Source organism: Chryseobacterium ureilyticum, from assembly GCF_900156735.1.
Classification (GTDB): Bacteria; Bacteroidota; Bacteroidia; order Flavobacteriales; family Weeksellaceae; genus Chryseobacterium; species Chryseobacterium ureilyticum.
Window position 1 is genome coordinate 403,700 of the sequence record NZ_FTOL01000003.1, and the last position, 57,671, is coordinate 461,370.

Annotated in this window: 48 protein-coding genes (2 of these 48 running past the window's edge); 15 read left to right on the forward strand and 33 right to left on the reverse strand. The window is 35.3% G+C overall.

Annotated elements, in window-relative coordinates; all coding sequences use genetic code 11:
- On the forward strand, positions 1-436 hold the final stretch of the coding sequence (gene rho / locus BW983_RS11600) for a transcription termination factor Rho (protein WP_076552100.1). It extends 1,379 nt beyond the left edge of the window; 436 of the gene's 1,815 nt are visible here — the last part of the coding sequence; the start codon falls outside the window, past its left edge; the stop codon is at positions 434-436.
- A 211-nt stretch (positions 437-647) separates the two neighbouring features.
- A complete protein-coding gene (locus tag BW983_RS11605) occupies positions 648-1,244 on the forward strand; it encodes a superoxide dismutase (RefSeq protein ID WP_065395771.1) in 597 nt (198 codons plus the stop codon).
- A gap of 66 nt (positions 1,245-1,310) precedes the next feature.
- Here the strand turns inward: BW983_RS11605 and BW983_RS11610 are convergent, their stop codons facing one another.
- The gene (locus tag BW983_RS11610) at positions 1,311-1,733 is read right to left on the reverse strand and encodes a DUF6146 family protein (protein WP_076552101.1); all 423 of its coding nucleotides are present in this window, start codon (positions 1,731-1,733) and stop codon (positions 1,311-1,313) included.
- A 50-nt stretch (positions 1,734-1,783) separates the two neighbouring features.
- Complete coding sequence (locus BW983_RS11615) at positions 1,784-2,983, reverse strand: endonuclease/exonuclease/phosphatase family protein (RefSeq protein ID WP_076552102.1); 1,200 nt, start codon at positions 2,981-2,983, stop codon at positions 1,784-1,786.
- Positions 2,984-3,400: 417 nt separating this feature from the next.
- On the opposite strand from BW983_RS11615, the gene BW983_RS11620 reads away from it, so the two are divergent.
- Positions 3,401-6,148, forward strand: coding sequence for a TonB-dependent receptor (locus BW983_RS11620; protein WP_076552103.1), 2,748 nt, complete (start codon positions 3,401-3,403; stop codon positions 6,146-6,148).
- Between the two features lie 11 nt (positions 6,149-6,159).
- Positions 6,160-8,304 (forward strand): DUF5689 domain-containing protein, encoded by a 2,145-nt coding sequence (locus BW983_RS11625; protein WP_076552104.1) that lies wholly within the window; start codon positions 6,160-6,162, stop codon positions 8,302-8,304.
- A 378-nt stretch (positions 8,305-8,682) separates the two neighbouring features.
- Here BW983_RS11625 and BW983_RS11630 read toward each other — a convergent pair whose 3' ends face one another.
- From BW983_RS11630 to BW983_RS11650, 5 genes are all read right to left on the reverse strand, one after another.
- Positions 8,683-9,153 (reverse strand): DUF6702 family protein, encoded by a 471-nt coding sequence (locus BW983_RS11630; protein ID WP_228394029.1) that lies wholly within the window; start codon positions 9,151-9,153, stop codon positions 8,683-8,685.
- A 58-nt stretch (positions 9,154-9,211) separates the two neighbouring features.
- The gene (locus tag BW983_RS11635; RefSeq protein WP_076552105.1) at positions 9,212-9,964 is read right to left on the reverse strand and encodes an LOG family protein; all 753 of its coding nucleotides are present in this window, start codon (positions 9,962-9,964) and stop codon (positions 9,212-9,214) included.
- 9 nt (positions 9,965-9,973) lie between these two features.
- Positions 9,974-10,687, reverse strand: coding sequence for a nucleotidyltransferase family protein (locus BW983_RS11640; protein WP_076552106.1), 714 nt, complete (start codon positions 10,685-10,687; stop codon positions 9,974-9,976).
- Positions 10,688-10,758: 71 nt separating this feature from the next.
- Positions 10,759-11,175 carry a RapZ C-terminal domain-containing protein gene (locus BW983_RS11645; protein ID WP_084184451.1) on the reverse strand — a complete coding sequence of 139 codons (417 nt, stop codon included), beginning with the start codon at positions 11,173-11,175 and terminating at the stop codon, positions 10,759-10,761.
- A gap of 52 nt (positions 11,176-11,227) precedes the next feature.
- Positions 11,228-12,247 (reverse strand): aminoglycoside phosphotransferase family protein, encoded by a 1,020-nt coding sequence (locus BW983_RS11650; RefSeq protein WP_076552108.1) that lies wholly within the window; start codon positions 12,245-12,247, stop codon positions 11,228-11,230.
- Positions 12,248-12,493: 246 nt separating this feature from the next.
- Between BW983_RS11650 and xrtF the strand changes: the two genes are divergently transcribed.
- Both xrtF and BW983_RS11660 read left to right on the forward strand, forming a co-directional pair.
- Positions 12,494-13,024, forward strand: coding sequence for an exosortase family protein XrtF (xrtF, locus tag BW983_RS11655; RefSeq protein ID WP_076552109.1), 531 nt, complete (start codon positions 12,494-12,496; stop codon positions 13,022-13,024).
- A complete protein-coding gene (locus tag BW983_RS11660) occupies positions 13,011-13,454 on the forward strand; it encodes an exosortase F system-associated membrane protein (RefSeq protein ID WP_076552110.1) in 444 nt (147 codons plus the stop codon). Before xrtF ends, BW983_RS11660 begins: the two co-directional genes overlap by 14 nt.
- A gap of 13 nt (positions 13,455-13,467) precedes the next feature.
- On the opposite strand, the gene BW983_RS11665 is transcribed toward BW983_RS11660, so the two are convergent.
- The 19 genes from BW983_RS11665 to BW983_RS11755 form a co-directional block, all read right to left on the reverse strand.
- Positions 13,468-14,466: a cation diffusion facilitator family transporter gene (locus tag BW983_RS11665; RefSeq protein WP_076552111.1), complete on the reverse strand. Its 999-nt coding sequence runs from the start codon at positions 14,464-14,466 to the stop codon at positions 13,468-13,470.
- Between the two features lie 57 nt (positions 14,467-14,523).
- On the reverse strand, positions 14,524-15,513 hold the full coding sequence (locus BW983_RS11670) for an aspartate-semialdehyde dehydrogenase (protein ID WP_076552112.1): 990 nt from the start codon (positions 15,511-15,513) through the stop codon (positions 14,524-14,526).
- Positions 15,514-15,580: 67 nt separating this feature from the next.
- Entirely contained in the window at positions 15,581-16,012 is a 432-nt protein-coding gene (locus BW983_RS11675) for a hypothetical protein (RefSeq protein ID WP_076552113.1), read from the reverse strand.
- An 84-nt stretch (positions 16,013-16,096) separates the two neighbouring features.
- Entirely contained in the window at positions 16,097-18,667 is a 2,571-nt protein-coding gene (locus tag BW983_RS11680) for a TonB-dependent receptor (protein WP_076552114.1), read from the reverse strand.
- Between the two features lie 208 nt (positions 18,668-18,875).
- Entirely contained in the window at positions 18,876-19,736 is an 861-nt protein-coding gene (nadC, locus tag BW983_RS11685; protein ID WP_076552115.1) for a carboxylating nicotinate-nucleotide diphosphorylase, read from the reverse strand.
- A 12-nt stretch (positions 19,737-19,748) separates the two neighbouring features.
- The gene (nadB, locus tag BW983_RS11690) at positions 19,749-21,320 is read right to left on the reverse strand and encodes an L-aspartate oxidase (protein WP_076552116.1); all 1,572 of its coding nucleotides are present in this window, start codon (positions 21,318-21,320) and stop codon (positions 19,749-19,751) included.
- 31 nt (positions 21,321-21,351) lie between these two features.
- Positions 21,352-21,978, reverse strand: coding sequence for an NAD(P)H-dependent oxidoreductase (locus BW983_RS11695; RefSeq protein WP_076552117.1), 627 nt, complete (start codon positions 21,976-21,978; stop codon positions 21,352-21,354).
- 121 nt (positions 21,979-22,099) lie between these two features.
- On the reverse strand, positions 22,100-24,361 hold the full coding sequence (locus tag BW983_RS11700) for a T9SS type B sorting domain-containing protein (protein WP_076552118.1): 2,262 nt from the start codon (positions 24,359-24,361) through the stop codon (positions 22,100-22,102).
- A gap of 115 nt (positions 24,362-24,476) precedes the next feature.
- On the reverse strand, positions 24,477-26,735 hold the full coding sequence (locus BW983_RS11705; protein ID WP_076552119.1) for a T9SS type B sorting domain-containing protein: 2,259 nt from the start codon (positions 26,733-26,735) through the stop codon (positions 24,477-24,479).
- A 162-nt stretch (positions 26,736-26,897) separates the two neighbouring features.
- Positions 26,898-27,374, reverse strand: coding sequence for a ribonuclease HI (rnhA, locus tag BW983_RS11710; protein WP_076552120.1), 477 nt, complete (start codon positions 27,372-27,374; stop codon positions 26,898-26,900).
- Positions 27,375-27,483: 109 nt separating this feature from the next.
- Entirely contained in the window at positions 27,484-29,070 is a 1,587-nt protein-coding gene (gene dnaB / locus BW983_RS11715; protein WP_076552121.1) for a replicative DNA helicase, read from the reverse strand.
- Positions 29,071-29,223: 153 nt separating this feature from the next.
- Complete coding sequence (locus BW983_RS11720; protein WP_076552122.1) at positions 29,224-31,362, reverse strand: T9SS type B sorting domain-containing protein; 2,139 nt, start codon at positions 31,360-31,362, stop codon at positions 29,224-29,226.
- A gap of 98 nt (positions 31,363-31,460) precedes the next feature.
- Positions 31,461-33,557: a T9SS type B sorting domain-containing protein gene (locus tag BW983_RS11725; protein WP_076552123.1), complete on the reverse strand. Its 2,097-nt coding sequence runs from the start codon at positions 33,555-33,557 to the stop codon at positions 31,461-31,463.
- A gap of 596 nt (positions 33,558-34,153) precedes the next feature.
- A complete protein-coding gene (locus BW983_RS11730; RefSeq protein WP_076552124.1) occupies positions 34,154-36,241 on the reverse strand; it encodes a T9SS type B sorting domain-containing protein in 2,088 nt (695 codons plus the stop codon).
- A gap of 434 nt (positions 36,242-36,675) precedes the next feature.
- Positions 36,676-37,911: an MFS transporter gene (locus tag BW983_RS11735; protein WP_076552125.1), complete on the reverse strand. Its 1,236-nt coding sequence runs from the start codon at positions 37,909-37,911 to the stop codon at positions 36,676-36,678.
- 92 nt (positions 37,912-38,003) lie between these two features.
- Positions 38,004-38,366, reverse strand: a complete 363-nt coding sequence (locus BW983_RS11740; RefSeq protein ID WP_076552126.1) for a hypothetical protein — start codon at positions 38,364-38,366, stop codon at positions 38,004-38,006.
- A 69-nt stretch (positions 38,367-38,435) separates the two neighbouring features.
- On the reverse strand, positions 38,436-39,935 hold the full coding sequence (locus tag BW983_RS11745) for a GH3 auxin-responsive promoter family protein (RefSeq protein WP_076552127.1): 1,500 nt from the start codon (positions 39,933-39,935) through the stop codon (positions 38,436-38,438).
- 137 nt (positions 39,936-40,072) lie between these two features.
- Complete coding sequence (locus tag BW983_RS11750; RefSeq protein WP_076552128.1) at positions 40,073-40,366, reverse strand: hypothetical protein; 294 nt, start codon at positions 40,364-40,366, stop codon at positions 40,073-40,075.
- 180 nt (positions 40,367-40,546) lie between these two features.
- Positions 40,547-40,942 (reverse strand): hypothetical protein, encoded by a 396-nt coding sequence (locus tag BW983_RS11755; protein ID WP_065395801.1) that lies wholly within the window; start codon positions 40,940-40,942, stop codon positions 40,547-40,549.
- Positions 40,943-41,193: 251 nt separating this feature from the next.
- On the opposite strand from BW983_RS11755, the gene mfd reads away from it, so the two are divergent.
- From mfd to pth, 7 genes are all read left to right on the forward strand, one after another.
- Positions 41,194-44,562 carry a transcription-repair coupling factor gene (gene mfd / locus BW983_RS11760; protein WP_076552129.1) on the forward strand — a complete coding sequence of 1,123 codons (3,369 nt, stop codon included), beginning with the start codon at positions 41,194-41,196 and terminating at the stop codon, positions 44,560-44,562.
- Positions 44,563-44,940: 378 nt separating this feature from the next.
- A complete protein-coding gene (locus tag BW983_RS11765) occupies positions 44,941-45,762 on the forward strand; it encodes a hypothetical protein (protein WP_076552130.1) in 822 nt (273 codons plus the stop codon).
- Positions 45,763-45,769: 7 nt separating this feature from the next.
- Positions 45,770-46,582 carry a hypothetical protein gene (locus BW983_RS11770; protein WP_076552131.1) on the forward strand — a complete coding sequence of 271 codons (813 nt, stop codon included), beginning with the start codon at positions 45,770-45,772 and terminating at the stop codon, positions 46,580-46,582.
- Positions 46,583-46,590: 8 nt separating this feature from the next.
- The gene (locus tag BW983_RS11775) at positions 46,591-47,328 is read left to right on the forward strand and encodes a hypothetical protein (RefSeq protein WP_076552132.1); all 738 of its coding nucleotides are present in this window, start codon (positions 46,591-46,593) and stop codon (positions 47,326-47,328) included.
- A 151-nt stretch (positions 47,329-47,479) separates the two neighbouring features.
- Entirely contained in the window at positions 47,480-48,376 is an 897-nt protein-coding gene (locus BW983_RS11780; protein ID WP_076552133.1) for a hypothetical protein, read from the forward strand.
- A gap of 88 nt (positions 48,377-48,464) precedes the next feature.
- A complete protein-coding gene (locus tag BW983_RS11785) occupies positions 48,465-49,403 on the forward strand; it encodes a hypothetical protein (protein WP_076552134.1) in 939 nt (312 codons plus the stop codon).
- Positions 49,404-49,488: 85 nt separating this feature from the next.
- Positions 49,489-50,052: an aminoacyl-tRNA hydrolase gene (pth, locus tag BW983_RS11790; protein ID WP_076552135.1), complete on the forward strand. Its 564-nt coding sequence runs from the start codon at positions 49,489-49,491 to the stop codon at positions 50,050-50,052.
- Between the two features lie 86 nt (positions 50,053-50,138).
- Here the strand turns inward: pth and BW983_RS11795 are convergent, their stop codons facing one another.
- The 4 genes from BW983_RS11795 to BW983_RS11810 all read right to left on the reverse strand — a co-directional run bounded on the left by BW983_RS11795 (position 50,139) and on the right by BW983_RS11810 (position 53,563).
- Complete coding sequence (locus tag BW983_RS11795; protein WP_076552136.1) at positions 50,139-50,774, reverse strand: carbonic anhydrase; 636 nt, start codon at positions 50,772-50,774, stop codon at positions 50,139-50,141.
- Positions 50,775-50,834: 60 nt separating this feature from the next.
- On the reverse strand, positions 50,835-52,427 hold the full coding sequence (locus BW983_RS11800) for a SulP family inorganic anion transporter (RefSeq protein ID WP_076552137.1): 1,593 nt from the start codon (positions 52,425-52,427) through the stop codon (positions 50,835-50,837).
- A gap of 146 nt (positions 52,428-52,573) precedes the next feature.
- Positions 52,574-52,873 (reverse strand): hypothetical protein, encoded by a 300-nt coding sequence (locus BW983_RS11805; RefSeq protein WP_076552138.1) that lies wholly within the window; start codon positions 52,871-52,873, stop codon positions 52,574-52,576.
- A gap of 21 nt (positions 52,874-52,894) precedes the next feature.
- Positions 52,895-53,563: a carbonic anhydrase gene (locus tag BW983_RS11810; protein ID WP_076552139.1), complete on the reverse strand. Its 669-nt coding sequence runs from the start codon at positions 53,561-53,563 to the stop codon at positions 52,895-52,897.
- Positions 53,564-53,944: 381 nt separating this feature from the next.
- On the opposite strand from BW983_RS11810, the gene BW983_RS11815 reads away from it, so the two are divergent.
- The gene (locus tag BW983_RS11815) at positions 53,945-55,051 is read left to right on the forward strand and encodes a helix-turn-helix domain-containing protein (protein WP_076552140.1); all 1,107 of its coding nucleotides are present in this window, start codon (positions 53,945-53,947) and stop codon (positions 55,049-55,051) included.
- A gap of 103 nt (positions 55,052-55,154) precedes the next feature.
- Positions 55,155-55,763: a DUF2306 domain-containing protein gene (locus tag BW983_RS11820; protein ID WP_185116865.1), complete on the forward strand. Its 609-nt coding sequence runs from the start codon at positions 55,155-55,157 to the stop codon at positions 55,761-55,763.
- Here BW983_RS11820 and BW983_RS11825 read toward each other — a convergent pair.
- The 3 genes in view from BW983_RS11825 to BW983_RS11835 are tightly spaced (at most 12 nt apart) and all read right to left on the reverse strand, a layout consistent with a single transcriptional unit that may run on beyond the window.
- A complete protein-coding gene (locus BW983_RS11825; RefSeq protein ID WP_076552141.1) occupies positions 55,760-56,314 on the reverse strand; it encodes a serine O-acetyltransferase in 555 nt (184 codons plus the stop codon). The two genes, BW983_RS11820 and BW983_RS11825, sit on opposite strands and share 4 nt — an antisense overlap.
- Before the next feature lie 12 nt (positions 56,315-56,326).
- Positions 56,327-57,478 (reverse strand): glycosyltransferase, encoded by a 1,152-nt coding sequence (locus tag BW983_RS11830; RefSeq protein WP_076552142.1) that lies wholly within the window; start codon positions 57,476-57,478, stop codon positions 56,327-56,329.
- Positions 57,479-57,671, reverse strand: the final stretch of a protein-coding gene (locus tag BW983_RS11835) for an acyltransferase (protein ID WP_076552143.1). 371 nt of this gene lie beyond the right edge of the window; 193 of the gene's 564 nt are visible here — the last part of the coding sequence; its start codon lies off the right edge, out of view; the stop codon is at positions 57,479-57,481.

A 57,671-nucleotide genomic window follows, 5' to 3' on the forward strand; every position in this document is an offset into this window, starting at 1 on the left:
CAATACAGTAACTCCTGCATCAGGAAAGGTTCTTTCCGGTGGGGTAGATGCCAATGCACTTCACAAGCCGAAGAGATTCTTTGGAGCTGCAAGAAAAATTGAAGGTGGTGGATCTTTAACGATTATTGCTACTGCTCTTATTGATACAGGTTCTAAAATGGACGAAGTAATCTTTGAAGAATTCAAAGGTACAGGTAACATGGAACTTCAGCTAGACAGAAAAATTGCAAACAGAAGAATTTATCCTGCGATTGACCTTGTTTCATCCAGCACCCGTAGAGATGACCTTCTTCTTGACGAAGTTACTTCACAGAGAATGTGGATCTTGAGAAAATATCTTTCTGAGATGAATCCTGTAGAAGCAATGGAATTTGTAGATAAGAACATCAAAGGTACCCTTAACAATGAGGAATTCCTGATGTCTATGAATAAATAAATTTAATTATTGTTAAATAGAAAGCACGTATCGTATTATATGATTCGTGCTTTTTATTTTTATTCTAAATTCCGAATATTAAAAATATTTTAAAACTTAATTCATTCTAAATCAATATATCAATGTTAAAGATTTATTAAAGTAATCTCCAATCTTTGATAATACCTTAAATATTGGCTAATTTTGAAGTATAACATTAAAAATAAAGATTATGTCATTTGAATTACCAAAATTAGGATATGCATATGATGCATTAGAACCTACGATCGATGCAAGAACTATGGAAATCCACTATACGAAGCACCACCAGGCGTATATTGACAACTTAAATAAAGCAATCGAAGGAACTGATCTAGCAGGAAAAACTATTGAAGAAATCTGCCAGACAGGAACTGACAAACCAGCAGTAAGAAACAACGGTGGAGGACACTTCAACCACTCTTTATTCTGGGAAATCTTAACTCCTGGAGGAAGCAAAGAGCCTGTAGGAAACGTAAAAGCTGCTATCGAAAACTATGGTGGTCTTGAAAAATTCAAAAACGATTTTTCTGATGCTGCTAAAACAAGATTCGGTTCAGGATGGGCTTGGTTAGTAAAAAATGCTGACGGTTCAGTATCTGTATCTTCTACTCCAAACCAGGATAACCCATTAATGCCTGTAGCAGACGTTAAAGGAACTCCGGTATTAGGATTAGATGTTTGGGAGCACGCTTATTACTTAAACTACCAAAACAGAAGACCTGACTATGTTTCTGCTTTCTTTGAAGTAGTAAACTGGGATAAAGTAGAGGAATTATTCAACAAATAATTTTCAGCTATTATAAAAATAAAGGTTCAGAATTTTCTGAACCTTTTTTATTTGTAAATATTAAGATTACCATCTCACAGCATCGCTTCCAGATAATCCGTTCATTCTTAATTTGTATTTCCAATTTACATACACGAAAACCTGATATAGTTTATATTCAAATTTGATCCCGTAATTTTCTTTAGGATCATAGTCTATTCCAGATTCTATAATGTTTTGATATCTCCCTGAATTGTAATAGCTATTCCATTCATTCACAAGAAATGTATTTTTTGTCTTAAGATAAGACTCAGAGTACTGGCTGATTGGTTTTGCCACAGCACTCAGAAAGTAATCGAATTGAGTATCAATTACAGTAAGTTCCCATTCTCCGTCTTCATTTTTTGAAGGCTTCATTTCATGCTGCTCTTTATCTTTTTTCGGTGTGTTTTGTGAATAACAACTGTAGGGGATAAGAGCAATACATAATAGTAGGATAAAATTTTTCATGATCTATTATTTACATAAAAAAAGCACTCCAATAAGAGTGCCTTTCTATATTATTTTTTAACAAATTCTTTCTGAATTACAGAAACCGCCGGGAAGTGGTCACTGTATCCACCTGTAAATCTGTCTCCGTCCCAAGAACGTAACGGGTATCCTTTCCATTGTCCTTCTTTGTTTACTAAATAAGCAGGAGCATAAATCTCAGCCTTGTAAATACTATAAGTAGGAGTCAGCTTTTCTGGAGAATAAAGGTTTCTTGAAACAATGATCTGATCAAATAAGTTTGGAGCATCTCTATAAGCTAAAGAAGCTACACCTGCTTTATATAATTTATACATTAAGTTATAATAAGGTGTCTTGTCAGATAATTCACTTGGATCACCTACAGCTGCAAGGTGTTTTTTCAAACTTGGGCTTACAGGATCGTCATTATAGTCACCCATTGCAAATAATTTTATTCCAGGGTTTTCAGCAGTTACTTTATCCATTTCAGCTTTTAGGACGGTAGCTGCAGTATTTCTTTTGGCAAGAGAAATTGCTTCACCTCCTCTTCTGGAAGGCCAGTGATTCATAAAGATACCTACTTTTTCTCCGTCCAGTAATCCTATTGCGATTACAATATCTCTGGTGTATTCTCTTTTTCCGTTTTCATCATAGATCTTGATTTCTTTTTTATAAGAATCAAGCACAGAGAATCTTCCTTTCTGATAAATGATGGCTACATCAATACCTCTGGCATCATAAGAATTGAAATGTACAATTCCATAATTGCTTTTTGCCAACGCAGGTTGTTTGATAAGATCTTCAATAACTTGTCTGTTTTCAACCTCGATTAATCCGCAGATCGCAGGATTGTCATTGGTATACTGTCTTCCAAGTTCTGAAATAACCTTAGCTTCGTTCGCCAGTTTTTGGTTATAATACTTTGTTCCCCATCTTTTTGGGCTGTTTACGGTAAAATCTTCAGATAGGAACTGTTTTCTGATCACTTTTTTTCCAATTAAAAGATCGTCACTCCATTCTCCTTTATAATCTTCTGTAGTTTCAAGATATTTCAAAGAATCTACAGGTACACTTCTGTGGAATTTAGGGTTGGAACGAGGTAAAGTCCCATCGATATAATCTGCGGAAGGAATTGTATCCCAAAGGTTTTCTACGTTTAGGAAAGCAACGGCGGCTCTTCTCACTTGTTTCTGTTGTGAGAAAGCGGAACCAAAGCAAAATAGGGCAGCAATGACTAAATATTTTTTCATATTCTTAGTATATTCAAAAAATTGAGGGGGTAAAATTACTAATTTTATATAAGAATAAAGAGTAAAATGATCTGAGTTTAGTTTAAGAAAAGGTTAAGTATCAGATTGGATGATGAAAAGATGAGTATTAAAAGGGATGTTGATAGGGTAGTTAATTTTTTTCGATATCTGTGATTTTTTTATGAAATATGTTATTTGTTTTGGAATTAATAATTTTAATACAAGATTGTTATGGTTTCTTTATAGAAAATCATTCTTGTCTTTTTGTGATTCATTAAAATTGGGTGTTTTTTTTAGGATAATATAGGTAGGTTAAGAAAAATTAATAGAATAAATAACTAAAAATGTTTGAGTTAATGAAAATAGTCCTAAATTTGTTGCCCCTTAAATAAAGAAGGAGTTAAAAATAAGTTTATTATGATTAAAAAACTATCCCTAATCTCTTTGTTTACGTTAATGCCGGCATCTTTTTACTTTGCACAAACTACTGTTTATGCGTATGTTAAAGATCAGGATGGTAAGCCTTTAGAGAAAGCAGAAGTAGATCTAGCACAATCCAGCAACGATGTTGCAGCGGATAAAATTGGGTACTTCCAGTTTGTGGATTTAAAACCTGGCCATTATCTTATCACAGTAACAAAACCAAGCTTCGAGTCTAAGATCTTAGAGTTTGATGTAACTGCAGATGAGAAGAGAAAAGACTTAGGTGTTATTACACTTAATTACAACTTAGGATCAGATGCAGGAGTAATAGTTATTGATGATTCAGCAAATGATACCGAAGATGGAGGCTCTTCAATGCAGCCTACGGTAGGACTTTTAAGCTCAGGAAGAGATGCTTTCCAAAATGTTTCCGCTTTTGAATTAGGTGCTTACTGGTTCAGACCGAGAGGGGTAGACAACAGATTTGAGGATGTATTATTTAATGGGGTTTCCATGTCTAAAAATGATGATGGAAGAATAGACTTCAACAATTGGGGTGGTCTAAATGATGTGACAAGATACCCTTATGAAAATGTAGACAATATTACTCCTTCAGAATATACTTTTGGTAATTTAGGTGGAGTAGTATATTATAATACGAGAGCCTCTTCTTATAGAAAACAAACTTCGTTAGCATATTCATTTACTAACAGAAGTTACCTACACAGAGCAATGGCTACTTACTCTTCCGGGCTTACTAAAGACGGATGGGCATTTACTTTCTCAGGAAGTAGAAGATGGGGAGACAGAGCTATTCTTGATGGAGTATATCAGGATGCCTACGCTTACTTTGCATCTATCGAAAAGAAATTCAGCGATAGGCACTCTATCAATTTAACAGCTTTCGGATCTCCTACGTACAGAGCTTCCAACTCTCCAAATACTCAGGAAGTATATGATATTATGGGGAAAAACTATAACTCATACTGGGGATGGCAAGATGGAGAAAAAAGAAACTCCAGAATCAGAAATGTTTTTGAACCCATGTTCATCTTAACTGATTATCTGAAAGTTGGTAAAAACTCTAACTGGAACAATACTGTATCTTATCAGTTTGGTAGCGATGCAAGAAGCAGACTAGACTGGTTCCACGCTACGGATCCAAACCCTACTTATTATAGAAACCTTCCAAGTTTTGGTGTTTATTCAGCTGATGAATTCAGAGATCGATCTCAAATAAACTGGAATTCTTTATATAATGCAAACCGTCTTAATCTTACTCAGATGGATGGTACGACATTAAGAGAAGCTATTTATACAGTTGTAGAAGACGTTAATAAAGATAAAACGTTCAATTTCTCCTCTCACTTTGATACAAAGCTGAAAGATAACTGGAAATTGAATATTAACTTCAATTATCAGAACTTAAAATCTGATAATTTCAGAAGAATTAAAGATTTATTAGGAGCTAACTTTGCTAAAAATCTTAATGCATTCAACGGTGATGCAAAGTATGATGCTGATAACGCTGATATTACAGTAAGAGAAGGAGACAGAACTCAGTATTCTTACGAACTTACAAGAAACCATTATGCATTAAACATTTCATCTGAAATAGATTTTAACAAATGGAGTTTTGTAGCCTCAATCTTCTCTTCATATTCTGAAGCTTACAGAGAAGGACATTTTAGAAGTGGAATTGCAAGATTCAGAGATAACTCGAAAGGAAAAAGTGCTGTTTATGATGCTTTAGATGCAGGAATTAAAGGTAAGATTACTTATAAAATCAACGGAAAGAACTTCATCGTTTATAACGGAGCATTCTTTAGCTTAGCACCTACACTTAATGAGATTTATATTAACCCAAGAATGGTTGATTTTGAAACTCCGGGAGTTAATAATCAGATGATCAATTCTAATGACCTTAGTTATATATTAAGAGGACAAATCTTAAAATTAAGATTATCCGCATACTATACAACTATTCATAATTCTACTGAAATTTCAAGATATTATGCTGACGTAAACGATGGTGAATTAGGAAACTCATTCAGTACATTAGTTAACGAAGCGATGAGTGGTGTGAATAAGAGATACATGGGACTTGAATTAGGGTTTGATGTAAAGGTAACACCTACCGTAAGTGCAGTGGGGGTTGCAAGTATCGGAGAATATAAATATACAAACAATCCCGATGTTGCTACTTTTGATGACCTTAACGGATTTAGAGGAACCGATTACTGGGGGAAAGCAAATGTAAAGGATTATAAAGTTGCAGGAACTCCTCAGAAAGCCTTCTCATTAGGATTGAAATACAACTCTCCAAAGTATTGGTGGGTAGGAGCTTCAGCCAATTACCTGATGGATCAATATCTTGATTTCTCAGCATTGAACAAGACTCCTTATATGTATACGGAAAGACAGACTAATGACCCTTTCCCTGGAGTGACACCTGAATTAATTGATCAAATTACAAGACAGAAAAAATTTGACAATCAGTTCATGCTAAATGCTAATGCAGGTAAATCTTTCCAATTTGGAAAATATAGAATGGGTATCAGTGTATCTGTAAATAACATTCTGAATAACAGAGATTATGTAACCGGAGGATTTGAACAAGGAAGAAACGTAAACTTTGCCGAAGCACTTACTGATTCGCAAAGAGCAACTCCTTATTTCGGACCAAAACTTTGGTATGACAGAGGAAGAACTTTCTTTACTAATGTTTATTTAAGATTCTAATAACGATGATAATGAAAAAATATAATTCAGTTTTAAAATATATTTTTGTTGCAGCTGCTTCTCTGTTTGTAGTTACAGGGTGTGTGCAAGATGATAAATACAATCAGCCTAATCTTGACGGATATGATTGTGCAGATAAAAAAGGTATTGTAGTACCATTTGCAGATGTAAAAGCAAAATATGTTCCTAACGGAGAAGCCTATGTTTTCCCTGAAGATACTACTCCCAATAATGAATCTGATGATTTATACATGGTAGGTTATGTTTCTTCCAGTGATGAAACAGGAAATATTTATAAGACAATTTACATTCAGGATGCCCTTGAAAATCCTACGCATGGTTTTACGATCAGTGTAGATGCGGTAAGTAATTACACAAAATATCCTCAAGGGTCAAAAGTTTATGTTAAACTTAACGGGCTTGCTGTAGGTAACTACGGAACTCTTGTACAGCTTGGTGTAAAAACAGGAACTGAGATTAAAGGAGCTGTATCAAGAATTCCAGAAAAACTTGTTGGAAAATATATCTTCAGATCTTGTGCTCCTAAAGGGAATATTGTTCCTAAGGTGATGAAGTTAAGCGATATGACAGCTGCGAATGACCAATATTTCGGATGTCTTATTGAGATTAATGATGTAGAATTTGATGCAAGAGCATTATGTACAACTTACGCTCCGAATGGTGTAACTGTAGATAAAACAATAGGTGAAGGATGGGCAAACGGTAAATATGCAAAAACAGCTGTTGTAAGAAATAGTGGATATGCTTCATTTGCTAGTCAAATGATTCCTTCAGGTAAAGGTAAATTCGTTGGAATTTACAGTAAATTTACAACTACTTATCAATTATATATCAATAAAAGCGAAGATCTTAAAATGACTAATTTCCCTCGTTTGGATGGTCTTAATTCTGGTCCTTGTGATTTTGATCAAAGTATGCTTACTCCTAAAACTGTTGCAGAAATAAAACAATTAGCAGCAGGAACTACAAATTGGGTACAAATTACTGGAGATTTCTCCCTTAAAGCTCAGGTTGTTGCAAATGACGAGACAGGTAACCTTTACAAATATGTATATGTAGAAGATGCAACAGGAGGAATCAGAGTGAATATGAACAAAACAAACCTATACCTTGACAGCAGATTCAGATTAGGTAAGGATGTTAATATTAAACTTAAAAACCTTTATGTAAGAAGTGTAAACGGTGAAGTTCAACTTGGATCTTTATTTAGTAACAATACACAGTTTGGGCAGATTGAAGAAGCAGAAATGTACAAATACTTCTTCGATAGCAATACTACAGCAAGAGCTGTAGTACCTACAGAAAAAACAATTTCTCAATTAACAATGGCAGATGTCGGAAGATTGATTAAAATCAAAGATGTTCAGTTTGTAAATGGAGATTTAGGAAAAACATTAACAGATGGTACAAATGTTACAAGCAGAACTCTAGAAGACTGTTCAGGAAATACTATTGTTTTGAGAACAAGTGGACAGGCTAAATTCGGAAATTATGTTCCGGGATCTTATGAAGTAAAAGGCGGAAAAGGAGATGTATATGCTGCTCTAAGTGTTTATAATGGAACTTATCAGTTATGGATCACAAGATTGGCAAATATTGATTTCGATGCGCCAAGATGTGATGGTAGTATTTATACACCACTTCCTGTTATTTATAGTGATTCATTCTCTGCAGGAGGATTTGGTTCTGATTGGACAATAGTAAACAAAGTGGGACCAAACCAATTCTGGCAATCAGTTAACCTGGGAGGTAACGGAAGTAACTATTACGCTTATATGAATGGTAATTCAGGAGGTAATATTGCCAATGAAGACTGGTTAATCTCTAAAGCAGTTAGCTTAGTTGGAAAAACTAAAGCAGCTGTAAGCTTCACATCCGATGTAAGATATTCGGGAAATGCTTTGCAGGTGTATGCTACAGATAATTATACCGGAGATGTTGGTACTACTAACTGGACTCCGCTTTCTGTTACTTTAGATACCAATACAGGAGGATTTGGAGACTGGGTAGGTTCTGGAAATGTAGACTTGAGTGCTTACTTAGGGAAAAATGTAGTTATTGCATTTAAATATACATCCACTACATCTGCTGCTGCAACATGGCAGATTGATGACTTCAAAATTAAAGGAGAATAATTATTTATTCCTATAATATCAAAACCGGTTCACTAGAGCCGGTTTTTTTATTGATTGAGATAAACTTTTCCTTGTATTATGATCAAAAGCTTTCGTGTTTTTAAAGTTTTATCTTGAATGATTCTCAAACGTAAATAAATTGACAAATTAAATATTTTGTATATATTAAATCATGCCTGTATCAATCAAAATATGATTAATACTAAGTCTACCGGAATCTTTAATCTCTATGAGCTAAAACGATAAGAAGGAGTTTAAAGATTATTCCGATGCGAAAGTATATCTTAAAGACATGATATAGGAAACTGGATTTGGAGACTCTTAAAAAACAAAAAAACCACCGCTAAAGCAGTGGTTTTATATTACAAAATTATTTGATTAAAAAGAAACTTCATTCACTTCTTTTCCTCTTTGGAAGTTCATCGTTTTCTGGCTGCCTTTATAGGCAATATTAACCAGGTTGATTTGCTTCGGAAAAGCGCTTAAAAGGATCGTATTTTTTATCTTTAAGGTATTGATATCCGAAACCCCTCCGGTCTCAAAATATACCCATACAGTTTCTCCGCTTATCTGACTGCCGGTGAAGGTAATTGTTTTGGGAGCACCATTCACAAATACATCAAAGTTATTATTCACGTATTTTTTCACCTCTGCTTCAAATCCGGCTGTGTTCGGATTGATCTTAATTGCATCAGAGATATGGCTTGTATTCATTTTTGTGGTAAACTTCAATGTCTTGCTTCCATCAATATAATCCACCTTGGTCATTGAAGAGAAAAAGTCTACATACATAAAACTCATTAACACAAAAAATGTTAAAATTCCTGATATATATAAAAGTTTTTTCATCTTAATTAATAGATTTACAATCATACTTGTTAGTTATAGGTCACAAATAATATGCCAATTAAAAATTTACATTCACAGAATACTTATCATAAAAAGCCTTAATGTGTGCTACCGCCTCATCTGCAGTGTCTACCACTCTGTAAAGATCTAAATCATCTTCTGCAATCATACCCTCTTTTAACAGAGTAGCCTTGAACCAATCTAATAATCCACCCCAAAATTCGCTTCCTACCAATACAATCGGGAACTTACCAATCTTGTTGGTTTGAATAAGAGTCATTGCTTCAGTCAATTCGTCCAAAGTACCAAAACCTCCGGGCATTACTACAAAACCTTGAGAATACTTCACAAACATTACTTTTCTCACGAAAAAGTAATCAAAGTTCATAGAATAAGACTTATTGATATATGGATTAAAATGTTGCTCAAATGGAAGATCAATATTAAGCCCGATCGATTTACCCTTAGCATTGAAAGCACCTTTATTCCCAGCTTCCATGATCCCTGGTCCCCCTCCGGTAATGATTCCAAAACCTAATTTGGTGATTTTTTCAGCGATTTCAACAGCCATTTCGTAGTACTTATTCTCTGGTTTCAGACGTGCTGAACCGAAAATGGATACACATGGACCTATCTTGGCAAGTTTTTCATACCCATCCACAAATTCAGCCATGATCTTAAAGACCATCCAGCTGTCTTTGGTGATTGTTTCATCCCATGTTTTTTGTCTGAAGCTATTGTGTAGCTTTGTTTCATTAATGTCAAATTCCGGATTTACTAAACTTTCATCCCTAGTTCCATCAATTTCCATTTGCAAAAATTATTTAAAATGTTTTTCGGCTTCTATTACAGATTCCGGTCTTCCGACATCTATCAGAATACTGTCATGTACATAACCGTGAATATGCTCGGTTTGCATTAAATCCAGATATTCTTCCATAACAGAAAATTTGCCTTTTCTTTTTATTTTTTCAAAGATGACAGGATTGATGCAGTGAACACCACTAAAGGCAAGTGCTTTAAACCCTTTATTGAATTCCGCAAGCCTTTGTTCTCCTGTTTGTACATTCAGCCAACCCCTTAAAACCATATCATCATTGAAAAGAAGTTTTCTCGAACTTTCACGGTCCGAAACTGCTAAAGTAGCAAAATCTTTTATCTTTTTATGATATTCTACCAATGCATTGATGTTTATATTGGTTAATATATCAGCATTCATGATTAAAAAATCTTCTCCGTGATCAAGAAATTTTCTAGCAAAAATTAAGCCGCCTCCGGTTTCCAGCAGTTCGTTCGTTTCGTCGGAGATTTCAATTTTACAACCGAATTGATCATTTTTATTTAAAAAATCAACAATCTGATCCCCAAAGTGATGGATGTTGATCACAAAATCCTTTATACCAAAACTTTTAAGATAATTGATATTTCTTTCCAAAAGAGGAATACCATTTACCTTTGCCAAAGCTTTAGGATGGTGATTTGTAAATGGCTTAAGCCTGGTGCCTTTTCCGGCTGCGAAAATAAGAGCCTTCATATCGTATGAATAATGAGTGATAAGCAATAAGTAATGTAGCTGGTAATAAGTATAATCTTACCTTTTGCTTATTACGGATTGCTAATGTTCAGTTGTGGTTGTTCGTCGTGGTGAATGGTTACTTCTGTTCCGTTCGGATATTTTTCCTTGATGAATTCGGCAATTTTTATCGCAGAATATACAGATCTGTGTTGTCCGCCGGTACATCCGAAGTTGATTTGAAGATTTTCAAATCCTCTTGCCAGGTAATCCTCAATATTGATGGATACAAGAGATTTTATTAGTTCTAAAAATTTTGGCATTTCAGTTTTTGTTTCAAGATACTCTTGAACGCCAATATCATTACCGGTTTGACTCTTGTATTCTTCGATTCTTCCCGGGTTTAAGATTCCTCTGCAATCAAAAGCAAAGCCGCCTCCGTTTCCTGAATCATCTTTTGGAATTCCTCCTTTCTTGTACGAAAAACTGTGTATGTCTATGTGTAACATTTTCTTTTTTATTTTGGTTTTAAACTATTAAGGTATTTTATATTAAAGCATCTTAATGGTTCAATATTCGCTCAATTTTTATTTTAGTTTCCTTTAATTTTAATTGCTGAATGACTTTTGTGAGTTCAGGGTAGTTGTTCATCTCATTCCAAGAAGATGCAAATTGGGTGATGTTTTGGATTCCTTGTTCAAGGCTTGCCATAAAGTGTTGCTTCCTTTGGATCAGCCCTCTGAAGCCATACGCTCCCAATACCTGAAGGAATCTCATCATTTGAATTGGTCTAACCGAGTTTTTTAGTTGATGTTGGACTTCTTGGTTTTCAAACAATTGAATGTAGAAGTTTAACATTTCATTTTTAAAATCTTCAGGGAAATTTGCTTTTGCTTGAAATAAAAATGAAATGACATCATACATCAAAGGTCCTTTCATTGCAGACTGGTAATCAATAAATGAGACTTCGTCTTTTTCATTTACCATTATATTTCTTGCCTGAAAATCACGAATCATGATTCCTTTGGGTTCAAGATTTTCAACCAGTTCAGCTATTTTTTTAAACTCTTTCAGTAGAGTAGATTTGTTGTATTCAAGTTCAAGAACGTCTGCAACAAAGTTTTTAAAATAATAAAGGTCATGAATGATTGGAAGTTCATCATAACTTTCATATTCAAATGTTTTGGTGAAGTCGATTTTCCCTTGAGTCGCCATTTGTAGCTTGAAAAGTTTTTCCAGAGTTTGCTGTACCAATGCTTTCACTCCAGGTGATAGACTTTCTGCGGTAATGATTTCGGAAAGTGTCTTTTTACCCAAAAATTCCTGTACATACATTTTTCTGTCATCTGAAATGGCAAGAATAGCAGGTGTATTGAGGTTTAAATCTGAAAAAACATTAGAATAATATAGGAAGCTTTCGTTTTCCGGAATATTTTCATTGTAAGTGATGATGTACTTTTCAGAATCAGTTTCGGACAGGAAATTTACTCTCGCCGAACCACTTTGAGCCAGTGTGATGAATTCAGTGGATTTTTTCCCCAAGCGGTTTTCAAAAAATCGTTTTGCGTTTTCGGAAGTCATAATATGAAAACAAATATACTAATTTAACATGAGTTGGAAATAGAGAGTTAATTTTGTTTTAGATTGGATAGAAATAGTAAGGAATGTGATGCTTAAATAAATATATTCATCAATTTTATGAAATAAATTTCGGTAATTTATCACTCAGTAGTGGCTTTTTATAGGATTAATTCCTTTGATAGAAAGGTATTTGAACTTTCTCACTTCGGGTTCAGGATATTACATTCGAATTTTTATCTTTGTACTATGCTAAAGGACTTTAAGCCGGTGTTAGGTATTTTACTTCGTTTCATCATTATTTATTTGGTGTTGCTTTTTGCGTATCAATTTTATCTGAATGGAAGCAAGGATTTCGGACTGGATCCTTTTTCAAGGGTTATAGCGAATCAGGTAAATGCTGTACAGAATGTGTTGAATTATCCATCAGCGCTTTATGATGATGCCAAGAATGAGCAGGTTTGGTTTTACGTAAAAGAACAATATGTAACGAGAATGGTGGAAGGATGCAATGCAATTTCTGTAATGATATTGTTTGTCTCTTTTATTTTTGCATTTTATAAGGGACCAAAAACCTTTGTTTTTGTAGGGGCAAGCTTGGTTATACTTTATATCATGAACCTTTTGAGAATTGTAGGGTTGAATGTCGTGATGGCTGAGTACAAGGAATACGGAAAAATGTTTCATGATTTTGTGTTTCCGGCTGCAATCTATGGAAGTGTTGTCGTACTTTGGCTGATATGGATTAAATTTTTTGCTTTAAAACATGAAAGTGCTTAACTGGATTTTAATTATTTCAGGAATTTGTGGTCTGATAGGAGTAAGAGGATTGGAGGAAACTCTTTTTTATGATCCCTTTCTTGGATATTTTCATGAAGCTAATAAAAATATTGAATTCCCATCTTTTGAATGGGGGGAACTTATTCTGGGACATCTTTTCAGATTTGCTCTGAATTTGTTTTTTTCCTGTCTGATTATTCAAGGGATTTTTAAGAATAAACAATGGACAATGCAGGGAGCGGTGATGATGATGATCGTTTTTGCTATTGCCTTGCCTATTTATTTTTACTGTATCTATGATCAATTCGGAATAGGGTATCTTTTCTCATTTTATATGAGAAGGTTTGTGATTCAGCCTTTGATTATTCTGCTGATCATTCCGATGTTTTATTATAGAAAACAGATGATGAGTAAGAACAAAGAGAACTAAATTGTTTTTTTAGTTATTCTACAGTATGTTTGTCCACACTGGTCACATTTTCAGGAGTCCATTCCACTCTTTTTACAAAATCTTTCTCACGAACAGGGCAGTCTTTAATCTGACATACAGAACATGAAATAGGTTTGCAGTCATCCATATGGAAATTGAATTCAATGCTACGTTTGATATTTTTGGCAAGAAGAATGATTACTTTTTCCATTTCGCTGTGGGCGTCTCGAAGGTCGTAATACCAGGGAAGGGTAATGTGAGCATCTATATGAAGTGAAGCCCCGAATTGTTGGATTTTCATATTGTGCACATCAATCCATTCTATTTGTCTGTTTTCTTCAAGGATTCTGATGACCTGATTTAAAATTTCCGGGTCTTGCTCATCCATAATTCCGCTTAATGATTTACGAACGATCTTATAGCCTACAAAGATGATATAAAGCCCAAAAACTAATGCTACAACAGAATCCAGCCAATAGATCTTTGTAAAATATACGACCACTAAACTCGCCACTACACCAAGTGTTGTAATAGTATCAGATTGAAGATGTTTTCCAGAAGATATAAGTACCAGAGAGTTTTCCTTTTCTCCTTTTTTAATAGAGATATATCCTAAAAGGTAATTGATGACAGCAGTAGCTGCAATGATCCAGATTCCCAGATCAATTTTGCTCAGGGTTTTTCCTACGATAAGACTGTGTATGCCTTCATAGATGATCATAAGTCCAGCAATGGCAATCAAAGCCCCTTCAATACCTGAAGTGACGAATTCTACTTTACCATGACCGTACGGATGGTCTTCATCTTTAGGTTTGGCTGCAAGATGGAGTGAATAAAGCCCCATAAATGCGCTGATAACATTTACAATACTTTCCATTGCATCAGAAAATACAGCATCGGAATTGGTAAGTTTCCAGGCGATGATTTTTCCAACGAAAAGAATGACTCCGAAAGCAGCAATGATCTTTTGGAATCCTATTTTGTCTTTGTGGGTATTCTTCTGGGTATTCATACTATGTTTGATAAAAAAAAGAATCTCAATTCTGAGACTCTTTTTTATTTTGTTAGTTTATACTAAGTTGTTTGCTACAAGGTATTCTGCGATTTGTACAGCGTTGGTTGCGGCTCCTTTCCTTAGGTTATCTGCTACAATCCAGAGATTAAGCGTTTTCGGCTGCGAAAGGTCTCGTCTTATTCTTCCTACGAAAACTTCGTCTTTTCCTTCAGAATACAGAGGCATCGGGTAGTGGTTGTTTTTAACGTCATCCATTACTACAACTCCTGGTGTTTCTGATAAGATTTTTCTTACTTCATCCAGTTCGAATTCATTTTCAAATTCGATGTTTACACTTTCTGAATGACCTCCCTGTACCGGAACTCTTACCGCTGTTGCTGTTAAATTGAATGTATCATCACCCAAGATTTTCTTAGGTTCTTTCATTAGTTTAATTTCTTCTTTAGTATAATCATCATCAGCGAATACATCACAATGAGGTAATGCATTTTTGAAGATCTGATATGGATATACTTTTTCAGTTTCATTTCCGCTGATTTCACCATTCAACTGGTCTACAGCAGCTTTTCCTGTACCTGTTACAGACTGATAAGTAGAAACAACTACTCTTTTTAAATCATATTTTTTGTTCAAAGGTCCTAGAACCATTACCAACTGAATGGTAGAACAATTCGGATTTGCAATGATCTTGTCTTCTTTAGTCAATACATCTGCATTGATTTCAGGAACAACCAATTTTTTGTCTGGGTCCATTCTCCATGCTGAAGAGTTATCGATTACCGTTACTCCTGCTTCTGCAAATAGAGGTGCAAATTCAAGAGATGTAGAACCGCCTGCAGAGAAAATCGCAATATCCGGTTTGGCAGCTATAGCGTCTTTCATGCTTACGATCGTAAATTCCTTCTGTTTATACTTCACCTTTTTACCTACAGATTTTTCGGATGCTACCGGAATTAATTCTGTTACAGGGAAGTTTCTCTCCTCCAAAACTTTAAGCATAACTTGTCCAACCATTCCTGTTGAACCTACTACAGCTACTTTCATTGATTTAATTAAAAATTTAAGATTAAACTATTTATAAATTATAACGCATATAATTTCTTTGTCTGTTTTAAGCTCCAAAGACTCTTGTCCAAGGGAACGCGAATGCAAATAAACCTACAGCAATCAATCCCATGATCACAACTCCTATAGAGATGGTATCGTTTGATTTTACTTTTTTGTTAACGATCGTCATTAATACTGCTGCAATAAGCATAGAGAATGGATGTTCAACATATTGGAATCTCAAAGCTGCATTTTTCATTACTTCACCCATATTTAATCCTTTTGTGAAAGTAGTAACCAACATAATGATTCCTAATAAGAATTGAACGTGGAAGAAGATCATTGTGAAAAGGGTAGTTTTCTTTAAAAACTTGTTTACTTTTCCGCTGAAACCGAACATGGTAGCTAAAAGTGCAATGATAAATAATGTCACTAAAAGAATTTCAAGATACCCGAATCCTTTGTGGGCATTAAGCAAAATGTTGTAAAAATCCATAATCCTATTTTTTTGTACACAAAGATAACAAAAATCCCGGCTCAAAGCCGGGATTCATATTTATAAAATCTAATATTGTGATAATTAGAAGTTGAATGATAGAGTAGCAGTCCAAGTTCTACCGAATCCGAAGAATACCTGGTTAGTCTGGCTAACTCCTTTATAATTACCTGCTGCTTGGTAAGCTGCATATTCTTTAGCAAGACCTGCAACAGTTCCACCTTTGATTTCAGCATATTCCTGAGCTGAAAGGTTAGCGTGAGTATTTGTATTTGATTCAGCAATGTATGTTGTATCAAATAAGTTATAAACGTTACCTCTGATTGTGAAATACTGTTTGCTGTTTAGGTTGATTCTATATGATAGACCTAGATCAAACAGGTTGTAGCTTGGTAATTCTAGTGTTCCTTTTTGAGCTGCAGCTTGAGTTCTGAAGTTGAAAGCATCTAAGCTAGCGTATAGGTTGTTAGTATTTCTCCAAGTAGCATCAAAGCTTAGGTTTCTAACAGGTTTTACTGTTACTCCTAAAGCAGCTGTCATCTGTGCAGCATCACCTACTTTTACTTTATCTAAGTATAATGTAGCTTCATTACTTGTACTTCCTGGGAAGTTAAGAGGTTGGTTTGTACTGTCTTCAAAAAGAGTTGCATTAGCATTTCCTTTATAGTACCAGTCTCCTAGAGAGAACATACCATTGATGGTTAATATCTTATTAAGAGTATAGTTAGCATCTACTTCTACTCCCATGTGAACCTCATTCAGTCCGTTCATTTCTACATAAGCCGTTTTACCTGCAACAACATCTCTTAGGTTAGATTTTCTAAGGTATCTATCATCCCAAGTTGTTCTGTATACGTTAACGTTAGCATTGAAGTTTGCAGATCTGAATCCATATCCTAATTCTACACCGAAGATTTTTTCATTCGTAAGATCCGGAGATACAATGTTTTCGTTACTTCTGTATACTGCATTGAAGAATGGTTGTTTCTCATAGTATCCAACATTTCCGAAAACGTTGTGTTGCTCGTTGATGTTATAGTTAACACCTGCTTTAACGTTGTATCCGAAAAGATTTTTGAAACCAGTTTTAGTATTCATGATTTCTCCTCTCTTAGAAGTTGAAACTCCGTCAATAATGAAGTTGTCAATTCTTTGGAATCCTTGGTTAGATACTGATCCTTGAATAAATGCAGAGATCTTATCGTTAGTATATTCGAACTGTCCGAAAGCTCCGTACCAAAGTACTTCACCATCGTTACTATATCCGATTCTATTGCTCATCGGATCAATTTTCCCTCCAAATGGGTTCCAGCTAGCTTCTGGTTTAGATACTGCTGTTACCAAGTTAGGTGGAATATTTTTGTTGTTTTTATCAATATATCCGCTTGCTCCTAATAAATCAGTTGCTACCTGATAGTGGTATCCATAGTAATATCTTGCATCAACACCCGCAGAGAACTTGAAGTTATCATTGATAGTGTGGTTGAAGCTTGAAATTAAACCAAACCAGTTGTGTGAATTGATAGATGCATTTCTAATAAGTACTCCTTTATCTGGTGTAGAAGCTTGGTTAGCTGCAAATACATTATCAAAATTATATAATCCAGTATTCTGATCTCTGAAAGTACTTAAGCTCTTTCCGTTAGCAGAACCGGTAGTGTTTGTTCCCCCACCTCTACCAAAAGAACCATACAATACAGTGTTAAGTTTTGACTTCTCACTCATTGTCCAGTCCCAGTTTAATGACATTACTGGCTTATGGTAATAGTTTACTCTTGCAGAATATTGTCTTCCGTTCAGATAACCCCAGTCTGAGTTATATTTTCTGTCCGGAGTTCCATCATGATCAGGATTGTATTTTATATAATCGGAAATAGCGATTGCGTATGATCTTTGGTTGTGCCATTGTGGAGCTCCAGTAATTGTAAACTGAAAATCATGGTTACCTCCTGGCTTTTTGTATCCTACTGCGAAATAGTAGTTGTATCCTTCAAATTTAGTTCCGTCTGCGTACATAGAACCTGCAGTTCTAGACATTAAGAATGAAGAAGACCATCCTTTTTCAGATTTTCCTGTATTGTAAGCGAAAAGAGATTTTACATAGTCATTGTTACCAACTCCTAGAGAAACTACTCCGCCTTGCTTTTTGTCAGCTGCTCTTGTAATAATATTTACAGTACCACCCACAGAAGCGATTGCTAATTTGGATGATCCAAGACCTCTTTGTACCTGCATTGCAGAGGTTACATCAGATAATCCTGCCCAGTTTGACCAGTAAACTGATCCTCCTTCCATATCGTTTACAGGCATACCGTTTACCATTACGGCAATATTGTTCTGGCTAAATCCTCTAATATTCAGTTTAGAGTCACCAAAACCACCTCCACTTTTAGTAGCATAAACGGATGGTGTTGTGTTTAGGATCTCAGGGAATTCCTGGTTACCTAATCTTTCAACAATTTGTGCTTCTTTAATCGTTGAAACTGCTACTGGAGTTTTTCTATCTTTAGCGATATCTGCAACACCAGTTAATACAACTTGTTCAATATCATTGGACTTAATTTTTGTAGAGTCCTGAACTTGTTGAGCATAATAGACACTAGCTGTAGATAAAGTAATTACTGCAGTTAGCATCGATTTGTTGATTAATTTCATAATCGTTAGTAATAATTAGATTTAATTTTCTGCAAAATTCGCAAAATTAAATTTAACTATTATTAACTCAATGTTAATTTTTAATCAGTCTTAATAATATCAAGTGCTTGATTCTCAATATTGTAAATAAAAATTGAATTTTTGTATGAAAAAAGTCATGTTATTGAATTTTTAATAAAATAGGGGTGTTTTTGTTAAAAATACAACGCTATTTCACTGCTTTGAGACTCAAATCAATATTCTCAGCCGAGTGTGTAAGGGCGCCTACAGAGATATATGTGACCCCTGTGGTCGCAATTTCTTTAATCATATCACGGGTAATTCCACCTGATGCTTCGGACTCACATGAACCATTGATCATCTTTACAGCCTGCTTCATTGTTTTAACATCCATGTTATCAAGCATAATTCTATCAACTTTTGCATTGATTGCTTCCTGAACTTCTTCCAGATTTCTTGTTTCAACCTCGATTTTTAACTTTTTCTTGGTCTTTTTAACATATTCCTTTGCCATTTTTACGGCATTCGTAATGCTTCCGTTGTAATCAATATGATTATCTTTAAGCATGATCATATCATAAAGACCATATCTGTGATTGGTTCCGCCACCTATAGCGACTGCCCACTTTTCACATATTCTGAAATTCGGAGTTGTTTTTCTTGTGTCTAAAAGTTTGGTTTTTGTTCCTACCAATCTTGAATCCCATTCGTGAGTAAGAGTGGCAATCCCGCTCATTCTTTGCATACAGTTAAGAACAAGCCTTTCTGTAGAAAGTATAGATCTTGCACTTCCGGTTACTATAAAAGCGATGTCACCAACTTTTGCTGCCTCACCATCTTTGATAAATGTTTCAACCTTTAGATTTTTGTCAAAGGTTTTGAAAATGATCTCAGCCAATTCTACTCCAGCCAGGATACAATCATGTTTTACCAAGAGTTTTGCACTTTGCTCCAGCTCTTTTGGTATTGTAGAAAGAGTAGAGTGATCTCCATCCTGAATATCTTCTTCTAAGGCATTATTTATAAAAGTTTTTAATGCTTTATCGGTAACGTAACTTGGTTTTTTCATTATAGTATGTTTTTAGGCTAGATCTTTATTATAAAATGCCCCTTTATTTTCTGTCATTTCCATAGATTGGGTAATGATTAGGAGAGCAACGGTAGTTAGGTTTCTTAATTCTGATAATTGTGGCGAAAGAATTGAGTAGTGGTAGATTTCATTTACAGCTGCGGCAATTTCCTGGTGTTTTTGCAATGCCATATTTAGACGCCTGTTGCTTCTTACAATTCCTACAAGGTCACTCATCATTTCCTGAAGCTGTTTTCTAAGATAGCTGATGATTACCATTTCATCCATGATTTTCATTCCTTCTTCATTCCATTCTGGAACGGCTTTAAGGTCATCGAAGTTGAAATTATTTTCATTTAATAGGTTGACAGTTTTCATAGCGGCATTATGCCCGAATACCAATCCTTCAAGAAGAGAGTTTGAGGCAAGTCTGTTAGCTCCATGCAAACCGGAATTGGTGCATTCTCCTACAGCAAAAAGGTTTCTGATAGAAGACTGTCCGTCTCTGTCTACTTCAATTCCTCCCATAAGATAATGACATGCCGGAACAACCGGGATTAATTGAGTGAAAGGATCAATTCCTTCATCCTTACATTTTTTATAGATGTTGGGGAAGTGTTCTAAAAATCGCTCCTGATTCATTTCGCGGCAATCCAGACCTACATATTCATCTCCTGAAATTTTCATTTCATTATCGATGGCTCTGGCTACAATATCTCTTGAAGCAAGTTCTTCACGCTCATCATATTTTTGCATGAATTTTTCGCCTCTTTTGGTTCTCAGTTTTGCTCCGTCACCTCTTACAGCTTCAGAAATAAGGAAAAGCATTCCGTCAATCTTGTTATATAAAGCGGTAGGGTGGAACTGGTAATACTGCATATTGGAAACCTTTCCTTTTGCACGTGCTACGAAAGCAATTCCGTCTCCGGTAGCAATAGTAGGATTGGTAGTGTTTTTATAGACATGTCCGGCACCTCCTGTAGCGACCAGTGTTATTTTAGAGGTAATTTTTTTTATTGTTTTGGATTTCTCATCCAGAATATAAGCGCCATAACAGTGTATATCCCCTTCATTAAGCTCTTTTCCGGGAACGTGGTGCTGAGTAATGATATCAATTACATAATGATGATCAAGGATTTCAATATTGGGGCTGCTATTGGCAGTCTCAAGTAATGCTCTTTCGATTTCGAATCCAGTGATATCTTTATGATGAACGATTCTGTTTTCGGTATGACCTCCTTCTCTTCCCAAGGCAAATTTGCCATTCTTCATATCGAACTGAGCACCCCATTCTACAATTTCATTGAATCTTGCTGGGGCTTCTTTCACAACCATTTCCACGACATCGCGTTTGTTTTCCCCATCTCCGGCACGCATGGTGTCGTCAATGTGCTTTTCAAAGTTATCTTTCTGAAAATCTGTGACTACTGCAAGCCCGCCTTGTGCATACTTGGTGTTGCTTTCATCCTCATCAGATTTGGTTACAATAATGATTTTGGCATCAGGGAGCTGTTCAGAAACTTTAATGGCATAGGAAAGTCCGGAAATGCCGGAACCAATTACTAATACATCCGCTTTTATCATATGCTGGCTTTAGGTACAATCGTTTGAAATATTAAATAAATTTAAACAATTTTTCGTTTGGTTTTCTTACTTTTTTCATGTATTGGAAGTGGTCTTCCTCAGAACGGTAGCCTAAAGCGAGGGTAACGGTTACTTTTTCTGTTTCGGGATTTATATTAAGAATCTCTTCTATAAGATCCTGGCGAAAGCCTTCCATGGGGCATGAGTCTATACTTTCAATAGCTGCAGCATACATAAGGTTTGCCAATACTATATAGGACTGTTTTTCTGCCCAGTTGAAAATCTCAGCCTGTGTTTTTTGATTAATATGTTGACTGATACTATTTTTGAATGGGTCAAGTTGCTCAAGAGGAGTCTGCCTTACCTCAGAAATATGGTTGAAATATCCACGGATATAGCTTTCTTCAATGTTTTTCTTTGAAATAATAACAACAAGATGAGAGCAGGTGGAAATTTGTGATGGATTATAAAAAGCAGGAATTAATTTCTGTTTCATTTCCTCACTTTCTACAATTGTGATTTTATAAGGCTGAAGTCCCAATGAACTTGCAGACAACTTTCCTGACTCAAGAATGTTGTGAAGTGTTTCCTGAGGAATGATCTGATTGTTAAATTTTTTTACAGAGTATCTTCTGCTTAAAGCCTCCAAATAGTTCATAGGACAAATTTAAGAATTGAATATGAATAAAGCGTCTTTTAAATGAAATATATCCTCCCAATGAATACAAAAAATCACTCCGAATAACGGAGTGATCTTTATAATATGAATGAGTGTGTAATTAATCTCTGTTTTTAACAATTATCCAGCCTGAGAATTTTACAGGGGTGCTGTTTTTATTGTTTTCATTCCATGAAACGGAGTACCAGTAATTTCCGGTAGGAACTCTTCTTCCGTTTGCTGTTCCGTCCCATCTGTATTTATTGTCTTTATTTGCCTGATAGATCTGAACACCGTATCTGTCATAGATATTCACCTCAAGACCTTTCTTGACAGCTAATGCAGAATAATCAATCGAATCATTGATGCCATCATCATTAGGGGTAATTACATTAACAAGATTAGGTACGGTAATATTGACTTCAATAGGCTGGCAGTTGTAATTGTCTTTTACATATATCTTTGCTTCGCCTCTTACTACATTGGTGAAGGTATTGGAATCCTGCCAAAGAACATTATCTATTGAGTATTGATAAGGTGGTGTTCCTCCTTTTACATATACAGTAACAGTGCTTCCTGAAATATCAATACTTGAAACTACAGGGTTTTCTGATGCGTAAACGGTAACGGTTTGTACTACAGAACATTCTCTGGTTTTTAATTTTACCCAATAAGTTCCAACGCCTACATTGGTGATTTTCTGAGTTGTTGCACCAGTACTCCATTCATAAGCGTTGAATCCTGGTCCGGCATCTAATGTTGTTTTGCTTTCCATGCAGATTATTTTATCCTTCAAAATTGGAGAGTAAGTTGGAGGAATTACTGTTAAAGTAATTTTAGCGATAGAATAACAACCTGTTGAATTGCTGGTAACTTTTACATATACTACCCCACTAGGTGCGATGTAAGTGGTGAAATTTGATATTTCGTTGGTTCCGTCAATGGCGTCGGTTAAAGATGGATAATATTTTTTTGTAGTTCCAGTCATTAAAGTAACGCTCACTGAGGAGAGATTGAAAAGAGCAGTGGAGGAGTTGGTTTCTATAAAACAAGATGATATTGGGACATTGTTTACAGTAACTTCAGGGTGAAGTTTTAATGTAACTTTTGCAGTACTTACACATCCTTGGGCGGTGGTCACTTTTACATATATTGTTGCCGGACCTGATGCGTAGCTGAAAGGATTGGTGATTTGGTTTGTTCCTGCGTTCAAGTCATATAATGTTGGATAGAATTCTTTTGTTGTCCCTGTTAATGTAGTCACATTAGCAGCGTCGAGATCAAAGGTGGCTGTTCCTGCATTGTTGTTATTACATCCTGTAAGAGTTGCATCAGTTGCAGCAAATGGAGTAGGAGTAAGCTGTATAACTCCATCGCCATTATCACACAGGGTAGAGGTAGGATCTTTGATGACAACCTTTATGGTTGTATTTCCTGTGTATTGGAAACTTGAAGGGGTAGCAATAGGAACAGGATCTCCTAATACATAATATGTGAAAATATAGTTCCCAGGATTATTTACGAATTGTGAATTATAAGAGGTTAGGTCTACGGTACCATGTCCTGTAGCCGGATTTGTACATACGAACGGACTGATAGTGTTGTTTAAAATAGGGACTTTGTCTACGAATACCTTTGCGTTTTTAATCGAATGTCTTGCGCTGGCGCCCCCCGTAGCAGCTGAAAATCCAAAATATCCCTGTGTCATTCCTGCAGCATTACCGGAAGGAGCAAATGATTGGTCAACGATAAGAGTACCGTCTATTTTGATCTTAATAATCCAGTTGGTGGGATTGCTGAGGTCTGTTTCTCCGTTCACTTCTACGTGTCTGTAAGTATTTCCTACAAAAAGAATGGTAGCATTGAGATCCGGAGAGTGGAATGTGCTTCCAGCAGTATTGTTAAACTCAATATTGTTCCCTGCAGTATTATTTGTACCATATAAAAGATGTACTTTACTCATCTGACCTTCGGTGGTATTGTTGAAGATATCAAACCCTACCATAAGCCCGGAAGCATTAGCAGGAATACCTAATCCACCTCCTGATACGAATCCTGTAGGAGGATTAGCAAGGTACCAGAATGTGAAACCGTCTCCTCTTCCAAATTGAGTGGTTCCGTTTCCGTCAATTCTAAAGTCGAATTCTACTTTCCACTTATCACAATAGCTCAAAGTAATAGGGGTGGATAATTTAATAGCTCCATATCGGCTAGTCTGATCAGTAGTAAGCCTGATGAAATCATTGTCTACAACAGCATCTGAAACAAGATCCCAACCTGTTGTATTTACAGGATTTCCTGCAAGTTGGTAGGTTTGCGAAAATGATTTTCCAGGAAGGCATAATAAAATTGCCAATAAAAAAAAGAGTATATTTTTTTTCATAGAGGAAAAGTTATGAGTTGTTAGTTGTTATGAATGGTTAAATTGTAATCATTTATTTAATTAAAATATTTACGTGTGATTGATAATTGTTGTGTCGTTTATTTGCTTTAAAAAGTTATTCTCTGTTTTTTACCAATACCCAACCTGAGTATTTAGTTTCTGTATTCGCTTTGTTGCTTTCGTTCCATGAAACAGTATACCAGTAAGTTCCTGTAGGGACTCTTTTTCCTGAGGCAGTACCATCCCATGTGAAATTTCTTATTTTATTCGCTTCGTGGATTTTGTTTCCATATCTGTCATACACGATGAAAACCAAGTTTTTCTTATAAGCAAGTGCAGAATAATCTATGAAGTCATTTACATTATCACCATTTGGCGTAATAGCGTTGATAAGGTTCGGAATAGTAATCTGAATATGGACAGGTTCACAATTGTAGAAATCCTTTACAAAAAGTTTTACTTCGCCTCTGGCTAAGCCTGTGAATGTATTTAACAATTGCCAATCAGCACCATTCAGAGAATATTGATAAGGAGGAGTTCCACCAGATACATTAGCTGTGATCGTATTGTTGTGAATGTCTACGCTTGAAATGACAGGATTGGGAGAAGGCATTACTCTTACTATTTGAGTGGTAAAGCAGTTTCCGGTTTTTAACTTTACCCAATATTCACCTACGCCTATATTTTTAATAGAAGAAGAGGTTTCCCCGGTGCTCCATAGATATTCGCTAAAACCAGGACCCGCATCCAGATCGGTTTTTTCTTCAATACAAATAGTTTTATCCTTTAATATTGAAGATTTAACAGGCGGAATAACAAAAAGATTGATCTTAGCAAGGGAAAAACAGCCGTTTGCATCCGTCACTTTTGCATACACTGCTGTGGTTGCAGACATGTACTGCAGAGGGTTGATAATTTCATTCGTATTGTTAAGTGCATTGGAAACAGAAGTGTAGTATTTTTTACTGGTTCCCGTTGTTAAAGAAGTTACGTCAGCTTTTGTCAGATCAAAGATGGCATTAAAAATATTACCCTCAATAAAACAGGACTGTAGAGTTGCTTCTTTTACAGGTGTTTCAGGATAAAATGTAAGGTTGATTTTTGCTGTCCCTACACATCCTTGTGGAGTCGTTATTTTTACATAAACGGTTCCTGGTACTGATGAATAAGTATCCGGAGATAAAATTTCATTAGTTCCTGCATTCAGATCATTAAGTGTTCTGTAGAATTTTTTACCAACACCCGGAATATCTGTTACAGCAGCAGAATTAAGATTGAAAACAGCAGTTCCCATTTTGTTATTATTGCATCCGATGAGTGTTTTGTCTTCAGCTTTCAATGGAGCAAGTGTCAATAGAATCTTACCATCAGGATTATCACAGAGAACCCCTGCATTATCTTTTATAACTACAGTTACGGTTGTATTGGTATTGAATTGATAATTTGTGGGATTAGAAATAGGAGTAGAATTTCCTAAAGGATAATAAGTGAAGGTATAGTTTGAAGGATTGTTTATGAACTGAGAATTGAAACTGGTTAAATTCACATTTCCATAGCCAGTTGTAGGATTAGGGCAAAAAGATTGGGTTGCCGAATTATTTAATATAGAAACTTTATCGGTGTATATTTTTACATTTTTAATGGAGTGTCTTGATCTTGCCGATCCGGTGGAAGCCGAAAATCCGAAATATCCTACCGTCATTGCTGCAGCTGTACCTGAAGGAGCAAATGATTGATTGCAGATTTGGTTTCCGTCAATAGTGATTTTTATGATCCAGTTAGTTGGAGTTGTGGGATCTACTTCTGCCGTTACTTCAACATGTTTAAAAGTGGTGCCTTGAAACGGCTGTGTTGAGTTTAGATCTGGTGAGTGAAAAGAGCTTCCCGGAACATTGAAGAACTCTACATTGTTTGTATCACTTGTATTGGTAACCTGCCCGTAAGCAACATGCACTTTGCTCATTGTGGCAGTTGTTGTGTTGTTGTAAGTGTCAAACCCTACAATGAAACCAACCGCATTTTGTGAAACTCCTAGCCCTGAACCTAAAACACTTGCAACCGGTGGATTGGCAAGATACCAAAATGCTAGTCCATCCCCATTGAAACTTTGGCTGGAATCCATTCTGAAATCGAATTCTACCTTCCATTTATCACAGTATTTCAAATTGATGGGTTCATTCAGTCTGATAGAGCCGGATTGGCTGGTGGCATCTGGTGTAAGTTGGACAAAATCTCCGCTTACTTGTGCCGGAGAAACAGTTGCCCATCCTGTTGCGTTTATCGGGTTGCCGGTCAGTTGATACGTCTGGGCAAAAAAATTACCAGATAATAAAAATAAAAGAATAGAAAGATAAGATAATAAATTTTTATTCATTTAGTTGGGATTTAGCATCTTGTAAAGATATTAAATCCCAACTAAAAAATATGTATTTAATGTTAATTTTGTTAAAAAAATTAATTATTATTCAGAAAATAGTATTTCTTATGATAAAATAATGAATCTTATCTGTGTATTTGTAGAATTTTATTAATTAAATTAAAACAATGTGTTATTGTCTAATCCCTCAAAATAAGTATCAATTTCGAGATCAGGAGAGGCGGCTGCAGCTACGGCTAGTTTATCACAAAGCTCATTCTCAAAATGTCCCGCATGTCCCTTTATCCAATGCATTTTAGGGGTATGTTTGTTGTATAGTTCAACAAATTTTTTCCAAAGATCAGGATTTTTTACATTTTTCCAGCCTCTTTTAATCCATCCGGCAATCCAGTTTTGATTGATTGCATCAGATACGTATTTGCTGTCTGTATATACATGAATATCATTTTCCGCAGACTTAAGTTTTTCCAAAGCGGTGATTACAGCCAGAAGCTCCATTCTGTTATTGGTGGTTTTTCTGAACCCTTTAGAAAATGTCTTCTGATAATTTTTTTCAGGAACGCGCATAAGAATTCCATATCCGCCTTTCCCTGGGTTTCCGCTGCATGCGCCATCTGTGTAAATCTCGATTCTCAAACCTGCCTTATAAAATTGAATTATGCTAAACTTCTGATATTACAAAATGATATGAATATTTTAATGGAGTAATTTACCTATTAGTAGTATTAATCTTAATGATTAAAACTTAGAATGGAAAATCATCATCATCATCAAAATCATTCATGGATGATCCTGAAAGTTTTGAGCTGTCCGGAAGATCAAATGCTGCTCCAGGTTGGATAGTTGTTTTTATTTTATCAAAACCACTTGGTTCTCCGAAGTTAGATGGATATCCTCGTCCTGCGCCACCATCAAAAGCGGCTTCAATATCTCCGAATTTTGCAAAATGTTTTAAGAAAGATAATCTTACATCTGCTGTAGCACCATTTCTGTGTTTTGCAATAATCAATTCCGCCTGATTTTCAGTTGAGGTTTCCTGTCCTTCCTCATCATTGTCCCAAACAGTAATCTTGTAATATTCTGGTCTGAAGATAAAGGATACGATATCGGCATCCTGCTCAATCGCTCCGGATTCCCTTAGATCTGAAAGCTGAGGTCTTTTCCCCGGTCTGGTTTCCACACTACGTGATAGCTGAGAAAGTGCAATTACCGGAACATTTAATTCTTTTGCAATGGCCTTCAATGAACGTGAGATCATGGAAATCTCCTGTTCACGGTTTCCTACTCCTTTTCCGCTACTACCGGCAGTCATTAGCTGAAGGTAATCCACCATGATTAATCTTACACCATGCTGCATTACAAGTCTTCGGCATTTTGCACGGAAGTCAAATATGGAAAGTGATGGAGTTTCATCAATATATAAAGGGGCATTTTCCAATTCTGATACATTGGAGAACAGTCTTTGCCATTCTTCGTCGTCAAGAGTACCTTTTCTCAGTTTTTCAGAGGAAATTCTGGTTTCGGAAGCAATCATCCTTGTGATAAGCTGTACTGATGCCATCTCGAGAGAGAATAATGCCATTGGGATCTTGTGACCTACAGCAATATTTCTTGCCATAGAAAGAAGAAATGCTGTTTTTCCCATCGCGGGACGTGCTGCAATGATGATAAGGTCAGAATTCTGCCAACCACCAGTTTCTTTATCTACATCTCTGAATCCTGAAGGAACTCCGGAAAGACCTTGTTTGTCCTTTAAGGATTTGATGGTGTCAATTGCTTGTTTTACTAATGAGTTTGCTGTATCAAACCCTTTCTTGATGGTTCCGTTAGTAATCTCAAAGAAAGATTGTTCTGCTTTATCCAGAAGTTCGAAAACATCAGTGGATTCTTTGTAGGATGAATCAATTACATTAGCAGAAACGTTAATAAGGCTTCTTAAGATATATTTTTCAAGAATAACACGTACGTGGTATTCAATGTGGGCAGATGAACTTACTCCCATAGTCAGATCAATGATGTAATGATCACCGCCTGCCTGGCTTAGTTTGTCTTCTTTTTTTAAATCCTGAATAATCGTCATTAAGTCTACCGGGTGATTGCCTTCATAAAGCTTTAATATGCTAGAAAAAATAACTTGGTGTCTGGGATCGTAAAATACCTCTGGGGTAAGAAGGTCAATGGAATGGTCAAGACCTTTTTTGTCAATCAAAAAAGTTCCGATAACAAGTCTTTCAAAATCCACTGCATTAGGAGGCATTTTTCCATCCGCAATAGACAGTTCTTTTGCAAAGTTTCCGTGTGTAAGGGATGATAATGTTTCTTTCTGCGCCATGGTGCAAAGATAGCTTATTTAAAAAATATTAAGAAAATAGTATTCAACAAATTATTAGCAGTCTTTCGGAAAATACTGCCAATAGGAGATTAAGGTTGTTGATAAAAAAAATCACCTCATGTGAGGTGATTTTTTTATATAAGAGAAAGTTTCTTATTTATTTTTTACCAATACCCATCCTGAGTATTTAGTTTCGGTATTTTCCTTGTTGTTTTCGTTCCAAGAAATAGTATACCAATAAGTTCCTGTTGCGATTTTTTTGCCGGATGCAGTTCCGTCCCAAGTGTAGTTTCTTATTTTATCTGCTTTGTACAATTGATTTCCGTATCTGTCATATACTGTAAATACAAGATTCTTCTTATATGCTAATGCAGAATAGTCTATGACGTCATTTACGTTGTCTCCATTGGGAGTAATTGCATTGATCAGATTTGGTACTGTAATTTCAACTTGAATAGGTGTACAGTTGTATGTATCTTTTACGTATACAAAGTTCTGACCTCTTGGAAGCCCTGTGAAAGCGTTAGAATCCTGCCATGCAACACCATCTATAGAATATTTGTATGGAGGGTTTCCGCCAGCTACAGTTACTACAATATTGTTATTTGTGATTTCAATATTTGTAATGGCAGGCTGTGTGCTAGGATTTATACGTACTTCCTGAAGAGTGAAACATTTTCCAGTTTGAAGTTTTACCCAGTATGTTCCGATTCCTACACTGTTGATAACCTGAGTTTTTTCTCCAGTGCTCCATTCGTAGCTATCAAAACCTGGACCTGCGTCTAAGGTTGTTTTCGCTTCAGCACAAATGATTTTGTTCTTTAAAACTGTAGATTTTACTGGAGGAAGTACTGTTAATACAATATTTGCAATGGTATAACATTGTGTAGCATTGCTTACTCTAGCATATACCGTTGTACTTTCCGTAAGATAAACAGTAGGGTTTGTAATCGGGTTAGTTTGAGTTTTAGCATCAGCTACTGTTTTGTAGTAGCTAACAAGTGTTCCTGCTGGAATTGGGAATGGAACCCCAATGGCTGCTTTAGTTAAATCAAACGTTGAACGAGTGATATCCGTTTCAATATAACAGTTTTCAATAACAGCATCAGTTACTCTTACAACTGGATGGAATTTTAACGTGATTGTAGTTGTAGCTTTACATCCAAAAGCAGAGATAACTCTTACATGTACAGTTCCTTCAGGAGAAACATAATTAACAGGATCTAGAATTTCATTAGTCTCCGCATTCATATCTGCAAGAGTAGGGTAATACTTGATGGTTGCTCCTGCTCCTGAAAATACGGTTGCTGTTGTTAAATCAAACTTAGCGGTACCTTCCTTGTTGTTGTTACAAGATAATAGGGTGGCTGTATTTGCAGTAATGCTGGCATTTACAAATTTGAATTTTCCTGAAATGAAACATCCGTTCCTAGGGTTGTTCGGATTGTTTGGATCTTTGTATAAAACTTTGTAATAATATGTAGTAGTAGCGTTTACTGTTTCAATCGTAAGAGCATTGTCTCCTGTGATTACATCGTTAGTATCCTTATAGTAGCTTACTTTGAAGTCTGGGCTGTTTCCATTAAGGATTCCTGCTGATAACGTTGAGAAATCAAAAGTTGTAGGGAGTCCACATACCATTACTTTACTTGGATCTGTTTCTGGTGTAGAAGGGATTCCTGGAGTGATGAATGGGTAAGGTGCTAAAACAGGATCATTAAATGCAGAACTTAAACTTGCGGTTCCAGTCCACGTCATAGAGAAACCATCATCAGTGTGGTCAAAGTTATCTACAACCAAATAATAAGTTTCGCCTGGTAACACATTCATATAAGGGCTCCATTCCTGATTATTCATTGTAGATGTGGTAGGTGGCATTGTCGCTGGGGGATTCAGTGTTAAGCTTAATCCTGTTTCACCTGAAGCTACTTCACCATAATAATTACATCTGATAGGCTGTATGAACTCGTGAGCCGCATTTTGTAAAGAAGCACATCCGTTTGTAGTAGGGCCATAAACGGCAAAGTCATAATCATCTGTAAGAACATTTGATTTAATTTTAAACGCCAAAGTTCCCGGTGTTGAAACGGTAAAAGTATACCAAACAGAATAATGCTCATTACTTGAAAGACATCCTCCGTTTTTATTCAGTAACTCTATGATCTGCCCAGGTCCGGAAGGAGTGTAGGAGATATCCGAGTTTCCACAAATGGGAATCGCTGAAACGCAGTCTGATTGTGAATAGACTGCTTGTGTTATAAATAAAATAAAAAGAAATAGTATTTTTTTCATTGTTTAAAATGATTTTTATGAAACAATCTGGGTTAACTAGTTTTTAGTATTACAAAAATAGAAAAAGCCGCCTTACGCGGCTTTACATATTTAATGAATTATTCTCTGTTTTTTACGGCAATCCATCCTGAAAACTTGAAAGAAGTATTTTTCTTATTGTTTTCATTCCATGTTAATGAATACCAATAAGTACCGGTTGGAATTTTTTTGCCTGCAACAGTTCCGTCCCACTTATATCCATTTGATTTATCAGCCTGGTGAATTTTAACGCCGTATCTGTCATAGATGCTTAATACAAGATCTTGTTTATCAGCCATTGCGGAATAATCGATTGCATCATTTATTCCATCTCCGTTTGGAGTGATAAGATTGATAAGATTTGGTACCAGAACAGAAATTACGATAGGCTCACAGTCATATGAATCTTTTACATATACTTTGTGTGTTCCTCTTGCAACATTGTTGAATGTATTGGAAGTTTGCCATAGAATATTGTCCATAGAATATTGATATTCCGGTGTTCCTCCTATAACGTTTACAATTAAGGTGTTATTTGAAATGTCAACATTAGTAATCACAGGTTGTTCAGAAGCGTATACTTTTACATTTTGAAGAGTGACGCAATCCCCTGTTTTTAGTTTTACCCAGTATGACCCTACGCCCACATCTCTGATCGCCTGTGTAGTTGCACCAGTGCTCCATTCGTAGCCGTTGAACCCAGGTCCAGCATCCAATGTAGTTTTATCTTCCATACAGATGATTTTGTCGGCTAAAATATTAGACTTTACTGGAGGTAATACTTTTAGAGTGACTTTTGCAACGGTATAACATTGACGGTTATCCGAAACTCTTACATATACAACGCCATTTGGAGCAACGTAATTTGTCGCATTTAAAATCTCGTTTGTTGCATCAATCGCATCTGTTAAAGAAGGGAAATATCTTTTTGTAACAATTCCCGTTCCTGGGGTTGTCACCACTGCCTTATCAAGATCAAAAAGTCCTGTTGATGGATTTGTTTCAATAAAACAGGCTTTGATTTCTGCATCTTTTACCTGTACCGGAGCGTAAAGTTCCAAATTTATTTTTGCAATATCAGAACATCCTTGAGGTGTTGTTAGTGATACATAAATAACATTTGTTGAAGATAGATATGCATATGGGTTTGTAATTTCGTTGGTACCCGCGTTCAGGTCTTGCATTGAAGGATAGTACTTCTTTACAACAGTCCATGCAGGATCGTCAAATACGTTTGCAGTTGTCAGGTCAAATAAGGCGGTATTCGCATTATTGTTATTACACATTGTCAATGTTGCGTCCTTTCCTTTAATATTTCCTTGCTTGAATTTGAATTTTCCGATTTCCCTACAGGAATTCATTGGATTGTTCGGATTGATAGGATCTTCATATCGGATACTGTAGAAATAAGTCGTTGTAGTATTTACGGTCTGAGGAGTTGTAATCGCATTGTTTCCGGAAAGAGCCTCATTTTGGCTGTAGTGGTAACTCACAATAAAGTTGCTGTTTCCGTTTACAATTCCAGAAGTTAAGCTGCTGAAATCAAAAACAGCAGGGTCTGTACAGATAATTACTTCATTCGGATCCGTTGGAGTAGCGTTAAGAACTCCTGGTGGAATGAAAGGATTAGGAGTAAGTGCAGGGTCATTAAATGGAGACGCTAGTGTTGCTGTACCTCCCCATATCATAGAAAATCCGGCAATGTTTATGGAAAAATTGTTAATTAATAAGTAATAGGTTTCTCCGGGTAATACATCCAGGTATTTTGCCCATCCGTCAGCGTTTGAACCTGGCTGTCCAAAATAATCATAAGGATCCGTTGAAGTCATATTAAGACCTGTAGGACCGCTTCCACCAGGTGTTGAACATCTGATTGTGTTTCCTTTGGTGGCACAGGTTATGTTAGGTCCCCAAACATACCAATCGTAATCTGAAGGTGAATTGGGAGTAATAGCAAATGTTAAAGTTCCTGCCGTTGCTGCGGTAAATTTGTACCATACAGAATATCTTTCCTGATAGCTACCACAGTTACTTTCAGGTAGTTCTTGGGTCCCAAATCCGTCAGGTGTATAAGATATATTAGAATTACCACAAACGGAAAGAGCATCAACGCAATCGGACTGCGAGTAAAACGCTTGTGATAAAAATAAGATAAAAAAGAGTAATGCTTTTTTCATTTTAATCAATTTAAAATTTTCAATCCTAGTAAATTGTTTTTTTGTTTTATAACTAGTTTCATGTAATAATCAGCTTCAGAATTAATAAAATCCTATGAAGGCTGTACATACAGCATTCTGCCAAATTATTTTAGGATAATCAATATCTAATACGGGAAGTGTGGTAGAAGTTTTCATCCTTTTGAAGCGTTCTCTGAAACAATGTTCAGGTCTTTCTCTGTTTCGTTAAGGTGTTCTAAGAAAGGTCTTAAAACAATACTTTATAGAGTGTTATCCCGTTGAAATAAGTAGTTTTTCTATCCAAATATGGATTATGGAAAATGGTAAAATTTGTAAAGGTTCATTCATAGACGCGTATTTTGTAGCAAATATAAAAAATTATTAATGTTAAATTAAAGATTTTAAAATATATTTAAATAAAACGAATGATTGTCGTATAATATTGTATTTCTTTTTTTTACAATACATTTAATTTTTATAACGAATGTTTTTTGAGTGGATATTATATTGGCTTTTGGATTGTTAAAGTGTAAAAAAAAATCTCAGGTTAAAATATTTTAACCTGAGATTTTTTATTGTGATAATAAATTCTTTTTTTATTCTCTGTTTTTCACCGTGATCCACCCTGAAAACTTGAATAAGGTGTTCTTTTTATTATTTTCATTCCATGTTAATGAATACCAATAGGTAGCGGTTGGAACCTTTTTACCAGAAATGGTTCCGTCCCATTTATAATCGTTGAATTTATCAGCTTGGTAAATCTTATTACCATATCTGTCATAAATGCTTAATATAAGATCTTGTTTATCTGCCAAAGCAGAATAATCTATTACATCATTTATTCCATCTCCGTTTGGAGTAATCATATTTATTAGATTAGGTACAATAACAGAAATTGCTATAGGCTCACAATCATACGCATCTTTTACATATATTTTGTGTGTTCCTCTTGGGATGTTGGTGAAAGTATTTGAAGATTGCCAATTAATATGATCTATAGAATATTGATACTCAGGGGTGCCTCCAATAACATTTACATGTAAAGTATTATTTGAAATCTCAACATTTGTAATTACAGGTTGTTCAGAAGCATATACTTTTACGGTTTGGAGAGTAATACATTTTCTGGTCTTTAATTTTACCCAATATGATCCAACTCCGACATCTCTTATTGACTGAGTCGTATCACCTGTGCTCCATTCATAACCATCAAACCCAGGTCCGGCGTCCAATACCGTTCTGTCTTCCACGCAGATGATTTTATCAGCCAAAATGGTAGATTTTACCGGAGGTAATACTGTTAAAGTGATTTTTGCAATGTTAAAACATTGTCGACTGTCAGAAACTCTTACATAGACTAAGCCATTCGGAGCAATGTAATCCTGTGTATTCGTTATTTCATTGGTTGAATTTACAGCATCAGCTAAAGAAGGAAAATATTTTTTTGTAAATGTTCCGCTTCCTGGAGGTGTCACTACTGCTGATTCAAGGTCGAAAAGACCTGTTGATGGATTTGTTTCAATAAAACAGGCTTTTATTTCTATGTCTTTTACCTGTACCGGGGCATAAAACTCTAGGTTGATTTCTGCTATATCAGAACAGCCATCTGCTGTTTCTATCAATACATAGATTATGTTAATTGAAGATAAATAAGCGTAAGGATTGATGATTTCATTCGTTCCTGTATTAAGGTCCTGCATAGACGGATAATATTTCTTGGTTACAGTGAATGCAGGATTGTCAAATACATTAGCTGTTGTTAAATCAAAGACCGCAGTATTAGCATTGTTGTTATTACACATTGTCAATGTTGCGTTCTTTCCTTTTATATTTCCTTGTTTGAATTTGAACTTTCCAATTTGTGTACAGGAGTTGATCGGATTATTTGGGTTAATGGGATCCTGATAGCGAATTCTGTAGAAGTAAGGTGTCGTGGTATTTACATTCACGGGTGCTGTGATTTCATTGGCGCCGGAAAGGGCGTCATTCTGATTATTATGATAAGTGACTACGAAATTGTTATTTCCGTTTATGATTCCAGAAGTTAAGCTGCTAAAGTCAAAAACGGTAGGATCTGCACAGATTATAACCTCATTTGGTTCCGAAGGATTGGCATTAGGCTGTCCAGGCGTAATAAATGGATTAGGAGTAAGTGCTGGATCATTAAATGGTGAGGCTAATATGGCTGTACCTCCCCATATCATGGAGAATCCATCAGTATTGCCTGTTGTGTAGTTATTGATTAAGAGATAATAAGTTTCTCCGGGTAATACATCAAGATATTTTGCCCATCCATCAGCTCCGATGAAATAGTCGTAGAGGTCTGTAGAGGTCATGTTAAGACCTGTTGGACCGGTTCCTCCAGGGGTAGAACATCTGATGGTGTTTCCCTTATTGGTACATGTTACGTTTGGTCCCCAAAGATACCAGTCATAATCTGAAGGAGCATTTGGGGTAATGGCGAAAGTTAAAGTTCCAGCTGTTGCTGCTGTAAATTTGTACCATACAGAATATCGTTCCTCATAACCACCACAGTTACCCTCTGGTAATTCCTGGGTTCCAAATCCGTTCGGGGTATATGATATACTAGAATTACCACAGACTGCAATAGCATCAATACAGTCAGATTGTGAATATAATAGTTGTGATAAAAGTAAGATAAAAAGGAGTAGTGTTTTTTTCATGTTGTTCTTGTTTTAAAAAGTAATGAATATTATTTTTATTAATCCCAAGCTGTTCATATTATTAATTAATATTAGAAAAATGTAGAACAATAGCATCTGTTAAAAGTTTATTCAAACTGAAACCTTGAGCGTATTTCAGGTATTAACGCAATAGCAAGTCTATCCCAAAAATGATTGGGATTATTAAGATTAAAATAATGTTCATGACGAAATAATTTTTATATTCTCAAATATAAAAAAAATACAAACCGAATGGTAAATGCTTGTTAAATAGGTATTTATTTTGAGTATTCGCTAATTAAAGTGAATTGTTTGTTGTTGTTTTAATAAAGATTGATAAAAAATTCTATAAAAAAAATATTTTCATTAATGCTTCAATTAGTATATTGCTTAAGAATGTTTTAAAAAATTGATTTTTTAGCCCTCTGTATAGACTAATATTGCATTTTTCTTAATTTAGGATTGGTGCTTCCAACAAGTAAAGCAATTAAAACAGTCATTGTTCCGCCGAAAACAACAGAACGTACAACTCCTAATAGTTTCGCCATAAGCCCGCTTTCAAATTGTCCCATTTCATTACTGGACATGATAAAGATTGAATTCACACTGAGAACACGTCCTCTGATATGATCAGGTGTTTTCAATTGTACAATTGTACCTCTGATAACTACAGAAATACCATCCAGCATTCCGCTCAGTACAAGGAACATGAAAGAAAGCCAGTATAGTTTTGATAAACCGAATCCTATGATACAAAGTCCAAATCCTGTAACAACAACAAGCAGGATTTTCCCTTGATTTTTTCGTAATGGAACAATGGATAAAAGAGTAATAATACACATGGAGCCAATATCAGATGCTGCATTCAATAAACCAAATCCTTCCGCACCTGAATTTAAAATATCCGTTGCAAATACAGGAATCATTGCCACTGCACCTCCAAAAAGTACTGCAAACATATCTAGGCATAATGCACCCAGAATTTCTTTGGTTTTAAAAATATAAGAAATTCCCTCACGCATACTTTCCACGATATTTACGTTTTCTTTTTTATACTCGGAAAACTGTTTTTTCAGCTGCCAGAAAAATAGAGAAGCAATAAATATAAGTGATAATATAACGACTAGCGTCCACTTCACGCCAAAATATCCGATTAAAATTCCTCCTATTGCATGCCCACACACCGATGAAATAAGAAATGTAGCCTGATTCAAAGTAACTGCATTGGGGAGATTCTCTTTTTTTACAATCTTTGGAATCATAGAAGGAACAATAGGACCAATGAAAGCCCTTGCAATCCCTGTAAAGAAAATAACACCATAAATATAATACGTGATCTGATGACCTGTAAAATGCATATTTACATTGAAAAATGCAGGAATCAATAGAAGTGCAATCAGGAAAATATAAGCATAGTTGCAGATAAGCAGTAATCTCTTTTTCTCGTTCATGTCGATAACGTGACCCGCGTACAATGCACAGCTTACCGCCGGAATTACTTCAGAAAGTCCAATAAGTCCTATGGAAAAAGGATCTTTCGTTAATTGATACACCCACCATCCTAATAATGTGGCAAGCATTCTGAAAGCTAAAACAATAAAAAATCTTCCGGTAAGAAGATTCCTGAACTCAGTATTTTGTAAAGTTTGTAAAGGGGTAAAGGAAATCATGAACAAAAATAGCCCTAAAAATTTATTTAGGGCTACTCATATCTTGTTTTTTAAAAGATATATTAAATATATATCAAAAGATAAAATCTATTTTAGTTTGCTCTTGAAGAACTGATTACAATGGCAGCAACACCTGCAGCCCCAATGATGGTAGCTCCTACACCAATTCTTGCTTTTCTTGTATCTTTTACCGCAGCCACATTAGACTTAGGAATAACCACTTCTGTACTGTCTTTTTTTCCAGCCGTACCTACAAGATCATCGCCAACAATGTTTCTGAATAATATTTTTTGCTTTGGAGATCCGTCTCTCATGGTAACCTTATACACTTTTCCGGCTTCCAGATTAGAATAATTGTTTTTTGAAATATCTTCGCTGTATTTTGTAGTAGCACAAGATGTAATAACAAATAAAGACGTTAATAAAGATGATTTCAACAGTACAGATGCTTTCATTATTTTCGTTTAGTTTTTCAAATTTATAATTTTTTTCGAATATACGTTTTTGGAATTTAAAAAATATCTTTAAAGTTTGTAAATTTCTAAGAGATTAGCAATATTTCTGTCATTGGCTAATCTTGGTGTCTTATTTTGACCGCCCAATTTTCCTTGAGATTTCGCATATTCATGAAAAGCATTCTTCTGAAGTCTTGAAATTTGTAATTTCTGTAAGATATTTCCTGTAATCAGATCATCATAATAAGTGTTTCTTTTCCTTAGCTGCTCATCCAGCTCGTTTCTGAATAACTCCAGATCTGAAGGTTCCTTTTCGAACTCTATCAGCCATTCATGGTAAGGCAAACCTTCTTCCGGATTTACTTGTGGGGCAAGATGAAATTCTGTAATCTGTGCAGGATGTTTCTCAAGAGCAGCCTTCATCGCTTCTTCTACCTCAAACGCAATTACATGTTCTCCGAATGCTGAAGTGAAGTGTTTGGTTCTTCCGCTTACCAAAACCCTGTAAGGTTTCTTATCAATAAATCTTACTACATCTCCGATAGAATATGCCCACAATCCAGAATTGGTCGTAAGAATCAATGCATAATCTTTATTGAGTTCAATCTCTTTTAAAGTTAATCTTCTTGCATTTGGTTTTCCATATTCTTCCAACGGAATAAACTCGTAGAAGATTCCGTGATTGGTTAGAAGTAATAATCCCTCTTTCGTATAATCATCCTGGAAAGCAAAAAATCCTTCAGAAGCCGGGAAGGTCTGGATAATATCTACTTTTCCTCCAAGAAGATCTTCCATTTTATCACGATAAGGCTCATAATTGACACCTCCAGTCACGATAAGCTGTAGATTAGGGAATAATTGCTTTATTCTTTTACCATGCTTCTCTGTCAGTTTCTCAAAATACATGATCAACCATGGCGGAATCCCTGAAATCAGAGTCATGTTTTCTCGTTCTGTTTCCTCAACGATCTTGTCTACTTTTTCTTCCCAATCTTCCATGATATTAGTTTCCCAGCTTGGCAAACGATTTTTCTGAAGATAATTAGGGATATGGTGGGCAACGATACCAGATAGTCTTCCGGTTTTTATTCCGAAAACCTCTTCAAGTTCAGGGCTTCCCTGAAGGAAAATCATCTTCCCGTTGACAAAATCAGCATTGTTTTTTTTGCTTATATAATGGAAAAGCGCACTTTGAGCTCCTGCAATTTGAAAAGGCATTCCTTCCTTAGAGATAGGAATATATTTTGATCCTGAAGTGGTGCCTGAAGTTTTAGCAAAATACTCCGGAGTTTCTGTCCAAAGAATATTGGCTTGTCCTCTTTTTACCTTTTCAATATAAGGCTTAAGGTCTTCATAATCTGCAACAGCAACCCTTTCCTGAAAATCTTTTACAGAATGAATGTTTTCAAAGTCATGCTCCCGTCCAAAAAGTGTTTTCTGAGCAGTATTGACAAGGGAAATTAACAGTTCCTCCTGGTTTTTCTCCGCATTATTTTTGTATTCCTCTGCTTTCTGAACATGTTTTTTTGCCCAGATGAGTGCTGCATTTTTCTTGAAGAAGTTTAACATGGTTCAAATTTATAAATAACTATAGAATTTGTAGCCATTTTTTACAAAGGCAGGCATAAAAAAACCGATGAAATGAGTTTCATCGGTTTCTCGAAATTTGATTATGAAAATAACAACTATATATGTTGATGTTATGCTTATTTGTTTACTTTATACCTTTTATCAGGAGTGCCGTCTTTTTTCAGACGCTTATTTTCCTTATATCTTTTGTCCGGAGTACCGTCCTTTTTCATTTTTGCTGCAGGTTGAGCAGGTTTTACGTCTGCCGGTTTAGCGGTATTTACAGTGGCAGCTTTTGCAGCTACTGGTTGAGTCGCTTTTGCTGTAGTTTTTATAGGAGCTGGAGCGGCACTTTTAGCGGGAGCAGTCTGCTGGGCAGTAGCAAAGCCTAATCCTAAGATTATAGACATTGCAGATAAGAATTTTTTCATAAGAATTATTGTTTATTTTTTTGTTGAATAAAGATATACAAAAAGTAGGCTAGAAAATTTGGAAATTTAAACTTAACTAAAGTTTATTACAGCTTAAAAAAAAATTAAACAGATGATAAGAAAAAAACAAAAACCTGCTTCAAAAGTGAAACAGGCTTTCTTATTATATGAATAGAATGTTTATCGCGTACAGTTGGCTGTCCAGGTCTTACCGTCTTTCATAAACAGAATCTTTAGTTCATTATTGTCAATTCTGATGTAAGAAGTTCCTGTAGAACCTATCATGACCAATGTGTGATCTCCTTGTTGGTTAAACTCAATCCCGTTAAGATCAGGAATGCTGTTGGAGAATGCAAAATTGTACTTTGTTCCGCTGGCAATCTTTGTTACAAAAACACTGCCGTTATCTGTACTGATATTGGTGGAGCCTCCGTCGTTATAAGATACTTTTCCTTTATAAGTTCCTGCGAAAAAATCATTGTTGGTAGGGTCGTCATCTCTGCTACACGACGAAAAAGATAATGCTGTAAAAACCAACAGCATCAAAACTCCTAAGATTTTAATTGCTTTTTTCATAATACTATACTTTAATGTTTGGTGAGTTGGAAATGCCAAACACTATGCCACGAGAAAATATCTGGTTTTTTTTAACAGGTAATTAAATAAATTAATAAAAAATTAAGATTTTAGTGTATAACTCATTCATTTTAAATCTAAAAGTCATGCTACTTCTTTGGGAAGGAAAAAATATCCGTACATTTGTATAGCATTAAACGGTTTCGGAAAACTCCCGAAATCGCTTTTGTCGTTTTATACCATTACTATTTATGCAGTTAAAATCCATCAACGAAAAGTTTCTTCCAGATTTGATGCAAAAAGAATTCGGGAAAGAAATTTTTGATCAGCTAGAAAACAATCCGCATATTGCTGTGAAAGGAAGTGTAGGATCTTCAGTTTCAGTTTTTGTTGCTGAACTTTTTTTGGTTCAAAAGAAAAATATCCTTTATCTGATAGATGATAAAGAAGATGCATTGTATGCCAATACGGAAATGGAAGATCTTTTGGGAAAAGAAAAAGTGCTGTATTTTCCGGCAACCCATCTTGAACCTTATCAGATTGAAAAAACACAGAATGCCAATTTGGTGTTAAGAACCGAAGTCTTGAATAAAATCAATTCCGGAAGATCTCCAAAAGTGATTGTGGCTTATGCTGGCGCTTTATCAGAAAAAGTATTAAAGAAAGAAGATTTTAAAGCAATTTCTCATCATATAAAAGTAGGAGATCAGCTTGATTTTGATTTTGTGGATGAATTGCTCAATCACTATCATTTTCAACAGGCAGATTTCGTTTCTGAACCGGGAGAGTTTTCCGTGAGAGGTGGGATTGTAGATGTGTTTTCTTACTCTTATGAAAAACCGTACAGAATAACCTTCTTTGGAAATGAGGTAGAAAGTATTAAGACATTCGATATAGAAACACAGCTTTCTGTAGATAAAGTAAAGGAATTTCAATTGGTCTCCAATATGAACTTCTCCGTTACCGCAAGCAGAGTGTCATTACTGCAGCTATTAGCTAAAGAGAGCTATGTAGTTTCCAAAAACGGAATGATAGGAATGCATAAGATCCGAACATTTTATGAAAAATCGCTGGAGAAATATGAAACTTTAAATAAAGATATTGCCCATAGAGCACCACAGGAACTTTTTATTTCAGACCAGGAGTTTTTGTTTGATTATAAGAAATTTAAAACTATAGATTTCGGAAGCGCTTCTATTGAAGGCTTAAAAGAGATTGTATATGTTAAAATGGAACAGCTTCCACAACCTTCATTCCATAAGAATTTTGAATTGCTTATTGAAGATATGGAAGGAAAGCAGAAAGATGGATTTGATACCTGGATCTCCTTTTCTACAGAAAAACAAAAAGAAAGGCTGGAGTCTATTTTTGAAGAACTGGAACATGAACTTCCTTTTAAAAGCTTTAAGTCTGAATTGCACGAAGGTTTTGTAGATAACGGACATAAATTATTGGTATATACTGATCACCAGATCTTTGACCGCTACCAGAGATATAAGGCGAAAAATACCTTTGCCAAATCTGAACAGCTTACTCTAAAAGATCTGATGTCTCTCAAAATAGGAAATTATATTGCCCATATTGACCACGGGATCGGTAAGTTCATGGGATTGGTAAAGGTGAATAATGATGGGAAAATTCAGGAGTGCTTTAAACTGACCTATAAAAATGGTGATTTACTATATGTAAGTATCCATTCATTACATAAGATTTCAAAATATAATGGTCCTGACGGGAAAGAAATTGTATTAAGTAAACTGGGATCTCCTACCTGGAAGTCCCTGAAACAGAAAACTAAGGCTAAAGTAAAACAAATTGCTTTTGACCTTATTCAGTTATATGCTCAAAGGAAAACGGCAAAGGGTTTTGCCTATACACCAGATTCTTATCTTCAGAATGAATTGGAGGCAAGCTTTATTTATGAAGATACTCCGGATCAGGAAAAGGCTACCGTGGACGTGAAAAAAGATATGGAAGCGGATACGGTGATGGACAGGCTGGTTTGTGGGGATGTTGGATTTGGTAAAACCGAAGTTGCAATTCGTGCAGCATTTAAAGCTGCTACAGACGGAAAACAGGTTGCTGTATTGGTGCCAACTACTATTCTTGCTTTTCAGCATTACAGAAGTTTTAAAGAAAGATTAAAGGATTTTCCGGTAAATGTTTCCTATGTAAACCGTTTCAGAACAGCAAAGCAAAAATCAGAAACACTGGAAAATTTAAAAAATGGAAAAGTAGATATTATCATTGGAACTCATCAATTGGTAAGCAGTTCGGTGAAATTTAAAGATCTTGGATTGTTGATTATTGATGAAGAACATAAATTTGGAGTTTCAGTAAAAGATAAGTTGAAAACCTTAAAGAATAATGTTGATACGCTTACTTTAACTGCCACTCCGATTCCAAGAACACTGCAGTTCTCGCTAATGGCTGCAAGAGATTTATCAGTTATAAAAACTCCGCCACCCAACAGACAGCCAGTAGATACTCAATTGATAGGATTCAATGAAGAAATTCTTCGTGATGCCGTTTCTTATGAACTTCAGCGCGACGGTCAGGTTTATTTTATTAATAACAGAATTGAGAATCTTAAGGATATTGCAGGACTTATTCAGAGGTTGGTTCCAGATGCTAGAGTGATCACGGGACATGGGCAGATGGAAGGAAAACAACTTGAAAAAAATGTTCTGGATTTCATGGAAGGGAAATATGATGTTCTTGTTTCTACGACCATTGTGGAAAGTGGTGTAGATGTTCCGAATGCCAATACGATTTTCATTAATGATGCTCAAAGATTCGGTATGGCAGACCTTCACCAGATGAGAGGAAGGGTAGGACGAAGCAACAGGAAGGCTTTCTGTTACCTGATCACTCCTCCTTATGATATGATGACTTCCGATGCAAGAAAACGATTAGAAGCTATTGAACAGTTCTCAGACCTTGGAAGTGGTTTCCAGATTGCAATGAAAGACCTTGAAATTCGTGGAGCTGGTGATTTATTGGGTGCTGAGCAAAGTGGGTTCATCAATGAGATGGGATTTGAAACCTATCAGAAATTAATGCAGGAAGCACTTGAAGAACTGAAAGATGATGCAGATTTCGAAAACCTGTTTGACAATGAAGAAGATCGTCAGAAACTTTTCAAATCTGTGAAAGATGTTAATATTGATACAGATCTTGAACTAATGTTACCTGATTTCTATATATCAAATACAGAAGAAAGATTATTGTTGTATCAGAAAATAGCAGAAATTAATAATGAAAAAGACCTTCATCAGTTTGAACTTGAGTTGATTGACCGTTTTGGAGCGTTGCCGAAAGAAGCTGTGAACCTATTGAAGAGTGTCTCTTTAAAATGGCTTGCCGCAGATATTGGCTTTGATAAAATCGTTATGAAAAACGGAATATTCCTGGGATATTTTCCAAGTAATCCTCAGGATAAGTTCTATCAGACAGACAGATTCAGGCATATTATTAATTATTTAACAAGGAATCCTGCGGAAGCTCAGCTTAAAGAGAAGGCTGGTAAAGAAGGAAATCAGTTGATGATGAGAAAGGAAAGGGTGAAAAATGTAGATGAAGTAAATATTCTGTTAAAAGCTATTATTGAGCATCAGTAAAATGCTCTTTTAAATGTATAAACTTCAATAAAAGTCAAAAAAAACATATAAAAATTTTAAGTTTTTATATGTTTTTTTATTTTTATCGTGATTATTGTCATATTTTTTCTTTAAAATACTCATTCTGAAGAGAATTAATCGCCTTTTAGTGTCTTAAAAATCACATTTTAATGATTAAAAAATAGGTTGTAATGTTCAGTCCAGAAAGGGTTTGAGACGTTTTTAAATTTTTAAAAGATAGTAAAAGTAGAGTTATGTAGAAATAATTCTACTTTTTTGTGTGATTAATTCTATCTTGTAATGTGTTTATTTCTATAGGTTTAAAGATATATAACTGGAATTTTTAGGACTTCAATTTGTACCTTTGTGGTCCTTATTATGAAAAAAATTATATATTGCTTCGCGGCTGGTTTTCTGTCATACTATGCTAACGCACAGGTGGGAATCGGTACATCTAAACCAAAATCTATGTTAGATGTCAATGGTAAACCCACTTTGAGAAAAGAGCTTAGAGTAGGCGGAACTTCAACTGATGCTGGAAATGCCGGGTTGAACGGTCAGGTTTTAGTTTCCCAAGGCGAGGGGAGTGCCCCTGTTTGGAAATCATTGAATGTTTCCTTTATGGAAGAGGGACAATACAAATTGATCAATTCGTATTTGTCTTCAGATCAGATTGGTATTAAAGATTTATCTAATGGTGTTGCTGGTGATAACGTCAACAAAAACAGTGTTGGTGATGATATTACAGATACAAGCAAAGGAAAATGGGTGAAAATTACCGGTCTTGCCAATAGTTTTGAGATTAAAAATGGAAAAAACAGACTTACGTATCAGTTTCAGACAGGAGTTGAAATGAAAGCACCTCGAGCTGCTACTCCTCAAAACGTAAGATTTGTGTGTGGTGTTTTCAGAAATGGAAAGCTGGTTGCTGTACGCCCTGATAGAATTGCGACAAACAACAATACAGAAAAGTCAGGTCTTATGGATTATATCTTTACACTGAGCTATACTGAGCTCAATGTTCCGGTAGGGGTTCAGAATCTTGAAATTGCCTGTAGAAAAATCTCAACTTCTAATTCACTTTCTCAATTTACGATAGGAAGAGATGTTGAAGATTCTAACGGTGCTTCCAATGCATTTACTTTAGAATCTACAATGAAGATCGATGTTATTGAATATGTAACTTATAAATCCAATTAATCAGGTGATGAAAAATATACTATCTGCTATATTTCTTGCTTCGAGTTTGATTCTTTCAGCTCAGGTTGGAATTAATACTGCTTCTCCAAAAGCAAAACTTGATGTAAATGGAGATCTGAATTTAAGAGGTAAAATTACTGTTGCCAATAGTGACGGTACTCTTTCACAAGGAAATAATGATCAACTTTTAGTTTCGAGAGGTGAAGGGTATTCTCCCATCTGGAAAAGTCTTCGTATACCAGAATATGAACCGAATAAATTCTATTTAATATTCAATAACTCTTTTTCAGATAGAGAAGGGATTGAATTTCAAAGCTGGGAACAGGCGAATATAACTACTTCCAGAGCTGCTACTTTTAATAAAGGAACAGAATTTGGAAATCTTCCGGGATTTAAAAAGATTAATAATTTAACTCAAAAAATCTACGTATACAGTACTCAGAGTAAGGCTTATTTTCAGTTTGAAACAGTTGTTCAGGCAAATTTCGGAGGAAATGGAAATCCGGATACCTCTATCGATTACGCTTGTGGGATCTTTGTTGATGATAAACTAATCAATTTAAGACAGAGAAACTTAAAGGCAAGTAGTGCTCAATATCCTTTCCTGACTCATAATCAGATCGGAATCGTAGAAAACCTTACCAAAGGAGAGCATACTGTAAGTGTAGCATGTTCAAAACTTGCTGCATATGGTGATACCAGCAGAAAGATAGCAATAGGTAAGAACACAAATACCAATATCAATGATTTTATTGCACAATCGTCTTTAAAAGTTGATGTATATGAAATACCACAAGAATTTAAACCTATCATTAATTAAAACATACTATGAAAAAAATATTTTTTGTTCCATTTTTACTGATTGTTGGATTGATGGATGCGCAGGTGGGAATTAATACTCCCAATCCTGTTAATATGTTGGATGTTAATGGTGATTTAAATGTAAGGAAAGAGTTTAGAACTGGTGGTACAGATGTATTGAGAGGCTCAGCAGGAAATGCAGGAGATATATTGCATAATAATGCGAATATGGCAGCTAACGACTGGAAAGCAATTAAAATAGCTGATGGACAGGGAAGTATGTCTGTATTTTCGTTAAATACTGTAGCTGACCAAGCAGGAGTTACTTTCGACTCTAGTGGTGATGCTATACCTTATAATGAAAATGCTCCTTTGACAGGAAATTGGAAAGTGTTGCCACAAGCTGTTGATACTTTCTCTGTAACAAATGGAACGAATAAAGTAACATTTTCCTTTCAGACAATAGCACAAAAAATAAACGGTACTTCATCCGCAAGTTTTGCGTGTGGCGTTTTTGTTGATAACGAGTTGAAGGCTGTAAGAACTGATGTTTTACTTGGAGATAGTGGAGCTTATAAAATTTTTAATCTTAATGCAACGCTTGAAAACCTTACACAAAAAAATAACTACTCTGTTAAAGTAGCATGTATCAACAGAACATTAAATAGTACAACTCTTGGGATAGGAAGAGCAGTAGATACGAATGCTCTTAGCGGTGATATGGCGCAGTCTGTTTTAACGACATCTGTATTGCAACCTTATTAATTTTACAATTTATATAATAAATAAGAATCTAAAAACGTTATGTTTTTAGATTTTTTTGTTTATTAACTCTATTCTTTGTGAATTTGTTTGGATAATGTGCCCTCTATTAGTAAAAATTGAATTATATTTGGGCGAGTTAAAAAATTTGTTTATGGCAAAAAACTATTTTCTTAAAATGTTTGCTGGGGTTGCACTTTTCGGGCTACTGGCGTCATGTAATACAACATCAGACCCAACAGAATCTATTCCTGATCCTGTAGGAGGTCCATCACCTAAAAAGTTTGTAGCAAGGGTTGCTATGGATAATATTACTCAGGAGGAATATACTTCAACTACTGCAGGGGTTTTGCAGCAGATCACATTTAAGGATGATAATGCACCTGCCTTTAATTATATAGGAAGTGTAACTTATCAGACCGGTAGTAGTGATCCTACAATTCAGGATATAAGCCAAGTAACATTTATGAGCCCAGCAACAGGTAGCTTAGATTATACTTTTGATATCATTCCTGCGGAAAAAGGTAAAATTTTTAGTGCATCATGTAAAGCAACAGGAGCTACGCCGTCATTATCTTATTTAAGCGATTACGCATTCTCCTACGATGTAATAACCAGTAAGCTTACTAAAATTCTTGAAAAAAGAAAAGATGGAGGGATATCTGCTTATAATAAATTTATAGAATATACTTTTGTATATGCCGGGAAAAATATCTTCCAGGTGATTTGTAAAAAAGGGATCTTAAATAATTTAGGAGCTCCTGATTTTGCAACAGCTAAGACTTCTACTTATAATTTTCAGAATTATGATTCAAATAACAGCCCGTTTTCTATGCTTCCGCAAAACTTCTCTCTTATACGAGGTTTAGTGAATCCGGCGCTTTTCTACAGAATGTCTCCTAATAACCCTACGTCTATGTATTTTGAGATGCCGGCTCCAACTCCGTCAGTGAATACAGGACAGAGCTATTCTTATGATAATGAGAAATATCCTGTGGTAGAAAAAAATCAAAAGGTTACATTTACTTATAAGAAATTAGAAGGAATATAACAGTGTTAATCCAATCAGTATATAAATAAGGATATAATTTTAGACAAAAAAAATTATATTTGTCAAAAAAATAATCAATTACCAGGAAATGAAACAAATTTTCTATTTTATCTTACTAATTGCAGGGTTTTCTTCAATACATTCCTGCAAGGATTTATTAGATGAAGACGGGAATCCACTATTGGATCTTAATAATACAGGAGGACTAAATGGTCCCAGAGCTTTGTACAGAGAAATTACAGATAAAGATACCATCGCAGAGTATCAGTACAGCGGACTTCTTGTAACCAGAGTAATCTCAGACAGTGCTTCTATTACAGACATTATGTACAGCGGTGACAGAATAAGTCAAATCTCTTTCAATGGTTTCCTGGATTTGGATGGAAACGGAAAGCTTGATAAAGACAGTATCTCTTATACACAGCAATTTAATTATAACAATAAAAATCAGATTGCCATCATCTCTGAAAACCGTTCTATCTACAGAAGACCGGCACCGGTTCCGCCTGCTACTACGCCAGGTCCGCAGACATTATTACAAAAAGAGAAAAAGCAGTATAGGTTGGTATACAGTACAGCTACAGCAAAACTTGATTCTATCACGATGAAAAGTGGTTTAGATGTTCCAGGAACTACATTTGCTTTTGATAAATATTCAAAAATAGGTTATACTTATGTAGGTGATAATGTTTCTGGTGTTGTGAAGCATTCAGGTGCTATGTTGCCAGGAGATGTATTTGGAGCAGTTAACTTAAAACATAATTATGTGTTCTATGAGTATGACAGCCAGATAAGCCCATTCACATTGGTGCCATTTGCTTATAAAGTTTCAAGACTTGTAGCTACAGATAAAAATGAAAGAGAATCCCTTATGCTTTCTCCAAACAACCCTAAGAGATGGTCTTTCACCAATACTACAGCATTGCCTTACCCGCCTCCTGTTGTGAAGAGTACGAATTATGTGTACGATCTTCAGACTTACATGACGAAAGGATACGGTATCAACTATATCTATAAACCACAATAGAAAAGTTTTTTACAATATTTAAAACTCAATCTTTCTGAGATTGAGTTTTTTATTTTTTATCCCTTAATTTTGCAAAAAATTTCTGATGAAATATTTAATTGTCGGGCTTGGTAATAAAGGCTCAGAATATGAAAATACACGCCATAATATAGGATTTAAAGTAGCAGAGAAAATTGCTGAAAACCTTGAGGTATCATTCAATACTGCTAATTTTGGCTGGATGGCTGAAGGTAAACATAAAGGTAGAAAAGTATTTGTGCTGAAACCGGATACTTACATGAATCTTTCGGGGAATGCTGTGAGATACTGGATGCAGAAAGAAAATATTCCATTGGAGAATGTTTTGATTGTCACAGATGATCTCGCCCTTCCTTTTGGAACATTAAGAATGAAAGGAAAAGGCTCAGATGCAGGACATAACGGACTTAAAAACATTAATGAAGTATTACAGACGCAAGGGTATGCCAGACTTCGTTTCGGAATCTCTGCAGACTTTTCAGCAGGTAGACAAGTAGACTATGTTCTTGGAACTTGGAATGAAGAAGAAACAGAAAAGCTTTCGGAAAGAATTGAAACTTTTGCTAAAGCGAGCCTTTCTTTTGTTTTTGCAGGATTGAACAATACAATGTCTGCGTTTAACGGTAAATAGATAAAATTATCAGAATAAAATAAAGCCCTTCGGAGTTATTCGGAGGGCTTTATATATAATGATTTATAATGAGAATTGTGTCTTTTTTATAACCAGCTTACTGCTCCGGTTTCAACATCATAATTAGCTCCAACGATTTTAATTTTGCCTTCAGCCTCAAGATTTTTAAGTGTTGAACTTTGCTTACGGATATCTTCAATCGCACTTCTTACATTTTGCTGATTAAGCCTTTCAAGAAGTGAACTGTTTTTTGATGAACGTTCTTCATTCTCTTCAATGATGTCATTGATAATAGGGTTGAAGTGGTTGATAAGGTGGTTCAGGTTGTCCATTCCAAGACCTTCAATTTGAGCTGCGTCAAGACCTCCTTTTAATGCGCCACATTTAGTATGTCCTAATACTACAATAAGTTTAGAACCTGCAACATTACAACCAAATTCCATTGATCCAAGGATATCCTGGTTTACAAAGTTACCGGCAATTCTGATACTGAAAACATCTCCTAATCCCTGGTCAAAAATAAGTTCCGCAGAAGTACGGCTGTCTATACAGCTTAATACCACAGCAAAAGGCCATTGTCCTTCACGAGTAGCGTTTACCTGCTCAAGAAGGTCTCTGTTTGCTTTAAGGTTATTCACAAACCTTTGGTTTCCTTCTTTTAAGAATTCTAGTGCTTTTTCAGGAGTGATTGTCGATTGAGTTTCGTATGTATGTGCTTTCATATAATTTAATTGTTTTTGAATTTTAAAGTTAAAAATAATAATAATTAATAATAAATAAGATTACATTGCCCTCTTATGAGTAACCAAAATGTGAGAATCCTCACTTTTTTCGTAATCTGTGTATGAAGTTTTAAAGCCTAAAAGTTCTACGTTGATATCCTGTTCTTTTGCTCTGATATTGGCAAAGTCCTGAATCATTTCCAGTACATCGGTTGCAATGTATGAAGTACTCCTTGCATCAATAAGTACATTAGAATTAGGCTTAATATTTTTAAGTGTTTTTTTGATTGCTGCTTTATTTAAAAATGAAACTTCTTCAGCCAGCTTGATCTTTATACCATCTGCATCATCCAGAATTTCTCTGCTTAGATAATAAGCCCTCTTCATATTTCCCTGAAGAATATAGAAAACAGAAATTGCAAGACCAATTCCAACACCTTTTAATAAATCTGTTGCTACCACAGCTACTACAGTTGCTACAAACGGAATGAACTGGAACTTTCCTAAATGCCAGAAATGTTTGAATGTAGCAGGTTTTGCCAATTTGTATCCTACTAAGATCAATACTGCAGCTAATGTTGCAAGCGGGATCAGATTTAAAATTACAGGAATGGAAAGAACACATACCAATAATAATACACCATGAATCATCGCAGATACTTTAGATGTTGCTCCTGCATTAGCATTTGCAGAACTTCTTACAACTACCGAAGTCATTGGAAGACCCCCGATGAAAGAACTGATTAGATTTCCGATTCCCTGAGCTTTAAGCTCAAGATTCGTATCTGTAATTCTTCTCTGTTTATCAAGACGGTCAGATGCTTCAATACAAAGTAAAGTTTCAATAGAAGCTACAATGGCAATAGTTGCTCCCACTATCCATACCTTTGGATTGGTAAAACCTCCAAAATCAGGCATCGTAATCAGATTTTTGAAGTCATCCAGAGATTGTGGAACAGGTAATGAAACCAAATGTTCTTTACCGATTGCCAATGAGCTTCCAGATAATTTAAAAAGTTCATTCAAAAGGATTCCAGCCACTACAGCTACTAAAGCTCCCGGAAGCATTTTCATTCTTTTCAGTATGTGAACTTTATCCCATGCGATTAGGATAGCCACAGAAAATAAAGTAACAACGATAGCGCCCAAGTGGATAGCCCCGAATAATTCTGTAAAATACCCGAAGTTCAGACCGTTATCAAAAATAGATTCATGACCTTCATAATCTTTATCAAATCCTAAAGCATGTGGAATCTGCTTTAAAATAATGATAATTCCTATCGCAGCAAGCATTCCCTCAATCACATTGTTTGGGAAATAGTTGGAAATACTACCTGCTCTTACAAATCCTAATATCAGCTGTATAAGCCCTGCAATGATTCCGGCACAAAGGAAAAGTTCAAATGCACCTAAATCTGTGATGGCAGTTAAAACAATGGCTGTTAAACCTGCTGCAGGTCCTGAAACTGAAATATTTGAATTACTGATGAGTCCTACTACCAGACCTCCCACGATTCCGGAAATAATTCCTGATAATGGCGGAGCGCCTGATGCTAATGCAATTCCTAAACATAGTGGAAGTGCTACTAAAAATACCACGAGTCCTGAAGGGAAATTCTCCTTTATTCCTCCTATTAATGATGTCTTTTTCATGATGTAAAGCTGTGAAAGATAACCGTCCTATTTATTTTTAAATAAGGCAGTTATAAAAGTTTTTAAAATTTAATTTTTAAAGTACATGTGTATCCAATATCAGTAACTGATATGAATAGGTATCAAAAAAATCTAACTATTAAAAACTAAGCTTCGGGAGGCGGAGAAAATATAGTAAGTAAAGGTGACAGATGAAAAGAATCATCGATCAGTACAAAAGACATTCCCTGAAAATCAGGTTCAGAAAACTTCAGATAATCAAATACATCCAGAGTTTTTGGAAGTGTCTTTTCATAAACAATAAATGAAGATGGGTGAGAATGTGGTTCTTCTTCATTTATTATTATATTCGTTCTAAGAATGTCCCAGCCTGCCACCGCAGCAATGCTTGGCAGCGCTGTAAAATTCAGAAAAAACGTTAATATAATAATACTCCAGAATTTCATCTCACATTCTTTTAAGAAAGACTATTTCGTCTTTCTGCTCATTACCCAATCAGAACTTGTAAGGTTGTAGATTTTTTGGATGTCTTTTAAGGTTTTCTCAAAATCAATCTCCAAATCAATAATCTTACCTGTTCTAAGATCAAATACCCAGCCGTGTACAATAGGTTGCTCTTCTAAGATATATCTTTCCTGTACACAAGCCATTTTAATTACGTTGATGCACTGCTCCTGAACATTAAGTTCTACAAGTCTGTCATAACGCTTGTTTTCGTCTTCGATAGAATCAAGTTCAGCCTGATGTAATCTGTAAACATCACGAATATTTCTCAACCATGGATTTAATAATCCTAAGTCTTGAGGGGTCATCGCTGCTTTTACACCGCCGCAGTTGTAATGTCCGCAAACAATAATGTGTTTTACTTTAAGATGTTCTACCGCATATTGAATAACTGCTGTGGAACTCATGTCTAAAGTATTAACCACATTGGCAATGTTTCTATGAACAAATACCTCTCCGGGTTTTGCACCCATCAATTCTTCCGCTGTTGCTCTACTGTCTGAACATCCGATATACAGATAGTCAGGAGTTTGAGTTTTAGCTAAATTATGGAAGAAATCAGGATCTTCTGCTACTTTTGACTCTACCCATTTTTTGTTGTTTTCGAAAATAACTTCGTACGATTGTGACATAATTCTAAAATTTATAATTATTTATTTCGTTTAAATTATTTTCAAAATCAATAGACTAAATCAATAATTGTGCAAAAATATACTTTTTGCTGAAAAATTGATCAGTTTTAACAAAGTTTAATATTAAAATATGCTTAAAATCATGTCTAATATCCCGATATACTTTGCCTTATATTACTTATTGGCTGTTTAATAATCCAAACGTTTAAAAAACTTAGATAAAATTACAAAGTATTCATTACAATTTGAGAATTGTAGATTAAAATATTTTTAAATTATTCCAATTCTCTGATCATGGTGGATCATATTGCTTAAAATAAATCGTTATTTACTGTGTAAAAATGGATAAATTAACGTCCTGATTTTAATTCTATATTTTCAATGGTTGATTTTGATCTGGGAATATTTTATTGGGCAGGCGTGTTTATCGCCTTCTTTTCTTCGTTTTTGATATTGGGAAAACAGAAAAAGAGAACACAGGATTTCCTTTTGGCAATCTGGTTTTTGATTATTGGAATTCACCTCATTTTTTTTATCATATTTCGTGCAGACGGTTTCTTAAAATACCCTTATTTAATTGGATTAGAACTGCTTCTGCCCTTCATGCATGGTCCAATGCTGTATTTGTATATTATATCTGTTACAGGTAGGGAGCTCAGTAAAAAGATCTGGCTTTTGAGCGGGTCATCTGTTCTCGTTGTTTACTTATTACTGTTTCAATTCCTAACACTATCTCCTCAGAATAGAGCAATGGTGTATCTCAATAATGGGAGAGGATACGAACTATTGAGTGATATTATTAAAATTTTAATGATGTTTTCTGGAGTATTTTATGTAACTCTAAGCTGTCTTGAAGTCAGAAAATATAAGAAGAGGATTTCTGAACAATATTCCAATACAGAGAAAATCAACCTGAATTGGGTATATTATCTCATTTCCGGGATTGCATTCATATGGATTGCGGTAATTATAAGGAATGATATTCTTATTTTTTCAATGGTTGTTTTGTTTATTTTGGTAGCAGCTTACTTTGGAATCAGTAGGGTTGGTATTTTGGATTTTCCGGTTATAGCTGTGGAAAAAGAAGCTGATAATGAATCAATAAAGTACCAGAAAAATTCTCCCGGAGATGAAGTTATTCAGACTACTTATAAAAAGCTTGTAGAGCGGATGAAAGGCGAAAAACTATATAAAGATTCTGAGCTTAATCTGAACCATGTTGCACAATTACTTGAAGTTCATCCGAACATATTGTCCCAGACAATCAATTCTATGGAGAACAAAAATTTTTATGATTACATCAATAGGCAGCGGATTGAAGAGTTTAAAAAATTAGCAGTCCTTCCGGAAAATCAAAAATACACTATTCTGTCATTAGCCTTTGAGAGTGGATTCAATTCAAAGACGTCATTTAACCGGAACTTTAAAAAATATATGGATTGTTCACCCAGAGAGTTTTTAAAAAGCCAAAATCTTGACATGAAATAGTAAGTATCAGATAATAAGTGATATAATGTTAGTTTCATCTTTCATTTTGGAACAGTTGGAGTAGTTTTTATGTTCATTTTTGCAGAAAATTCAGTCAATAATTATGAAACAATTCTTATTTATCATCATGTGTTTTTTTGCATTGCTTATCGGGATGTATCCTCTAATCTATATTTTTCTTGAACATAAATATACTTTTTTAGGTTCAAAATCTTCGGAAATACTGAGAAATCAAATCTGGAATTTTGCCTTTTATGCCCATATTATTTTTGGAGGAATAGCTCTTTTTATAGGTTGGCGTCAGTTTGGTGCTAAGTTTCGTACTCAACATCTAAAGTGGCACAGGTTGATTGGGAGAGTTTATGTAATCGCTGTTTTAATAAGTTCTGTTTCTGGAATTTATATAGGAATGTATGCCAACGGAGGAATTATATCATCTGTTGGGTTTATCTCCTTAGGATTAATTTGGTTTATTACGACTTCATCAGCAGTTGTCCATATCAGAAAAGGCAGTGTGGAAAAGCATCAAAAATTGATGATTTATAGTTATGCATGTACATTTGCTGCGGTAACATTGAGGATTTGGCTTCCTCTGCTTGGAAATCTTACCCACGATCCTGATAATTCCTACCTTGTGGTGGCATGGTTATGCTGGATTCCTAATCTTTTGGTAGCGTATGTTATTAATAAAAGAAGATTTACTACGAACTAAACTTTATGATTAATATAACCTTCTGTCGCATTTGATTTAGGATAAATCTTTCCGGGATTTCCCATTATCATAGAATCTGCAGGGACATCAAAATTCACATAGGAATTGGGAGCAATCAATACATTATTTCCAATGTTTACATTGCCCACGATAACGGCATTAGGACCTATCCAGACTTCATCTCCAATGACCGGATAGCCTTCATTTTTGCCACGGTTTTGCTGTCCTATTGTAACACCTTGTGCAATATTACAGTTTTTACCAATTTTTGCTTTAGGGTTAATTACAAGAGTTCCCCAATGTCCAAGATAAAAGCCTTCTCCAATTTGAGTCTCAGGGTAAATCTGGAAACCGTATTTTATTTGATAATGTCTTAAAGCTAACCTCCAGAATATACCTGGGATAGATTTCTTGTTATATTTCTGAGCTTTTCTGAGAACATAAATATAATGTAGATTAGGATTGATACACTTTTTCCAAATTCCTAAAGTGGAAAGCCATTTCCCGCTTTCCCTGTAAAAATCTTTCTGTATTACGCTGTATTCTGGCATTACAAAATCTTTTTATGCTTGATCAATGATTTCCTGAAGATGTGCAACTGATTTTTCCAAAACAAATGGAAGATCGGTATTTGCTATTTCTTTCTCATATTGTGCGGAAAGTTCTTTATTGGTAAGGAATGTTTTCATTCCCTCATAGATTCCGTCTTCTGAGTTTGGAGTGATAAGTCCTAATTTTCCATTCTGTAGAAGATCTTTGATTCCGGAAACATCCGTAGAAACTACCGGTTTATTTAGGATAAGGGCTTCTGCAATAATGGTAGGGAAACCTTCATGGCGTGAAGACATCACATAGAAATCAGACTTTTTAAGATATGGATAAGGGTTGCTTCTGAAACCAAGCATTTTTACCGTTTCCTGAACTCCTAATTGATTTAGTTTTGCCTGTATATTTTCCAAGTCATAACCATCACCAATGATAATGATCTGGTGTTTCAGCCCTTCATCCATCAGTTTTTTATGAACATCTAGAAGTCTGTCGTAGCCCTTCTGAGGATATACAGTACCAATCGTTACAAAAGTCGGAAGATCATTAGAGAAAGGATAGTCCTCAATTTCCACATTGGCTTTCTGTAAAGTATCCTGTTTATCTATAGGATTAAATATTTTTATAACCGCCTGTTTTTCCTTTTCGCTACCGGCAAGCTTTTGCATTTCTTCCTTCAGCTTATTGGAAATCACCAGTATTTTGTCAAATTTAAAAAACTGTCTTATTACATCCGGCGTATATTCTTTCAGATTAAAAATATCATTCTGAATCCAGATAATCTTCTTTGAATCTTTCTGAGGACTGGATAGCAGTTCTCTATACATTCCATGAATAGCTGCGATTTCTACATCGTATTTTTTATCCTTTAAAATAAATTTATAAAGAAGAGACGGAAACATAAGAAGCATTTTCTGATACAGCACTCTGAATGCTTTTACCGGAATTTCATGAGGCTTATTGGTAGTGATCATCTCGCCTTTTATCAGATAATGTAGCTTTACCCATGACGGTACTTCCTGAATATACATTCCAGTATATAGATTGATGAGTAAATCAACCTCATATTTGTCTTGCGGGAGATTTTTCAGGAAATTGATCAAAACTTTTTCTGCACCTCCATGTCTTAGGGAACCAATTCTAATAAGGATTTTCTTTTTTTCAGTCATTTATTTTTTTATAGGTTTGTAGGAGTGAGGGAGGTGTTCTTTTACATAAGCTTCAAGCTTAGGTCTGTCGGTTTCAAGCTCTCGGGGATACATGACGTTATTTTTTAATGCCTTGTCTCCATACTCTTCAATAGTACAGATGAATTTAGCGGGAATACCAGCATAAACGGTTCCATTGGGCATTGAAGAAGTT

What these genes read in the sequence shown, in the direction of transcription:
- nadC (WP_076552115.1), bottom strand. Translation starts at nt 19,736, where the DNA reads ATGAAAAAACCAAGTTACGTTACCGATAAAGCATTAAAAACTTTTATA.
- BW983_RS11695 (WP_076552117.1), bottom strand. Translation starts at nt 21,978, where the DNA reads ATGAACTATTTGGAGGCTTTAAGCAGAAGATACTCTGTAAAAAAATTT.
- BW983_RS11680 (WP_076552114.1), bottom strand. Translation starts at nt 18,667, where the DNA reads ATGAAATTAATCAACAAATCGATGCTAACTGCAGTAATTACTTTATCT.
- BW983_RS11705 (WP_076552119.1), bottom strand. Translation starts at nt 26,735, where the DNA reads ATGAATAAAAATTTATTATCTTATCTTTCTATTCTTTTATTTTTATTA.
- BW983_RS11815 (WP_076552140.1), top strand. Translation starts at nt 53,945, where the DNA reads ATGGTTGATTTTGATCTGGGAATATTTTATTGGGCAGGCGTGTTTATC.
- BW983_RS11740 (WP_076552126.1), bottom strand. Translation starts at nt 38,366, where the DNA reads ATGAAAGCATCTGTACTGTTGAAATCATCTTTATTAACGTCTTTATTT.
- BW983_RS11780 (WP_076552133.1), top strand. Translation starts at nt 47,480, where the DNA reads ATGGCAAAAAACTATTTTCTTAAAATGTTTGCTGGGGTTGCACTTTTC.
- BW983_RS11770 (WP_076552131.1), top strand. Translation starts at nt 45,770, where the DNA reads ATGAAAAATATACTATCTGCTATATTTCTTGCTTCGAGTTTGATTCTT.
- nadB (WP_076552116.1), bottom strand. Translation starts at nt 21,320, where the DNA reads ATGATAAAAGCGGATGTATTAGTAATTGGTTCCGGCATTTCCGGACTT.
- BW983_RS11635 (WP_076552105.1), bottom strand. Translation starts at nt 9,964, where the DNA reads ATGGAAATTGATGGAACTAGGGATGAAAGTTTAGTAAATCCGGAATTT.
- BW983_RS11830 (WP_076552142.1), bottom strand. Translation starts at nt 57,478, where the DNA reads ATGACTGAAAAAAAGAAAATCCTTATTAGAATTGGTTCCCTAAGACAT.
- BW983_RS11725 (WP_076552123.1), bottom strand. Translation starts at nt 33,557, where the DNA reads ATGAAAAAAGCATTACTCTTTTTTATCTTATTTTTATCACAAGCGTTT.
- BW983_RS11730 (WP_076552124.1), bottom strand. Translation starts at nt 36,241, where the DNA reads ATGAAAAAAACACTACTCCTTTTTATCTTACTTTTATCACAACTATTA.
- BW983_RS11665 (WP_076552111.1), bottom strand. Translation starts at nt 14,466, where the DNA reads ATGAATACCCAGAAGAATACCCACAAAGACAAAATAGGATTCCAAAAG.
- BW983_RS11755 (WP_065395801.1), bottom strand. Translation starts at nt 40,942, where the DNA reads ATGAAAAAAGCAATTAAAATCTTAGGAGTTTTGATGCTGTTGGTTTTT.
- BW983_RS11670 (WP_076552112.1), bottom strand. Translation starts at nt 15,513, where the DNA reads ATGAAAGTAGCTGTAGTAGGTTCAACAGGAATGGTTGGACAAGTTATG.
- BW983_RS11795 (WP_076552136.1), bottom strand. Translation starts at nt 50,774, where the DNA reads ATGAAAGCACATACATACGAAACTCAATCGACAATCACTCCTGAAAAA.
- BW983_RS11800 (WP_076552137.1), bottom strand. Translation starts at nt 52,427, where the DNA reads ATGAAAAAGACATCATTAATAGGAGGAATAAAGGAGAATTTCCCTTCA.
- BW983_RS11605 (WP_065395771.1), top strand. Translation starts at nt 648, where the DNA reads ATGTCATTTGAATTACCAAAATTAGGATATGCATATGATGCATTAGAA.
- BW983_RS11820 (WP_185116865.1), top strand. Translation starts at nt 55,155, where the DNA reads ATGAAACAATTCTTATTTATCATCATGTGTTTTTTTGCATTGCTTATC.
- BW983_RS11825 (WP_076552141.1), bottom strand. Translation starts at nt 56,314, where the DNA reads ATGCCAGAATACAGCGTAATACAGAAAGATTTTTACAGGGAAAGCGGG.
- BW983_RS11675 (WP_076552113.1), bottom strand. Translation starts at nt 16,012, where the DNA reads ATGGATTTTTACAACATTTTGCTTAATGCCCACAAAGGATTCGGGTAT.
- BW983_RS11810 (WP_076552139.1), bottom strand. Translation starts at nt 53,563, where the DNA reads ATGTCACAATCGTACGAAGTTATTTTCGAAAACAACAAAAAATGGGTA.
- BW983_RS11615 (WP_076552102.1), bottom strand. Translation starts at nt 2,983, where the DNA reads ATGAAAAAATATTTAGTCATTGCTGCCCTATTTTGCTTTGGTTCCGCT.
- dnaB (WP_076552121.1), bottom strand. Translation starts at nt 29,070, where the DNA reads ATGGCGCAGAAAGAAACATTATCATCCCTTACACACGGAAACTTTGCA.
- BW983_RS11785 (WP_076552134.1), top strand. Translation starts at nt 48,465, where the DNA reads ATGAAACAAATTTTCTATTTTATCTTACTAATTGCAGGGTTTTCTTCA.
- BW983_RS11735 (WP_076552125.1), bottom strand. Translation starts at nt 37,911, where the DNA reads ATGATTTCCTTTACCCCTTTACAAACTTTACAAAATACTGAGTTCAGG.
- xrtF (WP_076552109.1), top strand. Translation starts at nt 12,494, where the DNA reads ATGCTAAAGGACTTTAAGCCGGTGTTAGGTATTTTACTTCGTTTCATC.
- BW983_RS11660 (WP_076552110.1), top strand. Translation starts at nt 13,011, where the DNA reads ATGAAAGTGCTTAACTGGATTTTAATTATTTCAGGAATTTGTGGTCTG.
- BW983_RS11620 (WP_076552103.1), top strand. Translation starts at nt 3,401, where the DNA reads ATGATTAAAAAACTATCCCTAATCTCTTTGTTTACGTTAATGCCGGCA.
- BW983_RS11805 (WP_076552138.1), bottom strand. Translation starts at nt 52,873, where the DNA reads ATGAAATTCTGGAGTATTATTATATTAACGTTTTTTCTGAATTTTACA.
- BW983_RS11750 (WP_076552128.1), bottom strand. Translation starts at nt 40,366, where the DNA reads ATGAAAAAATTCTTATCTGCAATGTCTATAATCTTAGGATTAGGCTTT.
- BW983_RS11630 (WP_228394029.1), bottom strand. Translation starts at nt 9,153, where the DNA reads ATGAAAAAACTTTTATATATATCAGGAATTTTAACATTTTTTGTGTTA.
- BW983_RS11640 (WP_076552106.1), bottom strand. Translation starts at nt 10,687, where the DNA reads ATGAAGGCTCTTATTTTCGCAGCCGGAAAAGGCACCAGGCTTAAGCCA.
- BW983_RS11645 (WP_084184451.1), bottom strand. Translation starts at nt 11,175, where the DNA reads ATGTTACACATAGACATACACAGTTTTTCGTACAAGAAAGGAGGAATT.
- BW983_RS11745 (WP_076552127.1), bottom strand. Translation starts at nt 39,935, where the DNA reads ATGTTAAACTTCTTCAAGAAAAATGCAGCACTCATCTGGGCAAAAAAA.
- BW983_RS11700 (WP_076552118.1), bottom strand. Translation starts at nt 24,361, where the DNA reads ATGAAAAAAAATATACTCTTTTTTTTATTGGCAATTTTATTATGCCTT.
- BW983_RS11775 (WP_076552132.1), top strand. Translation starts at nt 46,591, where the DNA reads ATGAAAAAAATATTTTTTGTTCCATTTTTACTGATTGTTGGATTGATG.
- BW983_RS11610 (WP_076552101.1), bottom strand. Translation starts at nt 1,733, where the DNA reads ATGAAAAATTTTATCCTACTATTATGTATTGCTCTTATCCCCTACAGT.
- pth (WP_076552135.1), top strand. Translation starts at nt 49,489, where the DNA reads ATGAAATATTTAATTGTCGGGCTTGGTAATAAAGGCTCAGAATATGAA.
- mfd (WP_076552129.1), top strand. Translation starts at nt 41,194, where the DNA reads ATGCAGTTAAAATCCATCAACGAAAAGTTTCTTCCAGATTTGATGCAA.
- BW983_RS11765 (WP_076552130.1), top strand. Translation starts at nt 44,941, where the DNA reads ATGAAAAAAATTATATATTGCTTCGCGGCTGGTTTTCTGTCATACTAT.
- BW983_RS11625 (WP_076552104.1), top strand. Translation starts at nt 6,160, where the DNA reads ATGAAAAAATATAATTCAGTTTTAAAATATATTTTTGTTGCAGCTGCT.
- BW983_RS11650 (WP_076552108.1), bottom strand. Translation starts at nt 12,247, where the DNA reads ATGACTTCCGAAAACGCAAAACGATTTTTTGAAAACCGCTTGGGGAAA.
- BW983_RS11720 (WP_076552122.1), bottom strand. Translation starts at nt 31,362, where the DNA reads ATGAAAAAAATACTATTTCTTTTTATTTTATTTATAACACAAGCAGTC.